46 protein-coding genes (1 of these 46 only partly in view) are annotated in these 57,671 nt (G+C 73.3%); 7 read left to right on the top strand and 39 right to left on the bottom strand.

What is annotated here, in order from left to right:
• Positions 1–62 precede the first annotated feature (62 nt).
• Positions 63–1,865 (top strand): AfsR/SARP family transcriptional regulator, encoded by a 1,803-nt coding sequence (locus tag B072_RS0138605; protein WP_018535348.1) that lies wholly within the window; start codon positions 63–65, stop codon positions 1,863–1,865.
• Between the two features lie 17 nt (positions 1,866–1,882).
• Here B072_RS0138605 and B072_RS0138600 read toward each other — a convergent pair whose 3' ends face one another.
• Positions 1,883–2,656, bottom strand: a complete 774-nt coding sequence (locus tag B072_RS0138600) for a 4'-phosphopantetheinyl transferase family protein (RefSeq protein ID WP_018535347.1) — start codon at positions 2,654–2,656, stop codon at positions 1,883–1,885.
• A gap of 291 nt (positions 2,657–2,947) precedes the next feature.
• Between B072_RS0138600 and B072_RS0138595 the strand changes: the two genes are divergently transcribed.
• Positions 2,948–3,946 (top strand): TauD/TfdA family dioxygenase, encoded by a 999-nt coding sequence (locus tag B072_RS0138595; RefSeq protein ID WP_018535346.1) that lies wholly within the window; start codon positions 2,948–2,950, stop codon positions 3,944–3,946.
• An 88-nt stretch (positions 3,947–4,034) separates the two neighbouring features.
• Here the strand turns inward: B072_RS0138595 and B072_RS0138590 are convergent, their stop codons facing one another.
• The 28 genes from B072_RS0138590 to sbnA all read right to left on the bottom strand — a co-directional run bounded on the left by B072_RS0138590 (position 4,035) and on the right by sbnA (position 41,045).
• Positions 4,035–6,605, bottom strand: coding sequence for an ABC transporter permease (locus B072_RS0138590; RefSeq protein WP_018535345.1), 2,571 nt, complete (start codon positions 6,603–6,605; stop codon positions 4,035–4,037).
• Complete coding sequence (locus B072_RS0138585) at positions 6,596–7,375, bottom strand: ABC transporter ATP-binding protein (protein WP_018535344.1); 780 nt, start codon at positions 7,373–7,375, stop codon at positions 6,596–6,598. The genes B072_RS0138590 and B072_RS0138585 overlap by 10 nt, the downstream gene beginning before the upstream one ends.
• Before the next feature lie 196 nt (positions 7,376–7,571).
• A complete protein-coding gene (locus B072_RS45020; RefSeq protein WP_018535343.1) occupies positions 7,572–8,300 on the bottom strand; it encodes a hypothetical protein in 729 nt (242 codons plus the stop codon).
• A 130-nt stretch (positions 8,301–8,430) separates the two neighbouring features.
• A complete protein-coding gene (locus B072_RS0138575) occupies positions 8,431–9,288 on the bottom strand; it encodes a 4'-phosphopantetheinyl transferase family protein (RefSeq protein WP_018535342.1) in 858 nt (285 codons plus the stop codon).
• A 34-nt stretch (positions 9,289–9,322) separates the two neighbouring features.
• Positions 9,323–10,702 carry an alkaline phosphatase family protein gene (locus tag B072_RS0138570; protein WP_018535341.1) on the bottom strand — a complete coding sequence of 460 codons (1,380 nt, stop codon included), beginning with the start codon at positions 10,700–10,702 and terminating at the stop codon, positions 9,323–9,325.
• Positions 10,699–11,865 carry a metabolite traffic protein EboE gene (gene eboE, locus B072_RS0138565; protein WP_018535340.1) on the bottom strand — a complete coding sequence of 389 codons (1,167 nt, stop codon included), beginning with the start codon at positions 11,863–11,865 and terminating at the stop codon, positions 10,699–10,701. The genes B072_RS0138570 and eboE overlap by 4 nt, the downstream gene beginning before the upstream one ends.
• 116 nt (positions 11,866–11,981) lie before the next feature.
• Positions 11,982–12,845, bottom strand: coding sequence for a TatD family hydrolase (locus tag B072_RS0138560; protein WP_018535339.1), 864 nt, complete (start codon positions 12,843–12,845; stop codon positions 11,982–11,984).
• 62 nt (positions 12,846–12,907) lie between these two features.
• On the bottom strand, positions 12,908–13,624 hold the full coding sequence (locus tag B072_RS0138555) for an EboA domain-containing protein (RefSeq protein ID WP_018535338.1): 717 nt from the start codon (positions 13,622–13,624) through the stop codon (positions 12,908–12,910).
• Entirely contained in the window at positions 13,621–14,514 is an 894-nt protein-coding gene (locus tag B072_RS0138550) for a sugar phosphate isomerase/epimerase family protein (protein WP_018535337.1), read from the bottom strand. Before B072_RS0138550 ends, B072_RS0138555 begins: the two co-directional genes overlap by 4 nt.
• Positions 14,511–15,746 carry an SCO3242 family prenyltransferase gene (locus B072_RS0138545; RefSeq protein WP_018535336.1) on the bottom strand — a complete coding sequence of 412 codons (1,236 nt, stop codon included), beginning with the start codon at positions 15,744–15,746 and terminating at the stop codon, positions 14,511–14,513. The genes B072_RS0138550 and B072_RS0138545 overlap by 4 nt, the downstream gene beginning before the upstream one ends.
• Positions 15,743–16,999 (bottom strand): inositol-3-phosphate synthase, encoded by a 1,257-nt coding sequence (locus tag B072_RS0138540; protein ID WP_018535335.1) that lies wholly within the window; start codon positions 16,997–16,999, stop codon positions 15,743–15,745. Before B072_RS0138540 ends, B072_RS0138545 begins: the two co-directional genes overlap by 4 nt.
• 103 nt (positions 17,000–17,102) lie before the next feature.
• Positions 17,103–17,900 carry a hypothetical protein gene (locus B072_RS0138535; RefSeq protein WP_018535334.1) on the bottom strand — a complete coding sequence of 266 codons (798 nt, stop codon included), beginning with the start codon at positions 17,898–17,900 and terminating at the stop codon, positions 17,103–17,105.
• 102 nt (positions 17,901–18,002) lie between these two features.
• Complete coding sequence (locus B072_RS0138530) at positions 18,003–19,397, bottom strand: MFS transporter (protein WP_051127390.1); 1,395 nt, start codon at positions 19,395–19,397, stop codon at positions 18,003–18,005.
• Positions 19,394–20,386 (bottom strand): ornithine carbamoyltransferase, encoded by a 993-nt coding sequence (locus B072_RS0138525; protein ID WP_018535332.1) that lies wholly within the window; start codon positions 20,384–20,386, stop codon positions 19,394–19,396. The genes B072_RS0138530 and B072_RS0138525 overlap by 4 nt, the downstream gene beginning before the upstream one ends.
• 127 nt (positions 20,387–20,513) lie before the next feature.
• Complete coding sequence (locus B072_RS0138520) at positions 20,514–26,999, bottom strand: non-ribosomal peptide synthetase (RefSeq protein WP_018535331.1); 6,486 nt, start codon at positions 26,997–26,999, stop codon at positions 20,514–20,516.
• On the bottom strand, positions 26,996–27,160 hold the full coding sequence (locus tag B072_RS48470; protein ID WP_158689291.1) for a hypothetical protein: 165 nt from the start codon (positions 27,158–27,160) through the stop codon (positions 26,996–26,998). The genes B072_RS0138520 and B072_RS48470 overlap by 4 nt, the downstream gene beginning before the upstream one ends.
• Positions 27,157–27,315 (bottom strand): hypothetical protein, encoded by a 159-nt coding sequence (locus tag B072_RS48465; protein WP_158689290.1) that lies wholly within the window; start codon positions 27,313–27,315, stop codon positions 27,157–27,159. The genes B072_RS48470 and B072_RS48465 overlap by 4 nt, the downstream gene beginning before the upstream one ends.
• On the bottom strand, positions 27,312–32,324 hold the full coding sequence (locus B072_RS0138515) for a non-ribosomal peptide synthetase (protein ID WP_018535330.1): 5,013 nt from the start codon (positions 32,322–32,324) through the stop codon (positions 27,312–27,314). Before B072_RS0138515 ends, B072_RS48465 begins: the two co-directional genes overlap by 4 nt.
• Before the next feature lie 81 nt (positions 32,325–32,405).
• Positions 32,406–32,642, bottom strand: a complete 237-nt coding sequence (locus B072_RS0138510) for an MbtH family protein (RefSeq protein ID WP_018535329.1) — start codon at positions 32,640–32,642, stop codon at positions 32,406–32,408.
• A 171-nt stretch (positions 32,643–32,813) separates the two neighbouring features.
• Positions 32,814–34,094, bottom strand: a complete 1,281-nt coding sequence (locus B072_RS0138505) for an FAD-dependent monooxygenase (protein WP_018535328.1) — start codon at positions 34,092–34,094, stop codon at positions 32,814–32,816.
• Positions 34,091–35,593 (bottom strand): condensation domain-containing protein, encoded by a 1,503-nt coding sequence (locus tag B072_RS0138500; RefSeq protein ID WP_018535327.1) that lies wholly within the window; start codon positions 35,591–35,593, stop codon positions 34,091–34,093. The genes B072_RS0138505 and B072_RS0138500 overlap by 4 nt, the downstream gene beginning before the upstream one ends.
• Positions 35,590–36,309 carry a 2-hydroxychromene-2-carboxylate isomerase gene (locus B072_RS0138495; protein ID WP_018535326.1) on the bottom strand — a complete coding sequence of 240 codons (720 nt, stop codon included), beginning with the start codon at positions 36,307–36,309 and terminating at the stop codon, positions 35,590–35,592. The genes B072_RS0138500 and B072_RS0138495 overlap by 4 nt, the downstream gene beginning before the upstream one ends.
• Before the next feature lie 70 nt (positions 36,310–36,379).
• Positions 36,380–37,123 (bottom strand): 3-oxoacyl-ACP reductase FabG, encoded by a 744-nt coding sequence (gene fabG / locus B072_RS0138490; protein WP_018535325.1) that lies wholly within the window; start codon positions 37,121–37,123, stop codon positions 36,380–36,382.
• A 57-nt stretch (positions 37,124–37,180) separates the two neighbouring features.
• On the bottom strand, positions 37,181–38,284 hold the full coding sequence (locus B072_RS0138485) for a beta-ketoacyl synthase N-terminal-like domain-containing protein (protein ID WP_018535324.1): 1,104 nt from the start codon (positions 38,282–38,284) through the stop codon (positions 37,181–37,183).
• Positions 38,285–38,289: 5 nt separating this feature from the next.
• Positions 38,290–38,415: a hypothetical protein gene (locus B072_RS49725; RefSeq protein WP_018535323.1), complete on the bottom strand. Its 126-nt coding sequence runs from the start codon at positions 38,413–38,415 to the stop codon at positions 38,290–38,292.
• 2 nt (positions 38,416–38,417) lie between these two features.
• Entirely contained in the window at positions 38,418–39,656 is a 1,239-nt protein-coding gene (locus tag B072_RS0138475; RefSeq protein ID WP_018535322.1) for a beta-ketoacyl-[acyl-carrier-protein] synthase family protein, read from the bottom strand.
• Positions 39,653–39,916: an acyl carrier protein gene (locus B072_RS0138470; protein ID WP_018535321.1), complete on the bottom strand. Its 264-nt coding sequence runs from the start codon at positions 39,914–39,916 to the stop codon at positions 39,653–39,655. The genes B072_RS0138475 and B072_RS0138470 overlap by 4 nt, the downstream gene beginning before the upstream one ends.
• Before the next feature lie 67 nt (positions 39,917–39,983).
• On the bottom strand, positions 39,984–41,045 hold the full coding sequence (gene sbnA / locus B072_RS45015; protein WP_043245489.1) for a 2,3-diaminopropionate biosynthesis protein SbnA: 1,062 nt from the start codon (positions 41,043–41,045) through the stop codon (positions 39,984–39,986).
• Between the two features lie 264 nt (positions 41,046–41,309).
• Between sbnA and B072_RS0138460 the strand changes: the two genes are divergently transcribed.
• From B072_RS0138460 to B072_RS0138450, 3 genes are all read left to right on the top strand, one after another.
• Positions 41,310–42,917, top strand: a complete 1,608-nt coding sequence (locus tag B072_RS0138460) for a tryptophan halogenase family protein (RefSeq protein WP_018535319.1) — start codon at positions 41,310–41,312, stop codon at positions 42,915–42,917.
• Positions 42,918–43,016: 99 nt separating this feature from the next.
• Positions 43,017–43,679 (top strand): flavin reductase family protein, encoded by a 663-nt coding sequence (locus B072_RS45010; protein ID WP_018535318.1) that lies wholly within the window; start codon positions 43,017–43,019, stop codon positions 43,677–43,679.
• Positions 43,666–44,955 (top strand): cation:proton antiporter, encoded by a 1,290-nt coding sequence (locus tag B072_RS0138450; protein WP_018535317.1) that lies wholly within the window; start codon positions 43,666–43,668, stop codon positions 44,953–44,955. The genes B072_RS45010 and B072_RS0138450 overlap by 14 nt, the downstream gene beginning before the upstream one ends.
• A 65-nt stretch (positions 44,956–45,020) precedes the next feature.
• Here B072_RS0138450 and trpD read toward each other — a convergent pair whose 3' ends face one another.
• The 6 genes from trpD to B072_RS0138420 all read right to left on the bottom strand — a co-directional run bounded on the left by trpD (position 45,021) and on the right by B072_RS0138420 (position 52,809).
• Complete coding sequence (gene trpD, locus B072_RS0138445; RefSeq protein ID WP_018535316.1) at positions 45,021–46,103, bottom strand: anthranilate phosphoribosyltransferase; 1,083 nt, start codon at positions 46,101–46,103, stop codon at positions 45,021–45,023.
• A 51-nt stretch (positions 46,104–46,154) separates the two neighbouring features.
• Positions 46,155–46,379 (bottom strand): hypothetical protein, encoded by a 225-nt coding sequence (locus B072_RS0138440; protein ID WP_018535315.1) that lies wholly within the window; start codon positions 46,377–46,379, stop codon positions 46,155–46,157.
• A 204-nt stretch (positions 46,380–46,583) separates the two neighbouring features.
• Positions 46,584–47,165: an anthranilate synthase component II gene (locus B072_RS0138435; protein WP_018535314.1), complete on the bottom strand. Its 582-nt coding sequence runs from the start codon at positions 47,163–47,165 to the stop codon at positions 46,584–46,586.
• Complete coding sequence (locus B072_RS0138430; RefSeq protein ID WP_018535313.1) at positions 47,162–48,670, bottom strand: anthranilate synthase component I family protein; 1,509 nt, start codon at positions 48,668–48,670, stop codon at positions 47,162–47,164. The genes B072_RS0138435 and B072_RS0138430 overlap by 4 nt, the downstream gene beginning before the upstream one ends.
• Positions 48,671–48,720: 50 nt before the next feature.
• On the bottom strand, positions 48,721–49,764 hold the full coding sequence (gene sbnB, locus B072_RS0138425) for a 2,3-diaminopropionate biosynthesis protein SbnB (RefSeq protein ID WP_026246749.1): 1,044 nt from the start codon (positions 49,762–49,764) through the stop codon (positions 48,721–48,723).
• 75 nt (positions 49,765–49,839) lie between these two features.
• Entirely contained in the window at positions 49,840–52,809 is a 2,970-nt protein-coding gene (locus tag B072_RS0138420) for an AfsR/SARP family transcriptional regulator (protein WP_234019009.1), read from the bottom strand.
• Between the two features lie 462 nt (positions 52,810–53,271).
• On the opposite strand from B072_RS0138420, the gene B072_RS0138415 reads away from it, so the two are divergent.
• Positions 53,272–53,706 (top strand): helix-turn-helix transcriptional regulator, encoded by a 435-nt coding sequence (locus tag B072_RS0138415; protein ID WP_018535310.1) that lies wholly within the window; start codon positions 53,272–53,274, stop codon positions 53,704–53,706.
• On the opposite strand, the gene B072_RS0138410 is transcribed toward B072_RS0138415, so the two are convergent.
• Genes B072_RS0138410 through B072_RS0138395 form a run of 4 tightly spaced genes read right to left on the bottom strand, consistent with a single transcriptional unit; the run spans position 53,697 to position 57,497 of the window.
• Positions 53,697–54,155, bottom strand: coding sequence for a MaoC family dehydratase (locus B072_RS0138410; RefSeq protein WP_018535309.1), 459 nt, complete (start codon positions 54,153–54,155; stop codon positions 53,697–53,699). The genes B072_RS0138415 and B072_RS0138410 overlap by 10 nt on opposite strands.
• Before the next feature lie 14 nt (positions 54,156–54,169).
• The gene (gene menE, locus B072_RS0138405; protein ID WP_018535308.1) at positions 54,170–55,684 is read right to left on the bottom strand and encodes an o-succinylbenzoate--CoA ligase; all 1,515 of its coding nucleotides are present in this window, start codon (positions 55,682–55,684) and stop codon (positions 54,170–54,172) included.
• Between the two features lie 8 nt (positions 55,685–55,692).
• The gene (locus tag B072_RS0138400) at positions 55,693–56,571 is read right to left on the bottom strand and encodes a 4-hydroxyphenyl-beta-ketoacyl-CoA hydrolase (RefSeq protein WP_018535307.1); all 879 of its coding nucleotides are present in this window, start codon (positions 56,569–56,571) and stop codon (positions 55,693–55,695) included.
• 11 nt (positions 56,572–56,582) lie between these two features.
• Positions 56,583–57,497, bottom strand: coding sequence for an SDR family NAD(P)-dependent oxidoreductase (locus tag B072_RS0138395; protein WP_018535306.1), 915 nt, complete (start codon positions 57,495–57,497; stop codon positions 56,583–56,585).
• A 140-nt stretch (positions 57,498–57,637) separates the two neighbouring features.
• Here B072_RS0138395 and B072_RS0138390 point away from each other — a divergent pair, with 140 nt between their 5' ends.
• A protein-coding gene (locus tag B072_RS0138390) for a MarR family winged helix-turn-helix transcriptional regulator (protein ID WP_018535305.1) crosses the window boundary here: on the top strand, positions 57,638–57,671 show its 5' portion. Its footprint extends 428 nt past the window's final position; 34 of the gene's 462 nt are visible here — the first part of the coding sequence; its start codon is at positions 57,638–57,640; its stop codon lies beyond the right edge, outside the window.

The raw sequence follows: 57,671 nt of genomic DNA, 5'->3' as shown, positions 1-57,671 counted from the left end.
CGCCCCCTTCTACCTTCGGCTTTCGTGGAGTCGACCACGTCTGGCAGGTGAAGGGGGTAGCCATGGAGTTCCGGGTGCTGGGGCCGGTGGAGGCCGTGCGGGAGGGGGAGCGGGTTGCCCTCTCCGGGTCGAAGATCCATACCGTGCTCGCCGCTCTGCTGCTGGCTCAGGATCGCGTGGTGTCCGATGCGCGGCTGAGTTCGCTGCTGTGGGGGTGGGATCCGCCTGCCACGGCCGGGGCGCAGATCTATACGTACATGTCCCGGCTGCGCAAGCAGTTGGGGGACGACGCCGGGATCTTGCGGCGGCCGCCCGGGTACGTGCTGCACGCGCCGGGGGCCGTGGTCGACCTCCTGGAGTTTCGGCGGCTCGAACAGAGCGGGCGCGGGGCGCTGGCCCGGCGGCGGTTCGAGGAGGCCGCGGGGCTGTTGCGGCAGGCGCTCGGGCTGTGGCACGGGGCGGCGCTCGGGAACGTCACCGAGTTCCTGCGGGAGGCCGAGCTGGCGCCGCTGGAGGAGGAGCGGATGCTCGCCGTCGAGGCGCGGATCGAGGCCGAGCTGGAGCTCGGCGGACATGAGCGAGTGACCGCGGAGCTGACGGGGCTCGTGGCTACGTTCCCGGTACGCGAGCGGCTGCGGGCCCAGTTGATGACCGCGCTGTACCGGTGCGGCCGGCAGGCCGAGGCGCTGCACGTGTACTACGAGGGGCGCCAGGTGCTCGCCGAGCAGCTCGGGATCGATCCCGGGCAGGTGCTCGGGGCCACCTATCAGGCTGTTCTGGGTGGGGAGTTGGGGCTCGATCCCGGTGGGCGGATTCCCTCGTCCGGTGTGCGGAGTGCGCCGGCCATGCTGCCTGCCGTCGATGGTGACCTGGTCGGGCGGGAGCGGGAGCTCGCCCGCATCGCCGCGCGGCTCGGTGGGAGTGCCGGGGAGCGGCGGCGGTTGCTGGTGACCGGGATGGCCGGGATCGGCAAGACCGCGCTCGCCGTACGGGCCGCCGCCGACAGCGCCGAGCACTTCCCGGACGGCGTGCTCTTCGCCGAGCTCTGCGGGGCGGACGGCACGCCGCGGGAGCCGAGCGCCGTGCTCGTCCAGTTCCTGCGGGCGCTCGGGGAGAGCGAGGCGAACCTGCCGTCCGGGGATCTGGACGAACTCGTACGGCTCTACCGGACGCGGACCGCGGACGCGCGGCTGCTCGTCGTGCTCGACGACGTGGCCGGGGATCTGCAGCTGGCTCCGTTGCTGCCGTCCGGTCCTTCGGCCGTGCTCGCCGTCGGCCGGCGGCGCCTGGCCCGGGTGACGGCGGGCGACACGTTCGTCCTGTCGCCGCTCGACGACGAGGCGGGGCTCGCGCTGCTCGGCCGGTACGCGGGGCGCCGCCGCCTGGTCGAGGACCCGGACGCGGCCGACGATCTGGTCGCGTACTGCGGCGGACTGCCGTTGGCGCTGACCGTGGCCGGTGCGCGGCTCGCGGCCCGGCCGCACTGGACGGCGGCGCGGCTCGCCGCCCGTCTCGCCTCCCCCGCGACCAGGCTGGCCGAACTCTCCTTCGGGGACCTGGATGTGGGCCGCACCCTGGAATCGTCGGCGGTGCGGCTCGGGGCGCCGGAGCGGGCCGTGCTCGGGGTCCTCGCCGACCAGGACGGGGAGCCGTTCTCCGCGCGGTGGGCGGCGGTGCGGGCCGGGCTCTCGGAGGAGGACGCCGAGGACGCGCTCGAGTCCCTCGTCGACGCCGCCTTCGTGGAGCTGACCCGGCCCGACGCCGAGGGGATGCCGCAGTACCGGTGCCCCGAGCTGCTGCGACTGCTCGCCGCGCGCGCGGGGACGGCGCCGATGGCCTCGCTCCAGATCGCCGCGGCGCTGTGAAGATGCTTGCCCGCGGGTCAGGCCGCGGGCGGGTGCAGATGGAGGCGGCCGCGGGAGGCCGGACCCCGGGGACGGGCGAGGGCCACCGCCAGGTCGGGCGACAGCGGCAGGTCCTCGACCGTCCAGTGCGTGGTGTCGCCGGCGCTCCGGTGCACGAGATGGACCGGTCCCTCGTCGGCGGGGCGGGTGTCGAGGCGGTCGAGATCCGTCCCGGTGAGGCCGACGCCGACCGCCTTGACCACGGACTCCTTGCGGGTCCAGATGCGGTGGAAGGCGCGGTGCCTGGGCTCCCCCGGGGCGAGCGCGTCCAGGTGCTCCCGCTCGGCCGGGGTCAGCACCGAGCCGGTGAACACGGCGTCGTGCACCGGGCGTAGCGCTTCCGCGTCGACCCCGATCCGGGCGCCGGCCCCGAGGGCCAGGACACCCCAGCCCGCCGTGCGGCTCAGGCTGACCGAGAGCGGCAGCGGCGGCCTCACCAGCTGCGGCGGGCCATGTCCCGTACCACCGCAGCCGGGGCACTGCTGGCGCCCCAACTCGACTTGTTCCGGCGGTAGTTGCAGGAGAGCGCCGAGCGCGCGGCGGGCCCTGGCCCTGCTGCCCACGAACTCGGCGGCGTCCCGTTCGGCGAGCATGCCGAGGGCGCGGTGGAACTCGTCGGTGCCGAGGAGGGCGAGGTCGGCGGGGTCGGTCCGCTCGGGACAGCGCCACCACCACACGTGCGCCTCGCCCCGGGCCACGATCCGGTCCGCCGCGGATTCGCCGGCCCGGCTCCGTTCGGGCAGGAACGTCATGTTCGCGCCTCCTTCCGGCCGCTGGGCAGCCTGTGGACACTGTCCAGGCAGAATCGTCCTGTCGCCTATTCACGGCCTATACCGACTTCGTGGCGATCCATAGCGATCCACGGCGATCCGCAGCGATCCGCAGAGACCTCTCTGACGATCTCCGCAGTGCTCTGCCTGACGATCTCCGTAGTGCTCCGCCTGGTGATCTCCGTAGCGATACGCATAGAGCGCTCATAGACCGGGTTCGGACAATTCCCCAAGAAATCCACCCGCCTACTGGGGACTTGGGGAACCGTTTCCATGCATCAGATGATTCAGCAGCACCAGACCATTCCGCAGACCGCTTCGGCCCACGAGATCAGCGAGGCCGAGCGGAGCGAGATCGTCGCCCTCACCGAACGCCTCACCGGGCCCGAGAACGAGCTCATCGACACCCCGCAGTGGCTGGCCGCGGCCCTCGACACGTCCTCCTCCCTCCCCCGTACGCTGCTGCGCACGCTGCGCGCGTTCCGGCACGACCCGGGGCCCGACGGCACCCTGCTGCTGCGGAATCTGCCGGTGGTGGCCGACGCTCCGCTGCCCGCGACGCCGGCCGTGCCGAATTCGGTGGAGCGGGTGCCGACCGTCGCCGCGTCCGTCGTCAGTTCGGTGATGCTGCAGCTCGGCGAGGTCATCGCCTTCCGTAATGAGAAGAGCGGCCATCTCGTACAGAATGTGGTGCCGGTTCCGGGCCGCGAGGAATCGCAGAGCAATGCCGGATCCGTCCTTCTCGAACTGCACATCGAGAACGCTTTCCACGACAACCGGCCCGATTATGTGGGCCTGTTGTGCATACGTGAGGACCCGACCGGCGACGCGAAGCTGTGCACCTCCTCGATCCGGCGGGCGCTGCCGCTGCTCGACGCGGACACGCGGCAGGTGCTGGCCGAGCCGCGGTTCCTGACCGAGCCGCCGCCGTCGTTCGGCACGCTGGACAGTGTCCGCTCGGCGCACCCGATCCTCGTGGGTGACCCCGAGGACCCGAACGTCCTGGTCGACTTCGCCGCGACCCACCCGCTGGACGACCCGGCGAAGGTGGCGATGGCGGCGCTGCGCGAGGCGTTCGTCGAGACGATGGTCGGTCACCGGCTGCGGGTCGGTGACCTCGCGGTGGTGGACAACCGGGTGGCGGTCCACGGACGTACCTCCTTCACTCCGCGCTACGACGGCGCGGACCGCTGGCTGGAGCGGGTGTACGCGCACCTGGACAACCGGCGCAGCCGGGTGGACCGCAAGGGCGGCGGGCCCGTGCTCGGCTGAGAGCGGGCGGGACGCGCCACGGCTGAAGGGCCGGTCCGAGAGGACCGGCCCTTCAGCCGTGGGTGTCATGGACGGGGAGCGAAGGGCGTCACTGGCGCGAGCCGATGACGTCCGCCGGGCGGCCGGTCAGCGAGAGCCGGCCCGGTACGACCGTGGCGACCAGGGCGAGCAGGCCCGCGAGGGCGAGGACGCCGAGGAACCACAGCGGGTCGACCGACGGCTGGGCCGCGCCCGTCATGCCGACGCTGAACGCGGTCAGCACGGCGAAGGCGATACCGCTGCCGAGCGCCGCCGCCACCAGGACGACCACCAGGGACTCGAGCCGCAGCATGCTCATGATCTGGCGCCGGGTGGTGCCGACGAGCCGCAGCAGGGCGAACTCGCGGAACCGGTCGGAGACCGACATGGCGAGCGTGTTGACCACGGCGATCGCGGTGAACGCGATGATCAGGCCCATGGCGACGTAGTTGACCTCGGCGTTGGACTGCTGCACCTCGGCCTGGAGGTCCTCGACCTCGTCGCGGTTCAGGACGCCGACACCCGGGAACTTGCCGACGGCCGACTGGAGTTGCTCCCGTCCCGCCTTGCCGTCGCCGGCCGTCTTGACGAGGACGGAGGAGGCGAGCGGGTTGTCGACGTGCGCGGCCACCAGGTCGTGGGCCATCGTGAGATCGCCGAAGCCGAGGCCGCGGGCGTAGACGGCGGCGACCTTGAGGTCGGTCTTCGTGCCGTCGCCGAGGGTCACCTTGAGGGTGTCGCCCGGCTTCTTGCCGAGGTGGTCGGCGGCGACCTCGCTCATCGCCACGGTGCCCGCGCCGAACGACTTCAGCGAGCCGCCCGTGACGTCCGGGTCCCAGGTGGAGCCGATCCCGTCCGGGGTGAGGCCCTGCGCCGGGTACTTGTCGAGGCCGATGCGGACCGTCGTGCGGACGACCTCGGTCGCGGTGGTGACACCGGGCGTCCCGCGCAGCGCGTCGACCGCCTGTCCGGGGACGCCGGGTCCGGCCGACGCGACCACCCAGTCCGCCTTGTTGCCGTCCTCGGCCTGGGCCGAGGCCGCGTCGCCCATCGTGGTCTGCACGAACAGGACCGTGCAGGCCATGCCGATGAGCAGGGCGAGCGGGGTGATGGCGGACGCCATCCGGCGGGTGTTGGCGCGGACGTTGGCGGTGGCCAGGTGTCCGGCGACCCGCGAGGCGCGCAGCGGGATGCCGAGCAGGGCGATGGCGATCCGGGCGATGAGCGGGCCGAGCAACGACACCGCGACCGCGAGGACCACAACGGACAGGAAGGTGACGGGAGTCGACGCCGGTTCCGTGTCGAGGACGCTCAGCACGACGAGGAGCACGATGCCGCCCGCGAGCGTGACGATGCCGACGATCAGGCGGCCCCAGGCGAACCCGGAGCGCTCCACGGCGGACTCGGCGAGCGCCTCGGCCGGGCGGATCCTGGCGGTGCGGCGGCCGGAGATGCGGGCCGCCGCCCAGGCGCCGAGCAGGGCGGCGCCGACCGCGGCGAAGAACGGGAAGACGCTGAAGGTGACCTCCAGCGTGTCCGGGATCGCCTTGAAGTCGACGAACTTCCCGTGCAGCCAGTAGGCGATGGGCAGACCGAGGATCGCGCCCGTGACACCCGCGAGCAGGCCGACCAACAGGGCCTCGCGGCCGATGAGTTGACGTACCTGCTTCGGAGTGGCGGCGATGGCGCGCAGCAGGGCGAGCTCGCGGTAGCGCTGCTGGATGGAGAGCGCGAACGTGCCGACGACGACGAGGATCGCGACGAGCAGCGAGGTGCCGCCGATCGCGCCGCCCATCGACACCAGCTTCACCCGCGCCTTGGAGGCGTCGAGGAACTCGACGGGGCCGCGGTCGCCGCCGGTGACCACCTGGGCGGTGGTGCCGTCGAGCGCCTTCTTCACCTGGTCGGCCAACTCGCCCGCTCCGACGCCCTTCTTGGGGAGTACGCCGATGCCCGAGACGGCACCGTCACGGCCCGAGAGCCGCTGGGCCTCCTCGTCGGAGAAGAACAGCGACGACTGCTGCTTCAGGTCGCCGCCGGCCGCGGCCGCGATGCCGCTGACCGTGTAGGTGCGCGGGGCGTCGGTGGCCTGCACGGTGAGCTTGGCGCCCGGCTTCAGGCCCGTACGGGAGGCCAGTTCACGGTCCACGACGACCTGGTCGGCGGAGGCCGGCGCGGAACCGTCGGTCAGCTTGAACGGGGTCAGGGCCGCGGACGTCCACGCGTGCCCGTACGACGGCTTGTCGTCGACGCCCGGCACGACCTGGCCCTGCGGGCTCACCGCGTAGGCGGGGAAGGTCACTTCGGGCACGACGGCGCGCGCGCCGGGGACGCCTTCGAGCTTGTCGACGGTGTTCGCGGGCAGCCAGACGCGCTCGGCGAGCGGCTTGGCCTTGTGCTTGACCTTGGTCTTGCCCTTCTTCTTCTTGATCGTGGTCTGGTGGACGTTCTGGTCGCCGCCGACGATCACGGGGGCGGCGGAGTAGCGCTCGGTGCCGATGGTGCCGCGCAGGCCGGTCTCCAGGAGGATGCCGCACGCGGTGACCAGCGCCGCCGCGCACATCAGCGCGAGGAACGCGCCGATGAAGCCGCCCTTGCGGGCGCGCAGGGTCTGGAAGGCGTAGCGCAGCATCAGGCCCACGCTCCCAGGTGCGTCATGCGGTCGGCGACGCGGTCGGCGGTCGGGGCGTGCATCCGGTCGGCGATGCGGCCGTCCGCGAGGAAGAGCACCGTGTCCGCGTAGGAGGCGGCCACCGGGTCGTGGGTGACCATGACGACGGTCTGGCCGGTCTCGTCCACGCAGGAGCGCAGCAGCGAGAGGATCTCCTTCGCCGTGACCGTGTCCAGGGCGCCGGTCGGCTCGTCGCCGAAGATCACGTCGGGCCGGGTGATCAGCGCGCGGGCGATGGCGACGCGCTGCTGCTGGCCGCCGGAGAGCTCGGAGGGGCGGTGGCCCGCGCGGCCGTCCAGGCCGACCCGGTGCAGGATCTGCTCCAGCCACTGGCCGTCGAGGCGTTCGCCCGCGAGGCGCAGCGGGAGATCCACGTTCTGCCGTACCGACAGCGACGGGATCAGGTTGAACGCCTGGAAGACGAAGCCGATCCGCTGGCGGCGCAGCTTGGTCAGCTGCGTCTCGTTCATGCCGCCGAGCTCGGTGTCACCGATCCAGGCCTTCCCGGACGACGGCTTGTCGAGTCCCGCGGCACAGTGCAGGAAGGTCGACTTGCCGGAGCCCGAAGGCCCCATCACGGCGGTGAAGGATCCTCGGGCGATGTCCACCGAGACGCCGTCGAGGGCCCGGACTCCGCGGTCGTTCTTGCCATAGACCTTGGTGACCGCCTCCAGGCGCAGAGCGTGCGTGCGCTGCCCTGCGTCGGTGCGCGGCCTTTCGTTGGTCCTCTCGGTCATCATGCGTGACCAGTCCTCTCCGTCCATCGTCCGTGGGGGTCGTCAGCGCGTGCTCCGCCGGCAGCGAATGGCGCGTCATCTCGAAGCTGTCCCGTGGATCTATATCGGGGCTATGTCGGAGGGGTTCGGAGCCCTTGCGGACATGCTTTTCGGCCGGTCCTCGGAAGGATCGGCCGAAAAGGGGCAGGTGCGTGCGGGGTTACGCGGCCGGTTTCCCCGGCCGGGCGGTGCGCACGTTCCGGTACGTGAGGAGGGCGGCCGTCCCCGCCACGCACAGGGCGTAGCAGACGACGACCCAGGGGGCCGGGGCGCGGCCCGCGGTCAGGCCGTGGACGAGGGCGGCGAGCCAGGCCGCGTACGAGGCGCCGTGCAGGACGCGGAACGGGCGGATCCATCGCCGGGTCGCGAAGACGCCGCGCCAGATGCCGGTGGCGAGGGCGAGCAGGAACAGGTGGCAGGCGAGCGTGCCGAGGCCGACCAGCAGATCCGGGCTGCCGACGCCGAACGCGGCGGCCGCGGCGCCGATCCGGTCGCCGGCCACCTTCACCCCGATGTGGACGAACAGCGCGCCCACGCCGAGGACGCCGGCGCCGCGGTGGGCCGCCATGGCGTACGTGCGCAGCCCGGGCGGCAGCACTCCGCGCAGCGCGGTGGCGAGCCCGAGCATGACGGCGACGGAGAGCGCGACCAGGGCCACGACCCCGGCCATCCGGTCCATGAACCCGCGCAGTTCGCCTCCGGCGAGCGCCCCGAGCGCCAGCGCGGCCCCGACGGCCGCGACACCGCCGGCCACGGCGAGGGGGCCGGGCGGCGGGGTGTGGGGCGGGCCCTTGCGGGGCGGCGGTGGCGGGGCCGGGGGTTCGAGGGTGGTCGTGAGAGAGGCGGAGATGGTGGAAGTGGTGAGGGTGGACGGTGAGTGGTGGGACATGGGGGCTCCCTGGTCAGGAGGACCGAGCCGGCGGCCGGCGTGGGTCGCGGCCGGACACCGGAGAGGCCGGAGGGGCAGGCCGGACCGGGCGCGGGGGATGTGGCCCGGTCCGGCCTGGTTTCGGGGGTGGTCACGCCGGGGCGTGCACCTGTACCGGTCCCAGGGGGCTCGACGTGGCGGGGCGGGCCAGGGATGCCGACCAGCCGCTGTCCAGGTGGACGTCCTCCACGTGCCACTGGGTGAGTTCGCCCTGGTGGTCGTGGGTGACCCGGAACGGGCCCGGGTCGGCCGGGGCGACCTCAAGGGTGTTCAGCGGCATGCCCATCAGGCCGAGACCGACCGCCTTGACGACGGCCTCCTTCCTGGTCCAGGCGCGGTGGAACCGGTGGACGCGGTCCTCGCCCCCCGCGGGCAGGCCCAGGATGTGGCGGGCCTCCGAGGGGGTGAGCACCACTTCGGCGAGGGCGTCCGACTCCACGGGCCGGTACGCCTCGACGTCGACGCCGACCCAGCTGCCCGCCCGCAGGGCGAGCACCCCGCAGCCGGAGGTGCGGGAGAGGCTGATCGCCAGCGGGACGGGGGGACGGACCACCGACGGCGGGCCGTGTTCCGTGTCGCCGCAGCCCGGGCAGACCCGCCGCCCGAAGCGCACCGCCTGCGCGGCCACCCCGAGCAGGCCGGCCACCGCGCGCCGGGCGCCAGCCCGCGTCGTGGTGAACGCCGCCGCGTCGCGCGCCGCGTGGAAGCGGCGGGCGCGGGCCTGTTCGGACGCGTCCAGCAGCGCGAAGTCCGCCGGATCGACGGCGTCGCCGAGCCGCCACCACCAGATGTGGACCGCGCCGGTGCGCCGGAGGTCCGCCACCACGTCGCGCGCCGATTCCGGCACGTACACATCGGCGATGTCCGCCGCGTGATCTATGTGCACCCCTTCGGCATGTCGGGTGGGTATCGCCTCGTCGACCGGTCGTGTCGTCGCCGACTGCGCCATTCTCGTGCCTCCTCTCGTCTCGTCACGGCCGGTCTCATGCCAGTCCGTTGAGGCGCAGGAGAAGCTCCTTGACCTCGGTGGCGTGGTAGCGGTCCCGCTCTTGCGCCGGGTCCGAGCACAGCAGCAGCGGCCCGTCGCGGTCCTCGGCGGGCAGCCGTCCGTGGCTGCCCCTGACCAGGCCGGGATCGAGCGGCACCACGGTCAGCGGTGCGCGCAGTCCGGCCTTCTTGCGCAGCACGGTCCACGCCGCCTTCGCCTTCACCGCCGGGATCGACGGGTCGAAGAAGAGCTCGGCGGGGTCGTAGCCCGGCTTGCGGTGGATGTCGACGCCGCGCGCGAAGTCGGGTGCGCGGGCGTCGTCGAGCCAGTAGTAGTACGTGAACCAGGCGTCCGGTTCCGAAACGGCCACCAGGTCACCGGAGTTGGGGTGGTCGATGCCGTAGACCGCCTGTTCGGCGCGGTCCCAGGTCTCGTCCACGCCGGGCAGGGCCTTCAGGACGTCCCGCACCCGGGGGATGTCCACGGGGTCGGCGACGTAGACGTGCGCCGCCTGGTGGTCGGCGACCGCGAACGCCCGTGAGGTGTGCGGGTCGAGGTACTCCATGCCGCGCTGGGCGTAGACCGACAGCAGGCCCTCGCGGCGCAGGGCGCGGTTGATGTCGACGGGCCGGCTCACCGGGGTGATGCCGTACTCGCTGAGCGCCACGACCGTGATGCCGCGTTCGCGCAGGTCCTCCAGGAGCGGGGCGAGCGCGGCGTCCGCCTCGCGGGCGGCCGCGACGGCCTGGGGGCTGTCGGGGCCGTAGCGCTGGAGGTCGTAGTCGAGGTGCGGGACGTAGACGAAGGTGAGGTCGGGGCGGCGGCGGTCGATGACGTAGCGGGCGGCCCCCGCGATCCAGCGGCTGGAGGCGATGGAGGCGGTCGGGCCCCAGTACTGGAAGAGCGGGAACTCGCCCTGGAGAGAGGTGAGTTCGTCGCGGAGTCCGGCGGGGACCGTGTAGCAGTCGGGGGCCTTGCGGCCGTCGTAGTGGTAGACGGGGCGCGGGGTGAGCACGGTGTCGACGTCGGCGCCCATCGCCCACCACCAGCACAGGTAGGCGCTGGTGTGGCCGGGGTCGCGCTCGCGGGCCGCCTGCCACACCTTCTCGCCGTGCACCAGCGCGTTGTGCTGGCGCCACATCATCACCTCGCCGTGGTCGCGGTGGTACCAGCCGTTGGCGACGGCGCCGTGCTCGCGCGGCGTGAGGCCGGTGGTGAGGGTGGCGTGCACGGTCGCGGTGACGGCGGGGAACACCGTGTCCAGGGGTGCGGTGAAGCCCTGTTCGCCGATCGCCTTGACGTGCGGCATGTGATCGAGCAGGCGTGGGGTGAGGCCGACCGTGCACAGGACGGCGACCTGTCGCTGCCCGCTCACGAGGACTCCCGGCTCAGCCCGAGGGCCGTCAACTCGTCGTTCATCCACGTCAGTTCGTCGGCTATGCCGGCCGCGAGCGCCACGTCACCGACCGGTTCGCCGGGCAGCACGGACCAGGTGTACGTCTCGACCTCGACGTGGTCGCACAGGGACCGCTCCCCCGCGAACAGCGCGTTCAGCGTCGCGCGCAGCACCTCGCGGGTGCCGGCCAGCGGCGGCCGCGGCTCCTCGTGCAGGGGTACGTGGAAGTGGACGCGCCAGGGCTCCTCGGCGGGCAGCGCCCCGGCGAGCGCGGCGCCCAGGTCGTCGCTGCCGAGGAGTGCGCCGTCGGGTCCCGGCTCGCGGGTCTGGTGCAGGAAGCGGGGTTCGGCGAACCGGCCGAGCGCCTCGCGTACGTCGCTGTCGGCGGGGTCGGCGACCTGGAGCGCGGTGGACGCCTGCAGCTTGACCACGGGGACGCCCGCGCCGCGCAGCTGTGCCAGGGCGGTCGCCGGGTCCTCGTGGGCGACCGCGAGGTGGCAGGCGTCCAGGCACAGGCCGATCCAGTCCGGGTCGGTGCCGGCCAGGGCCTGCACGGCCTGCTCGGTGGTCTCCACGACGCAGCCGGGCTCGGGCTCGATGCCGACCCGGACGGTCCGCCCGGTGTCGGCGGCGATCTGCTTGAGTCCTTCGGCGAGGGAGTCCAACTGGCGTGCCGCGGTGGCGCGTTGGGCGGAGGTCCAGTGGGTGCGCCAGGCCAGCGGCAGGGTGGAGATGGAGCCGCGCTCGGCGTCGTCGGGCAGCAGTCCGGCGAGGACGCGGGCGAGGTTGAGGGTGTATTCCAGGCGGGCGGGTTCGGACCAGTCCGGGTAGTACACGGCCCGTTTGACGACGGGCGCGTGGAAGCCGCGGTAGGGGAAGCCGTTGAGCGTGACGGTCTCCAGGCCGCGGGTGGACAGTTCGCGACGCAGCCGGGCCACGGCCGCCGGGTCGGCGGCGAGCATGCCGGCCGTCTCGGCGGGCAGCCACAGGCCGACCCCGATCAGCGAGGCGCCCGCGGCCACCCGCGCCGGTTCGGCGTAGGCGGCGAGCTGGCCGACGATGCCGTCGAGGCTCTCAGCCGGGTGCACGTTGGTGCAGTAGGCGAGGTGGACGGCGGAGCCGTCGGGGTGTCGAAAACGCATGGCTGCTTCCCTCTGGATCCCTTCGGATCCCTCTGGATCGCTTCGGATCCCTCGGTGGTGCGGTGCCCGGCGGTGCCCGGCGTCGAGCGGCGGTGCCCGGCGAGGTGCGGCTGCCGTCAGCTGCCGCCGCGGGCGATGGAGTTGCCCGCGTACAGTCCGGCGGTGGTCACGTCGGCGCCCTCGGCGTCGTCGAGTTCCAGGCGGCCGGACTGTCCGTAGAAGGTGACGGGGTTGCGCCACAGCACGCGGTCCACGTCGTCCTCGTCGAAGCCGGCGGCGAGCATCGCGTCGGCCGTGGCCCGGGTCAGCAGCGGGTCGCTGTGGCCCCAGTCGGCGGCCGAGTTGACCAGTATCCGCTCGGTTCCGTGGCGCTGGAGGACGGCCACCATGCGCTCCGGTGTCATCTTGGTGTCCGGGTAGATGGAGAAGCCCATCCAGCAGCCGGTGTCCGCTACCTCGCCGACGGTCACCTCGTTGAGGTGGTCCAGGACGACGAAGCCCGGGTCGATGCCGGAGTCCCGGACCACGTCGAGGGAGCGGCGGGTGCCGCCCGCCTTGTCGCGGTGCGGGGTGTGCACCAGGGCGGGCAGACCGAAGCCGACCGCGAGCTCCAACTGGCGGGAGAACGCCAGGTCCTCCGCCTCGGTGACGGTGTCGTAGCCGATCTCGCCGACCGCGACGACGCCGTCCTTGGCGAGGTAGCGAGGCAGCTCGTCGAGGACCGGGAGGCAGCGCGGGTCGTTGGCCTCCTTGGGGTTCAGGCCGATGGTGCAGTGGTGGCGGATGCCGAACTGGGCGGCACGGTAGGGCTCCCAGCCGAGCAGCGCGTCGAAGTAGTCGGTGAAGCTGGCCGGCGACGTACGCGGCTGACCGAGCCAGAAGGCGGGCTCGACCAGGGCACGGACGCCCGCGGCGTGCATCGCGCGGTAGTCGTCGGTGGTGCGGGACGTCATGTGGATGTGCGGATCGAAGATGCGCATGGCCGGGGCTCCTGGCTCCTGGTCTGGGCTGGTGGGGCGGCTGGGTCGGTGGGGCGGGCCGGTCAGTTCTCCCCCGCCTCCTGGGGTGCCTCCTGGGGTGCCTCCTCGGTGGCCACGAGCCACAGGTCGGCCGGGACCTCGCGGCCCGCGGCCTGTCGCTCCTTCGCGAAGTCGCGTGCCATCCGGGCCAGTTCGGGGTCCCTGCGCTGGTCGAGTCCGGCGACCCGGCGCAGCGGGATGCCGGTGAACAGGCACTTGAGGACGGCCTGGCGCCAGCGGTACTGGTCGAGGTGGGCCCGGGCGTAGGGGCCGAGCGCTGCGGCGATGAGCCGGTTGTCGTTGGTGCGCACGGCGTCGTCGGTCAGGGCGAGGGCGGCGGGCCCGAGCGCCAGGAACGGCAGCGCCAGCAGCACCCCCCGGCGCTCGGCGGCGTCGCCGCCCCAGTAGCGGGCGATGACCTCGGCCGCCAGATCCGCCTCGCGCAGGGGCAGTTGCTGGAGGAGGACGGTGCGGGCCGCGTCCTCCACCGCCCAGTGCGCCCAGCCGGGCAGCGGGCCGCGCCCGTAGGTGCGGCCGGCCGCGGGGAAGCGGACGTCGAGGGCGGGGGTGCCGCGCTCGGCGACGGCCCGGGTGTCCACGGCGAGCCGGGCGCGCTGGTCCGGGGTGAGGACGGCCAGCAGGGACTCCTTGAGCGTGGACGCGGTCAGGATGTCGTGGACCGTGGCGTAGGCAGGGGCCTGGGTGTGGGTGCTGGGCTCGGGGGTGCGTACCGGCGTCATATGAGGACGACCTCCTTGTCGGTGGGCCGGGCGGGGGCGGCCGCTGCCGTGGCCGAGCGGCGCAGGAAGGCGATGCTGTCGCGGGCCGTCGCCGTGGCGGCGTGGCTGTGCCGGGGCAGTTCCACGGAGACCAGGCCGCCGTAGCCGATGCGGCGCAGCGCGTCGAACACCGGCGGGAAGTCGATCTCGCCCTCCCCGAAGGGGAGATGTTCGTGCACCCCGCGCCGCATGTCCTCGATCTGGACGTGGGCGAGCCGGTCGGCGGCCAGCTCGACGCAGCGTGGGACGGGGTACGGCTCCAGGCACCGGCAGTGCCCGATGTCGAGGGTGAGCCGCAGCCGCTCGGGGCGGCCGAGGACGGTGATCAGTCGCCGGTACCCGGTGAGGTCGGCGACGAGCATGCCCGGCTCGGGTTCGAAGGCCAGGTCGACGCCGGCCCGGTCGGCCTCGGCGACGGCCTCGGTGCAGCCCGCCTCCAGGCGCTGCCACGCCTCGGCGCGGGTGGTGCCGGGGTCGACGACGCCGCTCCACAGGTGCACGGCCTCCGCGCCGAGTTCGGCCCCGACGGCGATGGCGCGGCGCAGCAGGTCGAGCCGGCGCGCGCGGCCTTCGGGCTCGGCGCTCAGCAGGGTGGGCCGGTGCTTGCGCATCGGGTCGAGCAGGTACCGGGCGCCGGTCTCCACGACGACGGCGAGACCGGTGCGTTCCAGCGCCCTCGCCGTGTCCCGGACCCGGGCGGCGAGTTCGGGGGCGTACGGGTCGAGGTGCTGGTGGTCGAGCGTGAGGGAGACGCCGTCGTAGCCCAGGTCGGCGAGGACGCGCAGGGCGTCGGGCAGCCGGTGGTCGGCGAAGCCGTTGGTCCCGTAGGCGAAGCGCAGGGCGGGGCTCATGTCGGGGACACCTTCCGTGCGAGCCGGGCCGCCTGGGGCAGCGCGGCGCCGAGCAGGACGGCGAGCCGCGGCGCACCGGCACGGGCGACCAGGGCGGCCTGCAGGGGCAGCAGGGCGTGGATGCCGGCGCCGACGGCGGCGCGGACGCGTTCGGGATCGGGGTGGCGCACGACGGTCCATTGGGGACGGGAACAGGTGACGGCGTAGCCGAGCAGAGCGGTGAGGGTGGCGAGGGTCGCAGTGGTGGCCGACGGGGTCAAGAGGGTTGCTGTGTCGGCCGGTCGGGGCCGTGGTGCGGGGGCCGGCAGGGTCGCGCCGGTGCGCCGGACGAGGTGGCCGTGGACCGCGGCCGCGCCCACGGTGGCGGTGACCGCCGCCGTCGCCGCGAGCGAGACGACCGGCTCGCGGCCGGGCTCGCCGGTGACCTCGTGGCGGCTGAGCCGGGTCACCGCGAGGGTGTGTCCGGCGACCGTCGCCGCGGCGCGCAGCGCGGGTCCCGCGGGGGCGGGTCCGGTGCCGTGCAGGACGTCGAGGGCCCGGGCCGCGGCCATGGCGGCGGGCCCGAACGGGGTGTGCTTCAGGGCCAGGTCGTACGCCCACACGGCCGCGGCCAGCGGGAGCGTGCGGCGCAGCAGCACGCGTCGTCCGCCCGCGAGCGCGCCCAGGCCGAGCCCGGTGGCGGTCAGTCCGGCGGCGAGGGCGAGTGCGGTGCCCGGGGCGATGCGCCCGGACGGGATCGGCCGCTCGGGCCGTTCGACGGTGTCCTCGTCGCGGTCGGCCCAGTCGTTGAGGGCCATGCCGGCCCAGTACAGGCTGACGGAGGACGCGGCGAGCAGCAGTGTCCGTCCCCCGGCGGGCCGTCCGACGGCCAGCGCCCCGGCGAACACATCACCGGGCACGGTCAGCGCGGCCGGGGCGCGCACCAACTCGGCGACGGTGCGCGCGTGTTGGCGCAGGGCGACGGAACGGGGGCGGTAGCCGGTGTCGAAGCGGCCGAGCCCCGGGGTGTTCGCGCCGGGGGCGGCGGGGGCGGCCGTGGCGGTCTTCCCCGCCGAGGCGGTGGGAGGGGTGACGGAAGGGGCGACGGGAGGGGCGTCCGGTGACGTGGTCGCGCCCGACCGTGCCGTGCGGAACGCCTGCCGGGCGGCGGAGAGGGCCGCCCGGCAGGCCGCTACGGTGCCGGTGGGCCCGGTGGTGGGCGTGGGCCGGGTGGTGGCCGTGGCGGTGGTCATCGTGCGGCCTCGGGCAGCTCGGCCTGAGCGCCGGCCGGGGTCTTCGCCGAGTTCGCCGGGGTGTTCGCCGGGGTCTTCGCCGTGTTCGCCGGGGCCGCCCAGCCGGTCAGGGACTCGTACTGGAGCGTGAGGTTGTGCTCGGTGGAGGCCGCCGGGTCCTTGAAGAAGAAGCCGAGGGCGGGCAGGGCGCCGGACTCTCCGCGGCGCAGGGCCAGCGTCGCGAGCCGGGCCAGGTCCAGGATCAGCGGGGCGGCCAGCGTCGAGTCACAGCCCTGCCAGGTGAACTGCATCGACATCCGTACGCCGAGGAACCCCTCGAAGGAGATGTGGTCCCAGGCGGTCTTCCACTCCCCCATCTCCGGCACGTTGTCGATGTGGACCTGGCCCTCGACGGGGTGCCCGACGGTCTCCTCCAGGCTGCGCTGCTTCGACTCGGTCTTGCTGCGGGCCGCGTCCGGGTCGGCGAGGGTCGCGCCGTCGCCGCCGCCGAGGAGGTTGGTGCCGGACCAGGAGCGCAGGCGCAGCGCCCGCTGCGTGAACATCGGCGCGAGCGCGCTCTTGACCAGGGTTTCGCCGGTCTTGCCGTCGCGCCCCGCGTACGGGACGCCGCGCAGCCGGGCGAGTTCGTCGAGGGCGGGCAGGGCGGCGCCGGTGGACGGGGTGAAGTTGACGTAGGCGCACCCGGCGTGGAACGCGGCGTACGCGTACAGGGCGCTGGGCGGCAGCAGATCGGTCCGGGTGGCCAGGGCCTTGTCCAGGTCGGCGAGGTCGAGGAAGGCGGGGTCGGGCTCGGCGAGCACTTCGGTGGAGGAGACGTTGACGACGACGACCTGGGCGAGTCCGTGCCGTGCGCGGAAGTCGGCGATGTCGGCGGCGAGCCGGCGGGCCGCCGTGTACTGGGGCTCGCCCGGCAGCTGCGCCCCGTCGCGGATCTCCGCGTCGGCCGCGTCCAGGGCGGGGCGTACGGCCTCCAGGAGACGGGCGGGCAGCACCCCCGCGTCGGCGAGCAGGCCGGCCCTCGCCGCGAGCGGCACGTCGACGATGTCGTGGCCGCCGAACACGAGGTCGGCGAGGGCCGGCAGGGATGCGTCGGCGAAGAGGGGGGACTCCGTGACGCATCCGGTCGGGGAGGCGATGCCCGCGGCGACGGCGGCGGCGCCGGCGATCGCGGTGGTGGCGACGGAGCCGCGCGCGCCGACCAGCCAGACGCCGACGCGGGGCGAGGATGCGAGGGAGCGGGCGGTGTCCTGCATGGTGAACGTGCCTCCTGTGCTGGGTGGGGCGAGGGAGTACGGGGAGCTCGGGGCCGGCGGGCGGGGCCGGGCGGGCCGGGGTCGACCGGCCCGCCCCGGTGGGCTACTTGCCGAGGTCGGCCGGGAAGGGGGCGTTGTCGAAGGCCCGGTCGAGCGCGGCGCGGTCGCGGCGCAGCCACTTCGTGGTGATGCGCTGGACGGTGTGGCGCGGCAGGTGCGGGTTGTCCGGCTTGTCGGTGATCGGGAGGGCGTAGGACTGCAGTTCCCAGGCGACGCCGGCCAGCCGGTTGATGTGGGTCCACCAGCGGGCCTCGATGCCGAGGAGCGCGAAGCTCGCGAGGTAGGGGTGCCAGCGGTGGTACGCGTGGGTGGGCTCCGGCGGCGTGTAGTTCATCATGTGCACCTTCTGGCCGTCCGGGCGGCGCGGGTCGAACAGGGTGCCCTGCCCGTACTCCTGGAAGGCGAAGACCAGGCCGCGCGGGTCGTGGCCGTAGAACTTGTCGAAGACCTTGATCTGCTCGCGCGAGAGAACCTCGAAGGCGTCCTTGTTGGGCTTGACCAGCTCGTACCAACTGCGCGGGTAGCGGCCGCTCTTGCGGGTCTCGACCCAGGCGTCGTACGTCTTGGTGAAGCCGCCGAACGGGGTGGTGATGGCCTCGACCGCGTCCTGCATCTCCTGGGTCGGGGTGTAGTACGACATCTCGTCGTACTCGTACCAGAACTCGTTGGCCCAACGGTCGCCGACCAGGCCCGGCACGTCCGGCAGACCGCGGTGGTGGCGGCCGGCGGAGCCGTGGGCCTGCGCGGGGGCCGCCCCTATGAGCGTGGCCGTGGCAGCCGCTCCGGCGACGCCGAGGGCGGCCCGCAGCGCTCCTCTCCGGTCCATGGTGTTGAGCGACATCGTGTTCTCCTTAGAGGGAGGTGGCGGGGGCGGTGCGGGGGTCTGACGTGCTATGAGGTTCGCGCATCGGCCTATCGACGATCTATACCGCGAAACCGCAGGTCAGGATGGGTTGTCGGGGGCGGGAAAGGGCGGCTTGCGCAGCCCCGGGGCGACGAGGGCGACCAGTGCCGTGAGCGCCATGGCGGCGCCGAGGGCGAGCACGGAGCGGGTGGCGCCGACGGCCTCCAGGAGGAAGCCCGCGGCGACGGGTCCTGCCGCCATCGCACCCGAACCCACCAGGTTGGCGAGGGAGTTGGCGCGGCCGCGCATGTGGTCGGGAGCGGCCCGTACGAGCAGCACGCCGCCGGCGACGTTGAAGACACCGCCGACATAGCCGCTGGCGGCGAACAGGGCGGCGAGCGCGACGGGCGCGTGCAGCACGGCGGCCACCGGGATCATGAGCACGGTCCACACGGCGAGTCCGCCGAGGACGAGGGCGCGCAGGGACAGCCGTTTGTTCCACCAGCCGCCGGTGATCGCCCCGACCAGGCCGCCGGCGCCGCTCAGCGACAGGACGAGCCCGACCTCGAACGGGGTGCCGTGCCGCTCCTGGATGCCGGTCATCACCGCGAGGTTCAGCCCCTGGAAGAGGATGTTCGTCACGGCGACGGCGCTCATCACCGCCCGCAGGAAGGGCTGCCGCCACATCCACGCGAGACCCTCGCGCACCTCGGTGCCGAGCCGGGCCCGGGGCCCGCCGCGCTCCTGCTGGAGCTTGCCGCGGATGCCGAACAGGCAGATGACGGAGACGAGTTGGGCCACGGCGGCGGCGACGTACGGCAGTGATGCCCCGATCGCGACGAGTCCGCTGCCCAGCGGCTGTCCGGCGATCGCGGCGCCGCGGGTGCGGGCCTCGTTGCCGGTGAGCGCGGCGGGCAGCTGCTCGTCGGGGACCACCGAGGGGACGGCGGCCCGCTCGGCGAGCTGGTGCAGCACGCCGAGGGCGCCCTCGGCGAACGCGGCGGCGAGCAGCGCCCACAGCCACACGTGCCCGCTGAGCAGCAGCGTCACGACCGCCGCCGCGACGAGGGTCTGCCCGATCCCGGCGCCGATCATGATCCGGCGCCGGTCGTAGCGGTCGACCAGGACTCCGCCGGGCAGCTGCATCAGCAGGTGCGGCAGCAGCAGCGCGGTGCCGACGAGTCCGGCGTCGCCGGGTGACTTGGTGGCCCACAGCACGGTCAGTGGGTAGGCGACGGCGGTGGCCCGCCCGGCGAGCAGCGAGATTCCGGCGCCGCCCCACAGGAGGGTGAAGTCACGGTTGCGGCGCAGGGGTTGAAGCTGGGGCTGGGGCTGGGGTGGGGGCGGCGCGGAGGACTTCGCCGCCTCGTCCGCCTGGTCAGCCTGTTCCGCCTGTTCCGCCCGGTCCCCCTGTTCCGCTTGCTCCGCCTGCTCCTCGGCCAGCAGCCAGGGCACCTCCGCCGGGTCTGCGGGGACCTTCGTCGTGCCGCTCATCCGGCGGTCACGAGTGCCGGCACTCGCGCCTCCCGCGGAGCGCACACGTGCTCCAGAACGGCCATCGCGCTGTGCATTTTGTTGGTGGCCTGGGTGAAGGCGATGCTCGCCGGCCCGTCGAGCACGTCGGCGGTGACCTCTTCGCCGCGGTGGGCGGGCAGGTCGTGCATGAAGACCGCCTGCGGGCTGGTCTCCCACAGTGCCTTCGTCACCTGGAACGGGGCGAAGATCTCCGCCCAGTTCGCGTCCGGCTTGCTGGTTCCGGTGGTCTGCCAGCGGGTGGTGTAGACGACGTCGTACGCGCCGCTCAGCCCGACCCCTTCCATGTCGTGCCGCTCGGTGACGTGCGCGCCGCAGCGGGCCGCGTGCGCCTGTGCGCGGCGGGTGATCGAGGGGGTGAGACCGTAGCCCGGGGGCGTGCGCAGTTCGAGGTGGACGCCCTCGTAACGGCTCAGGGCGAGCGCGAGCGCCGCCGCGGTGTTGTTGCCCTCCCCCACGTACAGGACGCGCAGACCCTCGACGCGGCCGAAGTGGCCCAGCAGCGTGGTCAGGTCGGTGAGTGCCTGGGTGGGGTGCTCCTCGGCGCTCATGGCGTTGACCACGGCCATGCGCCGCTGGCTCGCCCAGCCGCGCAGCTCGGCCTCGGGTCCCGCGGTGCGGGCCACCAGGACGTCCAGCATGCCGGAGAGCACACGGCCGGTGTCCTCGGTGGTCTCGCCGGTGTTGAGCTGGAGGTCGCCGGGGCCGTACGAGATCAGCGAGGCGCCCAGGCGCAGGGCGCCGGAGGAGAAGGCGGTGCGGGTGCGGGTGGAGGTCTTGGCGAAGTAGACGCCGGTGACCTTGCCTTCCAGAGGGCGGACCGGGGCCGCGGTGCGGGCGGAGAACTCCGCTCCGCGCCTGGCCAGGTGGTGCAGTTGGGCGTCGGTGAGGTCGTCGAGGGAGATGAGGTGGCGGATTCGGGGTTCTGCGGGCCGGTCCGGGGTGGTCATGTCCTGCCTTTCGGTGGGCTCGGGGGTGGTGCGGTGTCGTTGCCGAGTGCGGGCTTCGTCGTGGCTGGTCGCGCCCCGCGGCGGAGTCGCTGATCGATACAGCCCCGCGCCCCTTACGGGGCGCCTCTCACTCGGCCGCGTCCAAAGCCGCCGCCAACTCCGCCACCGTGTGATGCCGCAAGGCGGTCGCCAGCGTCAGCGTGAGGCCCGCCGAGGCGGCGGCCAGGAGGAGGGGCGGGACCAGGAGGGAGTCGCCGCCGAGGTCACGGAAGTCGTCGTGGACTCCTACGCGTTCGAGGCCGAGGACGTCGGCCCAGACCGTCGCCAGGGTGTGCTCCGTCGACGTGCGCGGCGGGGCGTACGGGCGGTCGGCGGCGGCTGTCGCGGCGCGGGTGGCCAGGGCCGTGCGGTCGCGTTTGCCGTGGGTGGTGAGCGGCAGGGCCTCGACGATGGTGACGGTGGCGGGGATCAGGGCCGCGGGCAGGACGGTGCGCAGGCGGTCCCGCAGGGCGGAGACCTCCAGGGTGCGGCCGTCGGCGGGCACCGCCCACGCGGCGAGCCGGCGGCCGCCGTCCGCCGCGGTGACGGCGGTGACCAGCGCGTCCCGGACACCGGGATCGGCGGCGAGGGCCGCCTCGGCCTCGCCGGGTTCGACACGGTGGCCGCGGATCTTGACCTGGGCGTCGGCACGCCCGGCGAACTCCAGCTGTCCGCCCGGGAGTCGGCGGGCCAGGTCTCCTGTGCGGTACAGGCGGGTGCCGGGCAGCCCGTACGGGTCGGGCAGGAAGGCGAGCGCGGTGAGGTCGGGGCGGCCGCCGTAGCCGGCGGCGAGTCCGTCGCCGCCGAGGAACACCTCGCCGGTGATGCCGTCCGGCACCGGGCGCAGTTCCTCGTCGAGCACGCGGAGCACGACGCCGGGCAGCGGCGAGCCGAGCGGTACGAGCGGGCGGCCCGACCGCTCCCGCACCCGGGTGAAGGTGGCGGCGACGGTGGCCTCGGTCGGGCCGTACTCGGCGGCGAGGGCCATGCCCGTACCACCGCCGGCGGTGCCCGTACGGACGCGGGCGGCGACCCGTTCGGCCTGCGCGGCCGGGTAGGCGTCTCCCGCGCACACGGCGACCGCCGCGAGCCCGGCCAGTTCGCCGTCGCTCAACTGGTGTTCCAGCAGAGCCAGGTGACCTGGTGTCAGGCCGATGAAGGAGTACGGTGCCCCGGCCATCAGGAGCGGCCCGAACTCCCCCGGCTCCCACAGCTGCGGCAGCACCCGTACCTGCTGCCCGGTCATCAGCGGCGCGTACAGCGCGGGCAGGCCGAGGTCGAAGCCGACGGGCGTGAACCAGGGCGCTCCCCCGCTCCCGGCGGCCGCGTACTCGCGCACCGCCCAGTCGAGGTAGTGGGCCAGGGCCCGGTGGCGGACCTCGACCGCCTTCGGGGTGCCGGTGGAGCCGGAGGTGTGCAGGACGTAGGCGAGCCGGTCGGGGTCCAGGTCGAGGCCGAGGGGCGTGTCGTCGCCCTCGCGCGCCGCCGCCTCCACCTCTTCCACCACGACCACCTCGACGCCGTCGAACCGGTCCGCGTACGCGCTCTGGGTGAGCGCCAGCCGGACCTCGGCGCCCGCGATGCGGGCCTGTGCCTCGCACGGGTCGAACGGCACCTGGGCCGCGCCCGCCTTCCACACGCCGAGCAGCGCGGCGACCAGGTCGGGGCCGCGGTCGAGCAGCACCGCGACGCGGGTCTCCTGACCGGCGCCGAGGTCCCGCAGGCGGCGGGCGATGCGGTTGGCGCGGCGGTCCAGTTCGCCGTACGGGACCTCGGCGCCGGCCGCGCGCAGGGCGGTGGCCGACGGGGTGCGGGCCGCCTGTGCCTCGAAGGCGGCGAGCGTGTCGACCGGTACGTCCGGGTGCGGCAGGGCGGGTGCCTTCAGACGGGCCAGTTCGGTGGTGTCCGGGAAGGCGCCCGTGCAGTCCCCGTCGGCGCCGGAGGCGGCCATCTCGGTGAGCACGTCCCGGTACAGGGCGACGAGACGGTCGGCCGCGGCCCGCGAGAGGGTGCGGGTGCGCGAGGCGAGCGAGAGGTGGCCGCGCACGGGGGTGCCCACGACGAGCGGGAACTCGTTGGGGCTGTCGTCGCGGCTGGCCATGATGTCGATCAGCTCGGTGTCGACCTGGTGGAAGTCCAGGTAGTGGAAGAGCACGTCGATCAGGTGCCGTTCGCCGCCGGGCAGCCGCATGGCGGGCATCGGGTGGCGGCGGTGCGGCCACAGCGCGACCTCGTGCGCGAAGACCTGCCGGGCCAGCTCGCCCCAGGTGCGGGCGGTGCCCTGCTCATACGGGAACGGCACCGAGTTGAGATACATCCCGGACACCGTCTCGGCGCCCGCCTCCTCGGGCCGCGCGTCGGCGACCATGCCACCGCGGAAGGCGCGGGCGCGGGTGAGCCGGGACAGGACGGTGGAGTGCGCGGCGTGCAGGACGCTCTTGTACGGCACTCCGGCGGCCGACCCCAACTGACGCAGCCCCGGCTCCAGTTCGGCGATCGAGAGGTCGATGCGGTAGCGGTCGTCGGGACCTTCGGGGTCGCCCGTCCAGCCGGCCGGAACGGTGAACTTCTCGTACCTCTCGACGATGCCCCGCCAGAAGTCCCGGTCGGCCGGGTCGTCGAGGGAGCGCAGTTCGGCGGCGATGAAGTCGGCGTAGCGGACGGCGGGCGCGGGCGGGGCGGGCTCGGGCTCACCGCCGTCACGGAGGGCGTGGTAGGCGCGGACCATCTCCATCAGCTGCGAGTGGTAGCTCCAGCCCTCGATGACGGGGTGGCACTCGGTGATGGACAGCCACCAGCTCTCGTCGTCGAGCAGGTGCACGGCCATCCGCATCAGCGGGGCGCGGCGCAGGTCGAACAGGTCGGCCCGGTCGCGGTCGGCGAAGTCCCACAGCGCCTGCTGCCGGTCCTGCTCGGGCAGTTGGCGCAGGTCCTCGTGGACGACGGGCATCCGGGACGCGGCGTGCACGAGCTGCAGCGGCCGGGAGTAGCCGGTGAGGGCGAAGGAGGTCCGCATGACCTCGTGCCGCTCGACGATGAGGTCGGCGGCGCGCTGGAAGGCGGCCGGGTCGAAGGGCCGCTCGTCGCGGATCCGGAAGGAGGTGATGTTGTGGTAGCGGTTCTCGCCGCTGGTCCCGTGCATCTCGATGAGCATCCCGGCCTGGATGCGGGAGACCGGGTAGGCGTCGGTGACGTCGGCGGGCAGCGCGGCCCGATCCTCGGCGCCGATGAGGGCGAACCGTGCGACGCCGCCGCGCGCCTGTTCCCGTACGGCGGTCCGGGGGACGGCGGCGCGCAGGCGGGCCACGGTCCGGTGCTCGAAGACGTCGCGGACGCTGGTCTCCCAGCCGGCCGCGCGCAGGGCGCCGACCAGGGCGACGGCGCGCAGTGAGTCGCCGCCGAGGTCGAAGAAGTTGTCGTGCACGCCGACGGTGTCCAGGCCGAGGACCTCGGCCCATACGGCGGCCATGGCGCGCTCGTCCTCGTCGCGCGCCGCGACGTGCTCACCGACGGCGGTCGCGGCGCGACCCGGGGCGGGCAGGGCGCGCCGGTCGAGCTTGCCGTTCGCGGTGAGCGGGAGGGCGTCGAGGGTGAGATAGGCGCTGGGGACCATGTACGGCGGCAGGGCCTCGGTGAGCCGTGCGCGCAGAGCGCCGGGGGTCAGGTCGTCGGCCGGGGCGTCCTCGGCGGGCACCAGGTAGGCGACGAGCTGCTTGTCGCCGGGGGTGTCCTCGCGGACCAGGGCGACGGCCTCGGCGACGGCCGGGTGGGCGGTCAACGCGCCCTCGATCTCGCCGAGTTCGATGCGGTAGCCGCGCAGTTTGACCTGGTGGTCGGCGCGGGCGACGAAGTCGAGGTCGCCGCCGGGCAGGACGCGGGCGATGTCGCCGGTGCGGTAGAGGCGGGCGCCGGGCGGGCCGTAGGGGTCGGGCACGAACCGTTCGGCGGTGAGGTCGGGGCGGCCCGCGTAGCCGCGGGCGAGTCCGATGCCGCCGATCCAGACCTCGCCGGGGACGCCGACGGGCAGCGGCCGCAGCCGTTCGTCGAGCACGTACATGGTGGTGTGCGGGATGGCGCGGCCGATGGGCACGAGCTCGGTGTCGAGCGGCCCGTCGGTCCCGTCGATGAAGTACGCGGAGTTGCCGACAGTGATCTCGGTGGGCCCGTACTCGGCGGCGAGCCGTGTCCCGTCGGAGCCCGCGGCCTTGGCCCAGCGCTCGGCGAGGCGGGCGGTGAAGGCGTCGCCCGCGGCGATGACGAGTCCCGCGAGTCCGCGGATCTCGTCGTCGGTCAACTGCTGCGTGAGCAGGTCGAGATGGCCGGGGGTCAGCTTGATGAAGGAGTACGGGGCCCCGGCGGCGAGCAGCTCGCCCAGGTCGGCGGTGTCGAAGTCCTGCGGCAGCAGGTGCACCGGCTGCCCGGTCATCAGCGGCGCGTACAGGTCGGGCACGCCGAGGTCGAAGGCGACGGAGGAGAACAGCGGCGCCCCGCCGCGGCCGGCGCTCGCGTACGCCCGCGCGGTCCAGCCCAGGTAGTTGGCGAGGCCGCGGTGGCCGACGAGGACGCCCTTGGGTCTGCCGGTGGAGCCGGAGGTGTAGATGACGTAGGCGAGTTGGTCGAGGTCGTAGGTGGTGGGGAGGGTGGCGTCGGCGCGCTCCAGCGCGGTGGCCTCGGCCGCGTCGTCGACGACCAGGCGGCGCACGCCGTGGAAGCGGTCGGCGTGCCGGGACTCGGTGACGACGACCGCGGTGGCGGTCGCGTCCAGCATGAAGGCGATGCGGTCGTCCGGGTAGGCGGGGTCGATCGGCACGTAGGCGGCGCCGGCCCGCCAGATGCCGAGGAGGGCGGCGACGAGGTCGGGGCCGCGGTCGAGGAGGACGCCGACGGTGGACTCGGCTCCGACGCCGAGTCCGAGGAGGCGGCGCGCGAACTTGTCGGCGCGGGCGTCGAGTTCGGCGTTGGTGATGACGGCCCGGCCCTGCCGGATCGCGACGGCGTCCGGGGCGGCGGCCAGCTGGGCACCGATGGTCTCGACGACGGGACGCAGGGCGTCGGCGTCCAGAGGGTGGTCGGTGCCCACGGGCCGGGTGGGGCCGTCGAGGAGCAGGGCGCGTTCGGCGGCGCCGAGGAAGTCCAGGTCGGCGACCGGGGTGTCCGGGGCGGCGGCGAGCGCGGCGAGCAGGGCGGTGTAGTGGCCGGTGACGCGCTCGGCGGTGGCGGCGTCGTAGAGAGCGGTGGCGTACTCCAGGCTGCCGTGCAGGGAGCCGTCGGGGCGTTCGGTCAGGTGCAGGGTGAGGTCGAAGCGGGCGATGCCGCCGTCGGCGGCGACCGGTTCGACGTCGAGGCCCGGCAGTTCGGGTCCGCGCGGGCCGCCGTCGTCGGTGACGAGGTCGAACATCACCTGGAAGACGGGGGTGGTGGACAGGTCGCGCTCGGGTTCGAGGGCGTCGGCGATCCGGTCGAAGGGGGTGTTCTGGTGCCGGAAAGCAGCGAGAACGGCGGCGCGACCGGCGCCGAGAAGAGCACGGAAGGTGTCGCGCTCGGGGTCCCACGTCCCCCTCAAGGGGAGGGTGTTGTACGCGTATCCCGCCATGTCGGCGAGTTCCGGCCGGGTCCGTCCGGAGACGGCGGTGCCGACGCAGACGTCGCTCTTGCCCGCGTAGCGGCCGAGCAGCAGCTGCCAGCCGGCGAGCAGCCCCATGAACGGGGTGGCCTGCGCCTCCTGGGCGAGCGCGCGCAGCCGCCCCGCGACGGCGGCGTCCACGTCGAAGTGGCGGACGGCACCGACGCCGTCGCGCACGGCGGGGCGCGGCCGGTCGGTGGGCAGCCCGAGCGGCCCGTTCCCTGCGAGCTGCTGTCGCCACCAGGCGAGGTCCTGTTCGGCGCCGGGGCCTTCGGTCCGCGCGGTCTGCCAGGCGGCGAAGTCGGCGTACTGCACCGGCAGTTCGGGGAGGTCGATCCCCTGTCCCCGTACATCGGCGGCGTAGTGGGCGGCGAGGTCCCGGAGGAGGATCGGCCGGGTCATGGCGTCGCAGGCGATGTGGTGGACGATCACGACGAGGACGTGGTCGTCGTCGGCGATCCGCAACAGCCGCACGCGGAGCGGGTGTTCGGCGGCGAGGTCGATGGGGAGGCGGGCCTGCGCCGCGAAGAACTCCACCGCGGCGCGGTCGGCGTCGGCGGTGTCGGCGGTGTCGGCGCGTACGACGGCGAGATCGACGGGCCCGGCCGGGTCGATCACTTGGCGCGGCTCGGTGCCGTCCAGCACGTACCGGGTGCGCAGGATCTCGTGCCGGGCCGCGAGCGCGTCGGCCGCCCGGCGCAGCGCCTCGACGTCGAGCGCGCCACGCAGCCGGTACGCCATCGGCAGCAGGTACTCGGTGCCTTCGGGGTCGAGCTGGTGCAGGAACCAGAGCTGGCGCTGTCCGGCGGACAGGGCGAGCGGCGCGGCGCGGTCGACGCGCGGAACGGCGACCCGGGCCGCCTTCCCGGCCCGCCGCCCGCCGCCCGCGAGACGACGACGCAGCAGCTCGGCCCGCAGCTCGTCGCGGCTGGGTGCGGTGGGTGCGGTCACGACGGGAACTCCTGATGGGCGAGGGCCTGTTGGGCCCCGGTCGACTGGTCCGGACGGGTCGTACGGGCGGGGCCGGGCCGGGGGATCCCGGTCTGGGCGCGGCCCGGGCCGGTGCCGTGCGTGGGCGTGGGCGCGGGTGCGGGTGCCGGAGGTGTGGTCATGGTGCGAGCCCCTTTGCCGTCAGGGCCACTTCGGCTCCCGCGGGCAGGGCCGAGCGGGACGGGCGGGTTCCGCCCCACAGTTCCGCCCAGGCCTCGTCGTGGCCGGGGGCGGCGAAGCCGTTCGGCGGGGCGGGGGCGTTGGCCGATGGCGTCATGACTGGAACTCCCGCTGGGCTACGGCCAGTTCGGCCTCGGTCAGGGACTCGATCTCGGCGCGGACCGCGTCCTCCACGGCCTCGGCGAGGGTGCGCACCGTGGGGTTCTCGAAGACGGCGCTCAGGGGGAGCTCCACGTCGAACTCCTCGGCGATGCGGGCGACGACCTTGGCCGCGCGCACCGAGTTGCCGCCGATGCGGAAGAAGCCCTGGCGGGCGCCGACCGGGCGGGTGGCGCCGGGGCCGTGCAGCACCTCGGACCAGATGTCGGCCAGGGCCTCCTCGACCGGGCCCTCGGGGGCGGTGTACGGCTCGTCGGCGAGGGCCGCCGCGAGGTCGGGGACCGGCAGCGCGGCCGTGTCGACCTTGTTGTGCCGGGTGAGCGGCATCCGGTCCAGGGCCATGAGCAGCGCCGGGGTCATGTAGTCGGGCAGATGGCGCGCGCAGTGGTCGAGGAGTTCGGACTCGGTGGGCGGCTCGGCGCCGGTCGCCGGGACCCAGTAGCCGACCAGGGCCGCCTCGGGACCGGATCCGTGCACGATCACGCAGGCCTGGGCGACGGCGGGGTGCTCCTCCAGGACCGAGCGGACCTCGCCCGTCTCCACCCGGCGGCCGCGGATCTTGACCTGGCCGTCGGCGCGCCCGGCGAACTCCAGGGTGCCGTCGGGCCGCATCCTCGCCAGGTCGCCGGTGCGGTACAGGCGGGCGCCGGCCGGCCCGTACGGGTCGGGCACGAAGGCGGCGGCGGTCAGGTCGGGGCGGCCGTGGTAGCCGCGGGCCAGACCGGTTCCGCCGACGCAGAGCTCGCCGGTGACGCCGTACGGGACGGGACGCAGCCGCTCGTCGAGGACGTACGTCGTCACGTGCGGGTAGGGGCGGCCGACCGGCACCGAGGGGGCCGTGTCGTCGGCGTCCCAGCGGGTCGCGGCGATGGTCGTCTCGGTCAGGCCGTACTCGTTGATGAAGCGCATCAGGCGGCGCGACAGGTCGCGGGCGAGGGCGGGCGGGCACGGTTCGCCGCCGGTCTGGCCGACGATCGGGCGCCGGCCGAGGCCCGCGTCGATGAGCATCTGCCAGTGCGGCGGGGCCACTTGGAGGTGGCTGACCTCGTGCCGGTCGACGAGCCGCAGCTGCGCGGCGTGGTCGCGCTGTTCGTTCTCCCGGGCGAGGACCACCCGGCCGCCCGCCACCAGCGGCATGAACAGTTCCGTGCAGGAGATGTCGAAGGTGACCTGCGCGAGGGCGAGCCAGGCGTCGTCCGGGCCCTGCCCGAAGTCGAGGTGGGCCGCCGAGGCGCGCAGCATGGCGAGCAGGGTGCGGTGCTCGACGGCGACGCCCTTGGGGCGGCCGGTGGATCCGGAGGTGTACATGATGTAGGCCAGGCGCGCCGGGTCGCTGGTCACCGGAGCGGCGCCCGCGGTGCCGCGCACCGTGCCGGCCTCCACGACCGTCCCCGCGAACCGTCCGCCGAAGCGGGCCGCGCCCGCCGCGTCCGTGAGCAGCACCCGCGCCCCGGCGTCCGCGAGGACGTGCGCCGTGCGGTCGTCGGGCGCGCCCGGGTCCAGCGGGACGTACGCCGCGCCCGCCTTCCACGTGCCGAGGAACGCGGCGATGAGGTCGGGGGTGCGGCCGAGCAGCACGCCGACGACGGTGTCGGGCCCCGCGCCGGACGCGCGCAGCCGGGCCGCGAACTCCTCGGCGCGTGCGTCGAGTTGCGCGTACGTCCATGAGGTCTCGCCGCAGACGACGGCGACGTCGTCGGGCGCGCGGCGCGCGGCGGTGGCGATCGCCGCGTCCACCGTGCCCGTGGGCTGCTCGGCCGCGCCGGGCTCCGCCTCTCCCCCGGCCCGCCCGAGCACCTCCGCGCCGAGCGGCGCGGGCAGGATCTCGGCGTCGGCCAGGCGGCGGTCCGGGTCCTCGGTGACGGATTCGAGCAGCTGGATCAGGCAGTCGGTGAACCGCTCGACGGTGGCCGCGTCGAAGAGGGCCGTCGCGTACTCGGCGAAGCCGAGCAGCGAGCCGTCGGGGCGGCGCTGCAGCATGACGGTGAGGTCGGTGCGGGCGGTGCGCCAGGCGTCGCGGAAGGCGGCGGCGTCACCGGCCTCGACGGCGGTGCCGGTGCGGCCCTCCTCGTGCACGTCGAACATGACCTGGTAGAGCGGGGTGCGGGCCGGGTCGCGGGTGCCGTCGAAGGCGGTGACCAGGTGGCCGAAGGGCAGCTCCTGGTGGGCGAACGCGTCGCGGGCGGTGTCCCTGACCCGCACCAGCGCCTCGCGGAACGGGGTGTCGGCGGGGGCGTCGCAGCGCAGCACCAGCGTGTTGAGGAAGTAGCCGACGACGTCCGCGACGTCGTCGCCGGGGCGGCCCGCCACGGGCACGCCCACGGGCACGTCCCAGCTGCCGGTGTACCGGGCGACCAGCGCGGCGAACGCGGTGAGCAGGGTCTGCTGGAGCGTCGCCCCGCAGGAGCGGCCGAGGGCCGCGGCCTTCTCGGCGAGCGGCGCGGGCACGGTGAAGACATGTGCGGCTCCGGCGGCGTCCCGGACCGCGGGGCGCGGCCGGTCGGCGGGCAGATCGACGGGACCGATACCCGCCAACACGCCCTTCCAATGGGCGAGTTCGGTGGCGACGAAGTCGTCGTCGAGCCTGCGGCGCAGGTGCACGGCGTGGTCGGCGTACTGGACGGGCAGCTCGGGCAGGCGGGCGTCGGTGCCGGTGTGGGCGGCCTCGGCCAGCGCCTTGAGGTCGCGCTCGATGACCACCGAGGACCAGCCGTCGCAGGCGATGTGGTGCAGGGACAGGACGAGATCGAGTTCGCCCGCGCCGCGCACGAGCAGCGCCCGGCGTACCGGCCCGTGCTGCAGGTCGAAGGGCAGCGCGAACTCCTCCGCGACCAGGGCGCCCAACTCCTCCGCGCTGTCGGCGTGTTCGACCCGCACCTCCCACTCGGCCTTGAGGTCGGCGATCTGGGCCGGTCCGGCGCCGTCGAGGACGTAGCGGGTGCGCAGGATCTCGTGGCGCTCGGCGAGCTCGGTCAGCGCCCGGCGGACGGTCGCGTCGGTGTACGCGGCGGGCAGGGTGACGAAGACCGGGGCGTTCCACTCGGCGCTGCCGGGCCGCAGCCGGTCGAGGAGCCACATGCCCTCCTGGCCCGGCGCGAGCGGCAGTCCGCGCGGATCGCGGGCGACGGGCCGCACGCCCTCCGCCGCGTGCGGCGCGTCGGCGGCGCGTTCCGCGGAGAGCAGCGCGGCCTGCTCCTCCACCGTCGTCGCGGTGAGCAGCGCGGTGGCGGGGATCCTGCGCCCGGCGGCCTGCGAGAGTCCGGCGGCGAGCCGGTTCAGCATCAGCGAGGAGCCGCCGAGCTGGAAGAAGTCGTGGGTGGCGCCGATCTCGGCGGCCGGGGTGCCGGTCAGCTGGGCCCACTCCTCGGCGACGGCCCGCTCGGCGGCGGTGCGCACGGGGACGAGGACCTCGTCGGCGGCGGCGTCGGCCGGGTCGGGCAGCGCGGACCGGTCGATCTTGCCGTTCGGGGTGAGCGGGAACTCGGTGACCGGGACGAACGCGGCCGGCACCAGCGGGTCCGGCAGGCTGCGGCGCAGGAAGGCCCGCAGCTCCTGCGGCCCGAGCGCCTCGCCGCGCGACTGCACCCAGGCGACCAGGCGATGTCCGCCGTCGCCGTCGGGCACGGCCGCGGCGACGGCGGCCCGCACCCACGGGTGGGCGGCGAGCGCGGCCTCCACCTCGCCGGGTTCGATGCGCACGCCGTTGACCTTGACCTGGTGGTCGAGGCGGCCCAGGTACTCCAGGACGCCGTCGGCCCGCCAGCGCGCCCGGTCACCGGTGCGGTACAGGCGCTCGCCGGGGGTGTGCGGGTCGGGCACGAAGCGTTCGGCGCTCTGGCCGGGGCGGCCGAGGTAGCCGAGGGCGAGTCCGACGCCGCCCGCGTGCAGTTCGCCGGGGACGCCGACGGGCACCGGGCGTCCGCTGTCGTCGAGCACGGCGACCCGCATGTTGCCGATGGGCCGTCCGATCGGCACGGCGCCGGTGTCCGCCTGCGGGTTCCAGCGGTGCTCGGTGATGTCGACGGAGGCCTCGGTCGGCCCGTACGTGTTCCAGATCTGGGCGCCGGGGGCCAGTTCGGCCAGCTTGCGGCAGAGTTCGGCGTGCAGCGGCTCGCCCGCGCTGAACATCAGCCGCAGGGCGCCCGCGCGCTCCCAGCCGGTCTCCTCCACGAGCCGCCGGTAGACGGAGGGCACGCCCTGGAGGATGGTCACTCCCCCGGCGCCGACCGCGGCGAGCAGCGCCGCCGGGTCCCGCTCGGCGCCCTCGGGGGCGAGCACGACGGCGCCGCCCGCGATCAGCGGCGCGAAGAGTTCCAGGCCCGCCGCGTCGAAGCCGACGGTGGTCTTCAGCAGCATCCGGTCGTCTGCGCCGACCTTGTGCCGGTGCACCAGCCAGCGCACCCGGTTGGCGATGCCGCCGTGCGGGACGAGGACGCCCTTGGGGCGGCCGGTGGACCCGGAGGTGTGCAGGACGTACGCGGGCCGGTCACTGTCGGCGCTGAACTCCACTGCCTTGTAGGGGAGTTCACGCTCGACGGACTCGACGGGCAGGCGGCGCACGGAGGCCGGGAGCGCGGCCTCGGTGGCGCGTTCGGTGAGGACGACGGGGCGGCCGGTGTCCTCCAGGACCGCCGCGAGCCGGGCGGCGGGGTGCGCCGGGTCGAGCGGCACGTAGGCCCCGCCCGCCAGCCATACGCCGAGGAACGCGGCGACGAGTTCGGGTCCGCGCCGCAGGCACACGCCGACGAAGTCGCCGGGACGGACGCCGTCGGCGCGCAGCCGGGCGGCGATCCGGTTCGCCAGGTCGGCGAGTTCGGCGTACGGGACGGCGGTGCCGTCGGCGCGGACGACGGCGGGGGCGTGCGGGGTGCGGGCGGCGCGCTCGGTGAACAGCGCGGGTATCAGGAGCCGGCCGGGGACGCGTCCCGACTTCGCAGGCACGGTCACGATCTGTCCTCCATCGGGAACGTCAGGGTGGTTACGGCGTCAGAGAATCGGTGGCAGGGAATCGGTCGCGGGGATTCGGTGTCAGGCGTGCGCGGCGTCGGCCATGCGCAGGCGCAGGCTCAGCGGGCGCATGTCGGTCCAGAGGGTGTTGATGCGCTCCAGGCACTCCTCGCGGGTGCCTTCGGTGCCCTCGGCGTGCCAGCCGGCCGGAAGCGGGCGGTCGGCCCACCAGATGGAGAACTGCTCCTCGTCGTTGAGCACGACGCGGTACACGGTGGACGCGGTGGACTCGCTGGGCACAGCGGCTTCTTCGGCCATGAGGATCCGCCCCTTCGGGGTGCTGTGGTCGGTGGGTACTGGCCATAGTTGAACGGCGCGATATCGCCGGCTTATCGGACGCCCATACGGACGCCCGAACACAGGGGCGGGCCCCCGACGCCAGGTGGCGTCGGGGGCCCGTGAGTGCCGTGGGACCCGCGAAGGGGGTACTCAGGCAGCGTTGTTCAGGTTGTTGTTGTTGCCGTTGGCGTTGTTGTTGTTCAGGTTCGCCTCGACGTCGTTGGCGAGGATCCACGCCACGTTGTTGGCCTGGTTGTTGACGTTGTTGTTGGAGTTGTTGTTGTTGTTCAGGTTGGCGTTGTTGTTGGAGTTGTTGTTCATGTCGGTCTCCTTCTCCTGGGTGGATCTCTGGGTGGATCTCTGGGTGGGTCGTCCGTCCCGTGATCCGAGCTGCACACGCGTGGTGTGCGGCCGGCGGGTGGCTTCGTAGCGGGCGAGGGCGGCGGCGATGCCCGCCGCTCCCGACCGCTGTTCCCCGAGGCAGATGGCGAGTGCCACTCCGTCCTCGATGGCCTGGTTGGCTCCCTGTCCGTGGTGCGGGAGCATCGGGTGGGCCGCGTCGCCGAGCAGGGTGGTGCGCGCCGTGCTCCAGCGCTCCAGCGGCGGGCGGTCGTACAGGGCCCAGCGGCGCACGTCGTGGGCGGCGCCGGCCAGGGCACCCACCTGGGGCGTCCAGCCGGTGAGGGCGGCGGCCAGGTCGTCGCGGCTCGCCGCGCCGGTCCACGACTCGGCGAGCCCCTCCGGCTCCGGGACCACCACGACGTAGGTGAACTGCCGTCCGCCGCTGACCGGGTAGAGCAGCACCCGGCCCGTGGGCCCGGCGAACATGTACATCCGCGCGGGGTCCAGGTCCGGCAGGTCGGCCGCGTCGACGGTGCCGCGCAGGGCGCTGTTGCCGGAGTACGACGGCTTCTCCTCGCCGACGAGCCGGCGCCGCACGAGCGAGTGCACGCCGTCCGCGCCGATCAGCGCGGAGGCCCGGGTGAAGGAGCCGTCGGCGAACCGCAGGGTGACGCCCTTGGTCCCTTCCTCGTACGAGGTGAGCTCGCGCCGGGTGTGCACGCGGCCCGAGGGCAGCAGCGAGGCCAGCATCCGGTGCAGGTCGCCGCGGTGCACGGTCAGGTACGGCGCCCCGAACTCCTTCTCCCACGCGGCGCCCATCTCCTGGACCGCCACGGTGGAGCCGTCGTGGAAGGCCCGCACCTCCAGGGCCTCGGGCCGCACCGCCACCGCGGCCAGCTGCTCGCCGAGGCCGAGCCGGACGAGCAGCCGGGTGGCGTTGGGGCCGAGGTGCATGCCGACGCCCTGTTCGCGCAGGGTGGCGCCGCGCTCGTGGACGTGGACGTCGATGCCGCGCCGGTGCAGGGCGGCCGCGGCGCTCAGTCCGCCGATGCCCGCACCGATCACCGCGATCGTGGTGGTCGTCATCATTGGTCGGCCGCCTTCTCGAAGGGCCCCGAGGAATCAAGGGAGTCGAAGGAGTGGAAGGACTCGAGGGAGTCGAGGCCGTCGCGGAAGAACCCGTCGGCGTCGAAGTCGTCGAACCCGGAGCCGGATCCCGCGCCGAGGGCCAGCAGCGCCGCCAGGTCCTCGTCCCCGGCGAGGGGGACGTCCGCGACCCGGGCCGCCGGGTCCGCCACGGCCGCGGCGAGGAACCGCTCGTAGCCGTCCGCGAACCGCTCCACGCTCGCCCGGTCGAACACATCGGTGTCGTAGGCGAAGACCGCGGTGACCCCCTCGGGGGTCTGCTCGACGCGCAGCAGCAGGTCGAGCTGACCCTCCTGCTGCGGTACGTCGATCAGCGCGATGTCGAGTCCCGCGTACGGGACGGACGGGCCGACGCGCTCGCCCGGCGGGACGTTGGGCACCGGCGGCTCCATCCGGTCCATCTGGACCAGGAACAGCGCGGCGCGGAACGGCGCGCCCTGCGGGAAGGCCAGCGTGCACGGGTAGCGCACCCCGAACATGCCCGCCATGATCCGCTCGCCGGCCCGCGCCGCCGTCTCGGCGAACGTGGTGGCGGGCCCGAACTCGGCGCGCACCGGCATGGTGTTGAGGAAGCAGCCGATGACGTCGCGCTGGCCGCGGCCCGACCGGGACGAGGCCGGCACGCCGAGCAGGAAGTCGTCCTGTCCGGTCCAGCGGTGGGTCAGGGCCTGGAACACGGCGAGCAGGTAGGCGAAGGGGGTGGCCCCGGCGCTGTTCGCGGCGTCGCTCAGCCCGTCGGCCGTCTCCGGCGCGAGCTGCCGTACGACGGTGTCGCCGCGCAGCGAGCGGACCCGGGGGCGCGGCCGGTCCAGCGGCAGCTCGGCCGGGGCCGATCCTGCCACCGCCTCCTGCCACGCGGCGGCCGCGTTCACCCCCGACTCGGAGGCGGTGTAGCGCAGCTCCTCGGCGGCATGGTCGGAGTAACCGGCCTTCAGCGGGCGCCAGTTGGGTTCGTTGCCGCAGGCGTGCCCCTCGTACGCGTCGAGCAGGTCGCGGACCAGCAGCCAGCGCGAGGTGAAGTCGCCGACGATGTGGTGGGCGGAGGTGACCAGCGCCCAGTCGTCGTCCGTGCGGCGCAGCAGCACCACCCGGAAGGTGCCCGACTCCAGGCGGAACGGGCGCGCTCCGGCCTCCTCGGCGGCCCGCAGCAGCTCGTCCTCGCTCGCGCCGTCGAGATCCCTGAACTCCAGCTGTATCAAGGGCTGTTCGGAGGCGTGCCGGACCGGACGTCCGTCGGCCTCGGTGAAGACCGAGCGGAGCAGTTCCTGGCGTGCGCCGACGGAGGTGACGGCGGCGTCCATGGCGGTGGCGTCGACGCGGCCGCGCAGGCGCAGCGGCATCACGATGTTGTAGGCCGCGCTGTCGGGGGCGATGCGGTACGCCGTCCACATCGATTCCTGGATCGCGGTCAGCGGCAGGGGGCGGGGTCCGGTGGCGCTCATCCGCAGCCTCCCGCGTGGCTCAGGTCGGTGCCGCGGCCGGGGAAGGGGACCGGCACGTCGTCGGTACCGGTCGGCCGGGCGGACTCCGGGGACAGGACGGGTTCCGGGAACGAGGCGACGAACGCGTCAAGACGGTCCAGGCCCCAGTACGGCTCCGAGCCGTTGATGAAGTACGGCACCCCGAACACCCCGTCGCGCGCCACGTCCTTCAGCGCCTTCGCGCCCTGGGCGCGCACCTCGTCGTCGTCGGTGGCGGCGGCGACCGCGTCACCGTCGAGGCCGATCCCGGCGGCCAGTTCGCGGACCGTGGCCGGGTCGCAGATGTCGCGGCCCTCCAGCCAGCGGGCCCGCCCGGCGCGCTCCACCCAGGCCCGGCCCAGGCCCTGCCGCTCGGCGACGAACCAGGTCAGGTGGGCCGGCTCCCACCAGGGGTCGGCGTCCACCGGCCAGGTCAGGTCCAGGCCGCGGGCGGCGGCGAGCCGGCGTACGTCGCGCAGGATGTAGAACTGCTTGGCACGGGTCATCGGGGTGTACGGGAACTCGGCGCCGGCCTCGGCCAGTTGCTTCTGGCTCCGCTCGTCGGGCTCCCAGAAGGGGCGCCAGTCGAGCCGGTCGAGCAGGTCGGGGTGGTGGGCGCGCAGGTCGTGCAGCGCGAAGAAGCTGTAGGGGCTGCGCAGGCTGAAGTAGAAGCGCGGCGGCCGAGCGGCGCGGGGCATCGCTGAACTCCCTTTCCGAGGAGGCGTGGTGGGTCGTCTCAGAGGTGGTTCGTCCCGGGGGTGGGTCGGCTCAGACGACCAGGCCGCCGTCGACGGCGAAGGTCTGTCCCGTGATGTACGAGGCCTGCTCGCCGGCCAGGAAGGAGACCAGCTCGGCGACCTCCCGCGGCTCGCCGAAGCGGCCCAGCGGGATCCGCCGCGTCATCTCCTTGGCGTGCTTGTCGGACAGGCCCGAGGTCATGTCGGTGCTGATGAAGCCGGGGGCGACCGCGTTGGCGCGGATGCCGGAGCGGCCCGCCTCCTTGGCGAAGGCCTTGGTGAAGCCGATGATCCCGGCCTTGGAGGCGGAGTAGTTGGTCTGCGTCGCGTGGCCCTCGGCGGCGACCGAGGAGAGGGTGATCACGGTGCCGCGGCGGCGCTTCATCATGCTGAAGGCCAGCGTCCTGACGAAGTTGAAGGTGCCGTCGAGGTTGGTGCGCAGGACCGCGTCCCAGTCCTCCTCCGGCATCATCGCGAGATGGCTGTCCCGGACGATCCCGGCCGCGGTGACCAGGACGTCCACCGGGCCGAGCGTGTCCTCGGTCTCCGCGACGAAGGCGGTGACGGCGGCCCGGTCGGTGACGTCGACGCGGCGGGCCAGGGTGCGGGCGCCGTGCGCGGCCGCGGACTTGGCGGCGATCTCGGCCGCCTCGCCCTGCGACTGGTAGCACAGCGCGACGTCGTGGCCGTCGCGGGCGAGGGTCTCCACGACGGCACGCCCGATACCGCGCGATCCGCCGGTGACCAGGGCGACCGGCCTCGGTGTGTCGGACATGGGACTTGCCTCTCTGATGGTGGGTTCGGTTCGGCGAGGGGGTTCGGCTGTCGGGGGTCAGCTCAGGCGGAGCAGCAGGGCGCCCGTCGTGCCGTCCCGGTCGACGGCGGTGACCAGGGCGAGCCGGTCGACCATCCGCGGGTCGGTGCGCGCCTCGGCGAGGACGCCGGCGAGTTGGAAGGCGGCCGCCGCGGCGCCCGCGTCACCGATCAGCGAGCGGACCGGGAGGCGGTTGCCGGTGAGCCCGTCGAGGGCCGACTCCTCCTGCTTGCCGAGGAGTCCCGGCGGGGTGCCGGGCGCGAGGAGCTCCACGTCGCCGGGGGCGGCGCCCGCGTCGGCGAGCACGTCGGCGACGCAGCGCTCCAGGGCGGGGCCCGCGCGGCCGGTGTCCCGGAAGGCGCGGAAGCGGGAGCCGAGGACGCGGGCGAGCACCGGGCGGCCGGCCTCGCGGGCGGTGTCGGCGTCCTCCAGGAGGAAGAACGCGCCGCCCTCGCCGAGCGGCTGCGGCTCGGTGCCCCCGTGGTCGGCGGCGTGCTCCAGGCGGGCGCGCTGCACCGAGAACTCCTCGACCGCGCCGGCCAGCAGGGCGCGGGCGTGACCGCCGCGCAGCAGCCGGGAGGCGTACTGCAGGGCGAGCAGCGCGGTGACGGCGCCGCCGGAGACCGTGACGTTGGGGCCCTTGAGGGAGTGCCGGATCGCGCTCTGCCCGGCGGGGAAGTTCATGACGGTGTTGGGGAAGCGCGCCGGGTCGACGAGGTAGGGCTTGTCGCCGGTGAGCGCGTCCCGGGTGAAGTCCATGATCGACTGGACGCTGCCGGAGGTGCCGAGCACCAGACCGGTCGACTCCGCCTGGGCGGCGAGCGAACTCCCGTACTGCTCCAGTTCCTCGAGGAGCATGCCGACCGTGGCGGCGGCGATGCCCGCGACCCGGTCGAGCGAGCGGGTGCCCTTGCGGCCGAGGACGGCCCTGATGTCGAAGCCGGGGATCAGTCCGGCGGCCTCGTACGGCACCGGCCACACCGCGGTGTCGAGCGGCTCGACCGCCCGCCGGCCGTCGATGAGCCCCGCGACGAAGTCGTCGCGGCCCAGGCCGTAGGGCGAGGCGACGGCCCAGCCGGAGATGACCGGCCGCGGCGCGGGTGTGTCCGCGTGGGATGCCATGGTGTTCAACTCCTCTCGTTCTGCTGGGGGTTGTCCTGCGGGGGCGGTACCGGGACGCCGTACGCCATGAGGAGCGCGGCCCAGCCGGTCACGACCGCCCACGGCACGGAGCCTTCGACATGGGATCCCATGGCTAGGCCGCCTGTTCCCACTGGCCGAGGACCAGGACCGCGTTGTTCCCGCCGAAGGCGAGCCCGTTGTTCTGGACGACCTTCAGGTCCGCCGCGACCGCCTCGTTGGGTACGCAGTCCACCGCGCACTCGGGGTCGGTGGAGCGGTGGTTGATGGTCGGCGGGATGAAGCCGTCCTTCAGGGCCAGGGCGCAGGCCGCCGAGGCCAGGGCGCTGGCGGCGCCCATGGTGTGGCCGATCATCGACTTGATGGAGACGGTGCGCGGCAGTTCGTCGCCGAACACCTGCCGGATGGCGCCGACCTCGGTCACGTCGTTGGCCCGGGTGCCGGTGCCGTGCGCCGAGATGAAGTCCACGTCCGAGGGCGTGATCCCGGCGTTGCGGTGCGCGGCGGTGATGCAGCGGGCGATCGAGTCCCGGTCGGGGGCGACCGGGTGGCTGGCGTCGCAGGACAGTCCGTAGCCGAGCACCTCGGCGTAGATGCGGGCGCCGCGGGCGAGCGCCGACTCCAGGGACTCCAGGAGCAGGATGCCCGCGCCCTCGCCGGTGAGGATGCCCTGCCGTTCGGCGTCGAAGGGCCGGCACACGTCGGGGGCGATGGTGCCGAGGCGGTAGAAGCCGGTGAAGGTCTTGCGGCACAGGGCGTCCGCTCCCCCGCACAGCGCCATCGCCACGTCGCCGGAGCTGATCGCGTCGTAGGCGTAGCCGACCGCGTAGTTCCCGGCCGCGCAGGCGGTGGGGACGGTGACCGTCTCCACGTCCTCCAGGGCGAGTTCGCGCACGATGCCGGCCGAGAGCCGTCCGGGCCACACCCGGCGGGCGACCACCGGGTCGAGGGCGTCGTCGCCCTCGGCGACCTGGAGCGCGGTGAGGTGGTCCAGGTCGCGGGACTCCCCGTCGGTGGTGCCGACGGAGACCAGCGAACGGACCGCTCGTACGTGCTCCTCGGTGAGCCCCGCGTCCGCGACGGCCATCCGGCTGGCGGCGACCGCGAACTGCGCGGCCCTGCCCAGGTCCTCGGGGTCCTGCTCGGTGATCCACCGCGCGGGCACGAAGTCGGTGATCTCGCAGGCGTTGGAGTGCTCGAACCCCGTGGTGTCGAAGGCCTCGATCGGCTTGGCGCCGCTGCTGCCCGCCTTGAGTCCGGCGGCGAAGGCGTCGACCCCGGTGCCGATGCTGGTCACCACGCCGAGCCCGGTGACCACCACCCGGTGCCGGGCGGACGGCTGCCGGCCGGTCACTGGGCCTTGGCCTCGGCGACCACGGCGTAGACGCCGACGAGATTGACCATACGGCTGAGCTCGGACTGCTTCAGGGAGATGCCGAAGGTGCGCTCCAGGGAGGCGAGGATCTCTATGGTGCGCAGCGAGTCGGCGTCGTGCTCCTCCTTGAACCGGCTGGTCTCGGAGACCTCGTCGAGCTCCAGCTCCAGGATGTCGCAGACGATGTCCCGGATCTCGGCCTTCTGGCTGTCGTCAAGGGTGGGGACGGTGGTGGTCATGGAGTGCCTCCATCGATGGGTTCGCGGGGTGGTCTCTCGTGCTGTCACGCCATGGTGAAACGGGCCGCTATCCGCGCCCTATATCGACCAACTCACCTGTACTCACTGCGAGTTGAGGCAGTGCTACGTCACCGAAGTGGCGGCGCACCCAGGCGTCGTCGTAGATCGTGTCGAGGTAGCGGTCGCCGCCGTCGGGCAGGATCAGCACGACGTTGGACCCCGGCTCCAGCCGCTCGGCGACGCGGTCGAGCGCCGAGACCACGGCGCCGGAGGAACCGCCGGCGAGGATCGCCTCGCGGCGCACGAGCCGCCGGCAGCCGAGCACGCAGTCCAGGTCGGTGACGTGGACGACGTGGTCGGCGTCCGCGGGCCGCAGGAGTCGCGGCACCACCGAGGCGCCGTGGCCCGGCACGAGCCGTTTGCAGCTCCTGCCCTTGCCGAACAGCACGCTGCCCACGGCGTCGACCGCGTGCACGGTGGTGTCCATGCCGGACTGGCGGATGAACTCGGCGCAGCCGCCGAGGGTTCCGCCGGTGCCGGCCGCCAGGATCAGGTGGTCGACCCGGCCGTCCAGGGCCTCGGAGATCTCCCGCATCGTCGTCAGGTGCGCCTGGCGGTTGAGCGGGTTGGCGTACTGGTCGGGCCAGTACGCGTCGGGGGTCTCGGCCAGGAGTTCGGCCACCCGGCGCAGCCGCATGGGCAGCAGCTCGCCGGTGGCCGGGTCCGGGTCCGTGACGACCTCGACCTCGGCGCCGTAGGCCCTGAGGATCGAGATGTTCTGCTGGGTGGTCCTGGCATCGACCACGCACACCAGGCGCAGGTCGAAGTAGGCGCAGATCTGGGCCAGTCCGATGGCGAGATTGCCGGAGCTGGACTCGATCACCGTGGAGCGACCGGGGACCAGCCGGCCCTGGCGGATCGCGCCGCGCACCATACCGAGCGCCGAGCGGTCCTTCACGCTGCCGCCGGGGTTGAACCTCTCGGTCTTGGCGTACAGCTTCACCGGCAGATCCGGCCGCAGCCGTTCCAGTGCGATGAGCGGGGTCTTTCCCACCGCGGCGAGAATTCCCCGGAGTTCGGGTATTCCGCCCGGTGGCGGAGCAACGGCATTCCCGTCTTCGTACGGCATCTGACGCAGCCATCCTCTGCTGGGAGTTGCAGGTCGGTCGTTTTCGACGTCCCCAACAGTGCGGCAGCCGCCTATATCGCGCCCATACCGCCGAGCTCAAGCGGGGATTCCGGACATTTATAGGGGTCGCATAGTTTGCGGCCGGATCCTGACGTCATCGCTTTCGAGCCAATGGGCCCGCTCATCGCCCCACTGGTGGTCCCGCTCATCCCCCCGCATCGCGCCACAAACCGACTTTCAACGACCGGAGAAATGAGCCCACTTATGACCGACACGGCAACCGACTCGCGTATCCGCAAGGTCGTCATTCTCGGCGGCGGAACGGCCGGCTGGATGACCGCCGCCTATCTCGGCAAGGCGCTGCAGGGAACGGTGGACATCAAGGTCCTGGAGGCCCCGGCCATTCCGCGGATCGGCGTGGGTGAGGCCACGGTGCCCAATCTGCACCGCGTGCTCTTCGACTACCTCGGCATAGCCGAGGAGGACTGGATGCGCGAGTGCAACGCCAGCTTCAAGATGGCGGTGCGCTTCGTCAACTGGCGGACCCCCGGCCGCGGCGAGCCCACGGCGCGGACCCTGGAGGACGGCAAGCCGGACCACTTCTACCACCCGTTCGGGATCCTGCCGGACCACGACAACACCCCGCTGTCGCACTACTGGTTCAAGAACAAGTACGAGGGCGTCACGGACAAGGCCTTCGACTACTCCTGCTTCCGCGAGCCGCCGGTGATGGACGCCAACAAGTCGCCGAAGTGGCTGGACGGCACCCCTTCCACCCGCTACGCCTGGCACTTCGACGCCGCCCTGGTGGCCGACTTCCTGCGCCGTTTCGCCACCGGGAAGCAGGGCGTGCAGCACATCCAGGACGAGATGGTCCGTGTCGAGCAGGACGAGCGCGGTCATGTGACGGCCCTGCACACCAAGGCCGGCCTGACGCTGGACGCCGACCTGTTCGTGGACTGCTCGGGCTTTCGCGGACTGCTCATCAACAAGGCGCTCGGCGAGCCGTTCATCGACATGGGCGACCACCTCATGTGCGACAGCGCGGTCGCCACGGCCGTCCCGCACGACGACGAGGCGAACGGTGTGGAGCCGTACACCTCGGCCATCGCGATGCAGTCCGGCTGGGCCTGGAAGATTCCGATGCTGGGCCGTTTCGGTTCCGGCTATGTGTACTCCAGCCGGTTCACCTCGCAGGACGAGGCGACCAAGGAATTCTGCGAGCTGTGGAATCTCGACCCGGAGACCACCAAGTTCAACCACGTGCGTTTCCGGGTCGGCCGCAACCGCCGCGCCTGGGTCAACAACGTGGTGAGCATCGGCCTCTCCTCGTGCTTCCTCGAGCCGCTGGAGTCGACCGGCATCTACTTCATCACCGCCGCCATCCACCAGCTGGCGAAGCACTTCCCCGACCGCACCTTCAACCCGGCCCTGCGGGACGCCTTCAACACCGAGATCGAGGAGATGTTCGACGACACCAGGGACTTCATCCAGGCGCACTTCTTCTACGCGCCGCGCAACGACTCCGCGTTCTGGAAGGCGCAGAAGGAGATCACCCTTCCGGAGAAGATCCAGAAGAAGATCGCCGCCTACAAGGCCGGCCTTCCGATCAACTCGCCGATCGCCGACGAGTCGACGTACTACGGGAACTTCGAGGCGGAGTTCAAGAACTTCTGGACCAACGGCAGTTACTACTGCATCTTCGCCGGCCTCGGTCTGGAGCCGGACGCCCCGCTGCCCTCCCTCGCCCACAAGCCGGAGTCCGTCGCGGGCGCCCAGCCCCTGTTCGACAAGGTCCGCCAGGAGCAGGAGCACCTCCTGAACACCCTGCCGAGCACCTACGACTATCTGCGCCGGCTCCACGGAAAGTAACCGCGCTCACGAGGGTGCCGACACCGCCCGCCCGCCCGGTGTCGGCACCCTCGGTCCAGCAGATGAGCGCGCCCGCCACCCAGACAGGAGCCCGTCCGCATGACGCACTCGACCGCCCCGATCACCCCGGTCAGCCCGACCGGCACGGACAGCACCGACAGCACGACCACGACGACCGCCGTCGACACCCGCCCGCTGATGGCGTCCTTCCCCTCCGGTGTCGGTGTGGTGACCGCACTCGCCGCCGGCGCCGTTCCGCGCGGCATGACCTGCAGCTCGCTCGCGAGCGTCGCGCTGCACCCGGCGACCCTGGTGGTCTGCCTGCGCACCGACAGCCCGACGACCCGAGCGGCCCTGGAGAGCGGCCAGTTCGCCCTGAACCTGCTGCACGAGGACGCCCGGGCCGTCTCCGACCTGTTCGCCTCGGGACGCCCCGACCGCTTCGCGCACACCGAGTGGCACCTGCCGCTCGGCGCCGCGGGCCCGCATCTGACCGGCGCCGCGCTCGCCATCGCCGACTGCGCGGTGGTGCGCACCGTCGAGATCGGGGATCACACCGCGGTCTTCGGCCACGTCACGGGCCTCACGGTCACCGAGGACACGGCACCGCTGCTGTACGGAAAGCGGCGCTACGCGCGCTGGTCGGCCGCGGCCGCGCAGCCGGCCCCGGCCGCCGCGCCCGCGGCACCCGTTCTGCCCGCCGCGCCCGCGGCCCCCGCAGTGCCCGCGCCCAGAGAGGGGTCCTCGCATGTCCGCGTCTGATCCGCTGCCGCACCTGCTCGTCGCCGTACCGGTGGTGATCGCCGTCTGCCGGCTGGGCGGCCTGCTGCTGACCCGCCTCGGTCAGCCCCCGGTGATCGGCGAGATAGCGGTCGGCATCACGCTGGGCCCGTCCCTCCTCGGGAAGATCTCCCCCGAGGCCCAGCAGGCGCTCTTCCCGCCCGAATCCCTGCCGTATCTGTCGGTCCTGGGCAACCTCGGCCTGCTGGCCTTCATGTTCCTGGCCGGCCTGGAGATCGACCTGTCCGCGCTGCGCGGGCACAGCCGTACCGCCGTCGCCGTCTCGCAGGCCAGCATCGCGCTGCCGCTGGCGCTCGGCGCGCTGCTCGCGCTCGGCATGTACGACCGGTTCGCCCCCGAGGGCACCGGGAGGCTGCCGTTCGTGCTGTTCATCGCCGTGTCGATGAGCATCACCGCGTTCCCGGTGCTGGCCCGCGTGCTGTCCGACCGCGGGCTGTACCACACGCCGCTCGGCTCGCTCGCGATGGCGTGCGCGGCGGTGGACGACGTCAGCGCCTGGTGTCTGCTCGCCCTGGTCGCGGCGGTCACCACGAGCGGCTCCCCGGAACAGGCCGCGCTCACCGCCGTATGGACGCTGGGGTTCCTGCTGTTCATGGTGTACGTGATGCGCCCGGTCCTGGGCCGTCTCGCCCGGCGGGCCGGCCGGGTCGCGGAGAGCAGCGTGCTCGTGGTGATCTTCAGCGGGCTCTGCCTGTCGGCGTTCGCCACGGACCGCATCGGTGTGCACGCGCTGTTCGGCGCGTTCCTCTTCGGCACGGTGATGCCGCGCGGTTCGCGGGCCATCGAGCTGTCGGCCGCCCGGCTGCGGGCGTTCGCGGTGCCGGTGCTGCTGCCGCTGTTCTTCGTCGGCACCGGCCTGAACACCGATGTCTTCCTGCTCGCCGGCGACCCGTCGGCGTGGCTGTGGGCGGGCGCGGTGCTCGCGGTCGCCGTCCTCGCCAAGTGGGGCGGCAGCACGGCGGCGGCCCGGCTCGCGGGCCGGCCCTGGCGGGAGGCGATGTCGATCGGCGCGCTGATGAACTGCCGCGGCCTGACCGAGCTGGTCGTCCTCAATCTCGGGCTCCAACTCCACGTCATCGGGCCCGAGTTGTTCACCATCCTGGTGCTGATGGCCCTGATCACCACGGCGGTCACGGCCCCCGCGCTGTCCTGGTTCCGGCAGGAGGCACCGCACAAGGCGCCGCGGAACCCGTCGGACCCGGGCGCCCCACGTCCCGAGCCCGCCGCCGTGCCGTGACGGTGCCGGTGGCACCACGGCCGTGTCCGGGGCCCGCCGGAGCCTCGCTCCAGGACCCCGGACACTCAGGCCACCTGCCCGACCGGCGCGTACGCGGTGCTCGCCGCGGCCCACCGCTCCAGCGTGGCCAGGGCCGCTCCTGAGTCGATCGCCCGTGCCGCGCGGGGCAGTTGGGCCGCGAGCCGCTCGGTGACCCCGCGCCCGCCGGCCGGTTCCGCGGCGGCGAGGGCCGCCGCGGCCGACAGCAGCACCGCGTCCCGCACCGGGCCCGCCGCACCGCCGAGCACGCCGCGGGCCACCTCGGCGTTGTGCTCGGGGCCCGCGCCGCGCAGCGCCTCGACGGGCACCCGGTCGAAGCCGAGGTCGCGCGGGTCGAGCCGTTCCTCGCTCAGCACTCCGTCCGCCACCGTGAACACGGTCGACGTCGTGCTGAGCGTCAGTTCGTCGAGCCCGTCGTCGCCGCGGAAGACCAGGGCGGTGATCCCGCGCCGGGCCAGCACCCCGGCGACCAGCGGCAGCAGCCGGGCGTCGGCGACGCCCACCGCCTGGGCCGTCGGGCGGGCCGGGTTGGTCAGTGGGCCGAGGGCGTTGAAGACGGTGGGGATGCCGAGGGCGCGCCGGGCGCCGACCGCGTGCCGCATCGCCGGATGGAAGTCGGGGGCGAAACAGAACGAGATCCCCGCCTCGTCCACGAGCTCGGCCGCCCGGTCGGGGCCGACCCGCAGGTTCACCCCGAGCCGCTCCAGCACGTCGGCCGATCCCGACGAGGAGCTCGCGGCGCGGTTGCCGTGCTTGACGACCCGTTCCCCGGCGCCGGCCGCGACCACCGCGGCCATGGTGGAGATGTTGACCGTGTGCGCCCCGTCTCCTCCGGTGCCCACCACGTCGACGGTCCTCCCCGGCACGTCGACGGGCACGGCGTGCGCCATCATTCCTCGGACGAGTCCTTCCAGTTCGCCGACCGTCTCGCCCTTGGCGCGCAGCGCCACCAGGAAGCCGGCGATCAGGGCGTCGGACGCCTCGCCCCGCATGATCCGGTCCATCACCCAGGCGGTGTCCGCCTCGGACAGGTCCCGGCCGGCGAGGACGGACCCGATGAGGGCGGGCCAGGTGCGGGCCGAAGGGCCCGCGTCAGGCCGTGTGTTCACTGTCGATCTCCTTCGGTCAACCGTGTCGCCGGGGCCGGGGCGCCCCCGGTGTCACCAGGGCTGGGTGTCGTCGGTGCCGTTGCCGGGGGTGACCACAGGGCTGGGACCCCCTTCGGTGTCTGTCGAGGTGCCGGCGGCCGTGGCGGAGACGGTCGCGCTCGGGGCCGCCTGGACCTCGCCGATCCCGGCCACGGAGGCGAACAGGGCGCCCGCGGCGATGACGCCGACGGTCAGGGCCTGGATCTTGTTCTTCTTCTCGAACCGAATGAGCTGCATTTCTTTATCCCCCTGTGGAGTGAATTCTCTATGCGGTGCTTTCCGACACCCAGAAAATTACGGGGATGCGGCTTCAGTTCGTTATCGGCTTCCATTCGCTCCCTTCCGTGGATCAATAACGGCGATATACACCGAGGTCAGCACGGTAAAACCGGGGCCCACCGGTGCGGCGGCAGGGGCCCCGGAGTGCGTGCGCGGGGGCGTTCAGCACGTGAGCGCCCCCGCGGACCGCAGGAAATTCCCGAGAAGACGTGACCCGTCGTCCGTGGTGATGGACTCCGGATGGAACTGCACGCCCTGCACGGCCAGTTCACGGTGGCGCAGCCCCATGACGTACCCGTCGTCGGCCGCCCGCGCGCTGACCTCCAGGACGTCCGGCAGCGGCTCGGCGACGACGAGCGAGTGGTAGCGGGTGGCCGTCACCCGCTCGCCCAGGTCCCGGAAGACACCGCCGCCGTCGTGCGTGACGGGGCTGGTCTTGCCGTGCCTGAGCCGCTCGGCGACGGCGATCCGTCCGCCGTAGGCGAGGCCGATGGCCTGATGGCCGAGGCAGATGCCGAGCAGCGGCACCCGCCCGGCGAAGTGGTGCACGAGCTCCACGTGCCCGGAGTCCGCGGGATGGCCGGGACCCGGGCCGAGCACCACCGCGTCGGGTTCGAGTGCCGCCAGCTGCGCCGGGGTTCGCGTCCCCGAGCGCACCACCTGGGTGTGCGCGCCGAGGGTGCGCAGGTACTGGTCGATGATGTGGGTGAAGCTGTCGTACGCGTCGACGAGCAGCACGTTCACGGCAACAGCTCCTCACCGGTGAGCGCCCAGTAGGCGGCGCCCATCTTGTGCAGCGTCTCCTGCCACTCGGCGAGCGGCTCGGAGTCGGCGACGATGCCGGCGCAGCTCTGGGTGGAGTAGCCGCCGCCGTCGTACGTGATGGTCCGGATGCACAGCGCGAGCCGGGACCAGCCGCGGACGTCGACGAGGCCGACGGCGCCGGCGTACATGCGGCGGGGTGCGCTCTCCAGTTCCTCGACGATCTCCATGGCGCGGATCTTCGGCGCGCCGGTGACCGTGCCCGCGGGGAAGGTGGCGGTCAGCGCGGACCAGGTGTCCTCGCGGGGGTCGAGGACGCCCTCGACGGTGGAGACCAGGTGGAAGACGTGCGAGTACGTCTCGACGGTCATCAGGCCCGGTACGTCGAGGGTGCCGGGCAGGCAGACCCGGCCGATGTCGTTGCGGCACAGGTCGACGAGCATGACGTGCTCGGCGCACTCCTTCTCGCTGGCCCGGAGCGCCTCGATGCGCGGCCCGTCGACCGCCTGGTCGCCGCTGCGCGGGGTGGTCCCGGCGATGGGCCGCATCACGATGCGGTCGCCGCGGGTGCGGAAGAGCACCTCGGGGCTGGCGCCGATCAGCGTGCTGCCGTCCCGCGGCACGAGGTACATGTACGGCGACGGGTTGCGGTGCCGCAGCCGCCGATAGACCTGAAGGGGCGTCAGATCGCTGCTGACGTCGATGCGGTGGCCGATCTGGATCTGGTAGATGTCACCGACCCCGATGTGCCGCAGGCAGCGCTCGACCTGGGCGAGGAAGGTCTCCCGGTCGCTGGTGTCGCGGACGGAGCGCGGCGTGGGGGCCTCCGGTACGGCGCCGGCCGGGCGCAGCGCGGTCAGCGCCGAGGCGATGACGTCCTCGCCCGCGGCCGGGAAGTCCGGGCTCTCGGCGACGAGCCGGTCGGCGGTGCCCGCGTCGCGGTCGTAGCGGACGATGTCGCGGAAGAGGGTCAGGACGAGGTCGGGTCCGCCGTCGGCGGTGCGCTCGGGCAGCCGTTCCATGTGCCAGGCGGCGCCGTACCCGATGGTGGTCAGGAAGCCGAAGGCGTAGTCGTCCAGGGGTATGTCGGTGTCCACGGCGAACACCGACTGGGCGGCCCGCAGCAGGTCCCACACCTGGCCGGTGCCGGTCAGCGCGCGGGCACCGCCGGGCAGCGGGGCGAGCCCGACGCGCTCGGCGGCGGCGAGCAGGGCCGCGGTGACGGGGGCGACGCCGTCGACGGTGACGCGGTCGGCGTACACCTTCAGTTCGGCGAGCCGGCCGTGGCCGACGACGGCGGTGTTCCCGTCCTGCTCGGGCGCCTCCAGGCTTTCGAGCAGGAAGACCTCGTCACCGTGGCGTTCGTGCAGGACGGTGTAGAGCTCCAGCGGGTCGTGCGGGGGCAGGCGTCTCACGTCGACGCGTACGGGAACGGTCCGCCGTTCCTCGGCGGAGGCGCGGGGCGGGGAGTCGAGAAGTGTGGTCACCAGTGGTCCCAATCCTCGGGGTAGCGGTTCCTGGGGCGGTGCGGGGCGTGTCAGCCGTAGCGCCGCATCTCGTGGAAGAAGCCCTCCTGCACGGCGAGTTCGCCGGAGGCGAGGAGGGTGTCGTAGACGTGCTTGCCGACCGCGAGGTCGAGGACCCCGAGGCCGAACGGCGAGAAGAACACCGGCCGGTCGTCCGGGACCTCGGCCTTGCCGGCGAGCACGTCGTGGAGGGTGCCGTCGAGGAACTCGCGGCCACCGGTGAGCTGTTCGGCAAGGTGGGGCGAGGTCTGGGCCTTCAGGCAGTGGTCGACGTCGTCGACGTAGTTGGCGCCGGACAGCAGGACCTCGGGCGCGAGGTCGCGCAGCGAGACGTGGAGCACCAGCGGGTGGTGCGCGAACCAGTCGGGTTCGGTGACGTGCGGGGTCCCCGCGACGGTGGCGAAGACGACGAGGTCGCTGTCGCGGACGAGCGCCTCGGCCGTGTCGTGGACGGTGACGCGACCGCTCGCGCCGGACTGCTCCAGATATCCCGCGAACCCTTCGGCGTGCTCGGCGGACAGGTCGTGCACGCCGACCTCGTCGAAGGTCCAGCCGGTGCCCGCGAGGTACTGGTGGATGTAGCGGGCGATGAGCCCGGTGCCGAAGAAGCCGATGCGGCGCGGCCGCTGTCCGCGGGCCCCGCCGAGGACGTCGGCGGCCAGCGCGGCGGAGGCCGCCGTTCGGGCCGCGCTGATGATCGAGCTCTCCAGGCAGGCCAGCGGGTAGCCGGTGTCCGGGTCGTTGAGGATCAGCACCGCGGAGGCGCGCGGGATGCCCGCCGCCACGTTCCGCGGGAAGCTGGAGATCCACTTCAGCCCGTCGACCCGGTCGCCGCCGGTCCCGCCGAGCGAGGCGGGCAGCGCGATGATGCGGGAGTCGGGGCGGTCGGGAAAACGAAGGAAGTACGAGGGCGGGTTCACGGTGTCCCCGGACCCGTGCAGGCGGTACGCCGCCTCGACGATGCGTACCACCTCCTCGTGACGGCCTTCCAGAACCTGGTGGACCTGTGCTCCGGGAATCACGGCAAAGAAGGGCGCCTCGGAAACAGGCGGCATCGTTCGACTCCACTTCGACAGAGGGGTGTTCCCGCCGAAAATAAAGAGCCGCCTTATCGCCGGATTATTGCTCTTCTACGACGCCGATTCCGCGTCCAGTACTTTGAGCTCACTCTCCGTTCGCTGGATCCACAACGGCGATCCGATCTGGACGAACACGTCGTGCGCGGCATTCAGTTGCTCACGGGCCGCGTCGATGCGTTTCTGCCGGGCGAGCGTGCGGCCGAGCGCGAGGTGGATCTGCCCGTCGATGCGCGGGTCGTGGATCCGCGCGGCCACCTCGAGCGCCTCGCCGAGCACCCGCTCGGCCGCGTCGAGGTCGCCCGCCCCGAGGTGGCTCTCGCCGAGCCCGCACGTGGCGTACGCCAGTCCCACCATGTCCGACTTGGCCTTGACCAGGTCGGCCACCTCGATGAACGCCGTCTCGGCCGCCGTGTACTCCTCCTTCGCCAGGTGCACCTGGCCGAGCCGGTGCACGGCCTGCGCGAGCCCGCGTCCGCTGCCGCCGTCGACCGACCGCATGGCGCCGACCGCCTCGTCCGCGAAGGTGAGCGCCAGCTCGGGGTTGCCGCGCTCCAGCTCGATCTGCGCCATGTTGGTCAGCACGGAGGCCTCGGACGGGTGGTCGCCGTTCTCGCGGAAGACCTCCACCGCGGCGTCCAGGTGCTTCATCGCGGTGTCCAGGTCCCCGCGCATCTCCTCGACCATCGCCAGGTTCCGCAGGCTGGAGGCGCGCCCGGTCTCCTCGCCCACCTGCTCGCAGAGCCGGACCGCCTCGCTGTAATGGGCGTGCGCCTCGTCGAGCCTGCGGGAGGCCTGCGCGGCCGCGCCCAGGTGGTGGAGCACGGCCGCCTGGCCGCGCAGGTGACCGGTCGCGCGGCAGGCCGCCAGCGCCGCCTCCGAGCACACCCGGCTGTCGTCGACGTAGTTGCGGATGTCGAAGAGCACGGTGGCCGCCGCGAGGATGCCCCAGGAGAACTCGTCCATGCCGAGCCGCGCAGCCTGCACGATCGCGGCCACCAGGGAGAGCCGCTCCACCTCCAGCCACTCCAGCGGCGCGTCGAGGAGTTCGTCGAGGAGCAGGGGTTCGGCGGTCCGCCGGGGCGCGTCGCTGCGGATCAGCCCGAAGTACCCGCCGCGCTCCCGCCGGTAGGCCTCCTCGGCGATCGTCAGGTATCCGCTGAACGCCCGCTCCTGCGCCGCCCTGCGCCCGCCCTCCGTGTCCTCGGCCTGCGCCCGCTCGCGCGCGTACAGGCGCAGCAGGTTCTGCAGCCGGTAGCGCAGCTGCCCGGTCCCGTCGACGCCGACGACCTCCAGGAACTGGGCGTCGACCAGGTCCTCCATGAGCCGCTCGGCCTCGTACTGGTCGGTGTCGAGCAGGGCCGCGCCGACCCAGGCCGTGAAGTCCGGTACGTCGAGCAGGCCGAGCTGCCGGAAGAGCAGGGCCGCCTCGTCGGGCAGGTAGCGGTACGAGAGCCCGAAGCTGGCCCGCACCCGGGACGCGCCCTGGCTGAGCTCGTCGAGCCTGCGCCGCTCGTCGGCGAGGCGGGCCACCAGGTGGCGCACGCTCCAGTGCGGCTTGGAGGCGAGCCGGGCGGCGGCGATGCGCAGCGCCAGCGGCAGCCGGTCGCACAGGTCGGCGAGCAGGCCCGTGTCGACGCGGGCGGCGGCGACCCGCTCCTCGCCCACCACCCGGCCGATCAGTTCCACGGCGTCCGCGCTCGGCAGCACACCGAGGAGCACCCGGGCCCGCTGCGGCCAGGCGACCACTTCCTCCAGCTGCTCCCGGCTGGTGACGAGGACCGTGCAGCTGCCGGTGCCGGGCAGCAGGGGCTCGACCTGGTCGTAGGAGCGGACGTTGTCGAGGACCAGCAGGACCCGCCGGTCGGCGAGCACGCTGCGGTAGAGCGCGACGAGGCTCTCCTTGTCCTGCGGGATCTCGTCGCCCGGCACGCCCATGGAGCGCAGGAAACGGCCGATCACCTCGGTGGCCCGGGTGGGTTCGTACTCCTCGTCGTAGCCGCGCAGGTCGGCGAAGAGCCGCCCGTCGGGGAAGTGGGCGGTGGCCCGGTGCGCCCAGCGCACCGCGAGCCCTGTCTTGCCGACGCCCGCGATGCCGGAGATGACCCCGACGGTGCCGCCCTGCACGCCGTCGACGCCCGCCACCAGCCCGTCGAGGGCGTCGAGTTCGGCGCCGCGGCCGGTGAACCCCGGGATGTCGGGCGGCAGTTCGGAGGGGACCACGAGGGTGCCGGCCCGGGTCTCGCCGACCGGCACCGGTGGCGCGGGCGCGAGCGAGGGGTCGTCGCGCAGGATCGCGTCGTGCAGCTCCTGGAGGTCGGGGCCCGGGTCCATGCCGAGTTCCTCGACGAACAGCTCGCGCGCCTCCCGGAAGGTGGCCATCGCCTCGGCGCGCCGCCCCGACCGGTACTGGGCGAGCATCAGATGGTGCCGGGTCCGCTCGCGCAGCGGCTGCTCCCGCACCACCGCGCCGAGCTCCGGTACGAGGTCCTGGTGGTTGCCGAGTTCCAGCTGGACGGCGGTGGCGTCGTCGTACGCGTTGAGCCGCAGCTCCTCCAGGCGGGAGGCCTCGTCCTCCACGGAGGGGGTGGCGATCCCGGCGAGGGCGGGGCCGCGCCAGAGCGCGAGGGCGGTGCGGTAGCCGTCGCCCGCCTCCGTCAACCGGCCCTGTCTGACGTCCTGTTCGGCCCGGGCGACGAGAACGGCGAACTCCGTCGCGTCGACCGTGTGCCGTTCGGGGCGCAGTACGTAGCCGGGATGGGCGGTGACGATGACGTCCTCGACCACTCCGGCGGCCTTGAACGTCTTGCGCAGAGCCGCGACCACGATGGCGATCTGGGTGCGGGCCGTGGCTGGCGGGGCACTGTTCCACACGGCGTCCACGAGCGTGTCCACCGGCACGATCCGGCCGGGACCCAACAGCAGCAGAGCCAGGACCGTTCGCTGGCGTGCGCCGCCGATGGCGAGATCCTGCCCGTCGGCCCGCACCTCCAATGGGCCCAGGATCCGAAAACTGAGTTGCACGCCGCGGCCACCCCCTGTCCACCCGTCCACCCGGCACGCAGGCTTCGTGAGCCTACCGGAGCGGTTGTGAGGGTTCCGTGATGTTTCCGGTCGTCACGCAGAGCGGTGGAGCGAGCCCCTCCGGCACCCCGCGACGCCTGGCGTCCGCCGGTGATTCACCCACGGGTTTCAGCCGGATTCGTTCGCGATACGCAATCCGGACGGGCGCGCTCCCTGCAAATATCCTTCACACGAGGGCAGACTCCGAAGAAACCCCTCGAAGATCCGCCTCAAAGAGAATGCCTCCGGCACGTTTCCGGTCGCAGGATCCCCAGGGGGTTCACAACGGCACAGCTGAAACACGCCGTTCCGGTTTCGGCGCTCCGCGTCGCACCCCCGGCCGGGCGGCACATGATCGTCGACCGTCATTGGCGAAAAACGAACCCAACCCTGCACGGAGTGTCTTCGTGGCATCGTGGAGGGGTGACCACCCTGGAGGATCTCGCCCGGTTGCGCCGGGCCCGCGACCGTATGGACCGCGAGTACACGCAGCCGCTCGACGTCGCCGCCCTGGCCGGGACCGCGCTCATGTCGCCGGGCCACTTCTCGCGCAGTTTCCGCGCCGCGTACGGGGAGACGCCGTACAGCTATCTGATGACGCGCCGCATCGAGCGCGCCAAGTCGCTGCTGCGGCGCGGCGACCTGTCGGTGACGGAGGTCTGCTTCGAGGTGGGGTGTACGTCCCTGGGCTCGTTCAGCGCGCGCTTCACCGAGCTGGTCGGCGAGACCCCGAGCGCGTACCGGTCCCGTGACCACGGCGACGCCGACGCGGTGCCGGCCTGCGTCTCCAAGGTCCACACCCGGCCGGTCAAGGGCCGGCCGGAGCCCGTGCGACCGTCCGGCGCGGATCAGGCGTAGAAGCGCGACAGGCTCTGCAGCACCGCCGCGGGCTTCGGGGCGCCCTCGATCTCGACGGTGCCGTCGACCGTGATCTGCACCCCGCCCCCGGCCACCTCCTCGACGGCCGCGAGCCGGCCCACCAGGCGGATGCGGGCGCCCACCTTCACCGGGGACGGGAAGCGCACCTTGTTGAGTCCGTAGTTGACCTTGGTCGTGACGCCCTGGACGTCGAGGAGTCCCGTGAACAGGGGGATGAAGAGGGACAGGGTCAGATAGCCGTGCGCGATGGGAGCGCCGAACGGACCGGCGGCCGCGCGCTCGGGGTCGACGTGGATCCACTGGTGGTCGTCGGTGGCGTCGGCGAACGTGTCGACGCGGTCCTGGGTGATCTCGATCCACTCGCTGGTGCCGAGTTCGCTGCCCGCGAGCTTCTTCAGGTCGTCGAGGCCGTTGACGGTGATGGTCATGAGTAGCGTGTTCCTTACGGTAGTTGAGGGTCTCCGTGCCGCTCGCGCACCCGCGCCTTGAGGAGCTTCCCGGAGGCGGTGCGCGGGAGTTCGTCCACGAGCACCAGGGATGTGGGGATCTTGTACTTGGCGAGGCGGCCGTCCAGGGAGGCGAGGACGGCGTCCGGGTCGGGGTGCGCGCCCGCGCGGGGCACGACGACGGCGCGCGGCACCTCGCCCCACTTCGCGTCCGGTACGCCGATGACCGCGCACTCGGCGACGTCGGGGTGGGCCAGGAGCAGGTTCTCCACCTCGGCCGGGTACACGTTCTCGCCGCCGGAGATGATCATGTCCTTGATGCGGTCGACGATGTGGACGTAGCCGTCGTCGTCGACCCGGGCCGCGTCGCCGGTGCGGAACCAGCCGTCGGTGAAGGCCGCCGCGGTGGCGTCCGGCAGGCCCCAGTAGCCGGGCATCACGTGCGGGCCGCGGACCAGGATCTCCCCCGTCTCGCCGGGCGCGGCCGCGGTGAGGTCGGGGCGCACGACCCGTACGTCCGTGAAGAAGTGCGGCACGCCCGCCGAGCCCGCCTTCGACACGACGTGCTCGGCGTCCAGGAACAGCGCGCCGGGGGACGCCTCGGTCATCCCGTAGCCCTGGAGGAAGGTCAGGCCGCGTTCCTGGTACGTGGCGATGAGCGAGGCCGGGACGGGGGCGCCGCCGCACAGGAGCGTGCGCAGGCAGGAGAGGTCGGCGCTCCCCCAGTCGGGCTGCCGGGCGACGAGGTCGTACATCGTGGGGACGCCGAACATGGTCGTGACGCGGTGCTCGGCGATCAGGTCCAGGGTCGCGGCCGGGTCGAAGGACTCCACCAGGACGCAGGTGCCGCCCTTCAGGAGCACCGGCAGGGCGAGCATGTTGAGACCCGCCGTGTGGAACAACGGGGCGGAGACCAGGGCGCGTTCGTCGGCGGCGAGGTCGGTGTCGACGAGGACGTTGAGGGCGTTCCAGGTCAGGTTGGCGTGGGTGAGCATGGCGCCCTTGGGGCGGCCCGTGGTCCCCGAGGTGTACATGATGATGCAGGTGTCGTCGCCGGACACGGCTTCGTCGACCGGTCCCGCCGTGCCCGCGGAGGCGATCAACTCCTCGTAATCGGGGCCGACTTCGACGTAGGTGCGCACGTCGGTGCGTCCCGGGAGTCCGGCGACGAGCGCCCGGTGCGCGGGGCCGTGGACGAGCGCCTTCGCACCCGAGTCGTCGAGCTGGTAGGCGATCTCGGGGCCCGCGAGGCGTATGTTGAGCGGTACGAAGACCGCGCCGAGGGCGCCCGCGGCGAACAACACCTCCAGGAAGCCGGGGTGGTTGGGGCCGAGATAGGCGACCCGGTCGCCGCGCCGGATGCCGCGGGCGCGCAGCGCGTGGGCCAACCGGGTCGTCCGGTCGTGGAGTTGGGCGTACGTGGAGGGCGTGCCGTCGTGGATCAGGGCGGTGCGGTGCGGGGTCTTGCGGGCCCGGCGGGCGGGCCAGGATCCCAGTCCCTCGTTGCGCATCACGGCTCCTACGGGGTCGTCAGGCCGAGGAGCCGGGCCGCGTTCTCCTTGAGGATCTTCGGCCGGACCTCCTCCTTGATGTCCAGCTTGGCGAAGTCGGCGAGCCAGCGGTCGGGGGTGAGCACCGGATAGTCGGAGCCGAACAGGACCTTGTCCTTGAGCAGCGTGTTCGCGTACCGCACGAGCTGCGGCGGGAAGTACTTCGGGGACCAGCCGGAGAGGTCGATGTGCACCCCGGGTTTGTGGGTGGCGACGGCGAGGGCCTCGTCCTGCCAGGGGAAGGACGGGTGCGCCAGGATGATCTTCAGGTGCGGGAAGTCGGCGGCCACGTCGTCCACGTGCAGCGGGTTGGAGTACTTGAGGCGGATGCCGCCCCCGCCGGGGACGCCGGCGCCGATGCCCGTCTGGCCCGTGTGGAAGAGCGCGACGGTGCCGGTCCCCTCGATGACCTCGTACAACGGGTACGCCACGGAAGGATCGTTGGGGAAGAAGCCCTGGAGGGAAGGGTGGAACTTGAAGCCCTTCACCCCGTACTCCTCGACCAGGCGGCGGGCCTGCCGCACCCCGGCCTTCCCGCGGAACGGGTCGATGGAGGCGAAGGGGACGAAGACGTCCGGGTTGGCGGCGGCCGCCTCGGCGACCTCCTCGTTCGGGACGGGGGCGGTGCCGGTCGCGGACTCGGCGTCGACCGTGAAGACGACCGCCGCCATCCGCCGCTCGCGGTAGTACGCGGCCATCTCGGCAAGGGTCGGCTTCCGCTTGCCCTCGATCTTGAAGTACGCGGACGAGGCGTCGTGCAGCTCGTCGGCGAGGGAGGCGTGGCCGTCGCGGGACGAGACCTCCGCGTGCGTGTGGACGTCGATGGCGTCCAGTGCGCCGATGTCCATCGCGGGACTCATCACGCCTCCGGGACGCGCGGCGCGGGGATGCCGACCGTCTGCGGCTCGGCGCCGACCGAGGTGGGCCAGGCGTCGGCGAGCGTCCGCGGCGTCCAGCCCCCGTCCGCGTAGGCCGACCTGATCTCCTGCGGGTGCGACCAGAGCGTGACCCGGTCGCCGCCGATGCCGATGGCCTGCCCGGTGACGGAGCGGGCCGCGTCGGAGGCGAGGAAGGGGACGAGGGCCGCGCAGTCCTCGGGGGTGCCGAAGCCCTCGCCCTTGCGCAGGAAGGCGGGCAGCGGTTCACCGGCCCGCATCGCCTCGATGTACGGGGCGAAGGCGGGGATCGTCTCGGTCATGGCGGTCGCCGCGACCGGGACGATCGCGTTGACGGTGATGTCCGCGCGGGACAGCTCCATCGACCACGTACGGGCCATGGCGGCGATGCCCGCCTTGGCCGCCGCGTAGTTGGTCTGGCCGAAGTTGCCGCGCTGGCCGGCCGGCGAGCCGACGAGGATCAGGGTGCCGCCCTCGCCCTGCTCGCGCATGCGGACGGCGGCGGCGCGGGCGCAGGTGAAGGTGCCCTTGAGGTGGGTGGTGACCACGGCGTCGAAGTCGTCGTCCGTCATCTTCCACAGGACCTTGTCGCGCAGGATGCCCGCGTTGGTGACGAGGACGTCGAGGCGGCCGAACTCCGTGACGGCGCGCGAGACCAGCCGGTCCGCCGCCTCGGCGGTGCCGACCGGGACCACCTCGGCGACGGCGGTGCCGCCCGCCTTCTCGATGGACTTCACGGCCGCCTCGGCGACGGCCTCGTCGATGTCGTTGACGACGACCGAGGCGCCGTGGGCGGCCAGGGCATGGGCGTAGGCGAGACCGAGGCCACGGCCGCTGCCGGTGACGACGGCGGCCTTCCCGGTGAGATCGATGGACACGTGGGGGTCCTTTCGGAGCAACGCGGTGCGAGGACGAGAAGGAAGCTAGAAGCAATAATTGGTGACGTCAATAGTTGTTGTCGTCCGGGAGATGCGGGAGACTGCTCCCGTACCGATCCGCACCGCACCAGGGAGACCCCATGAACCCCGCCCCCATCGACGCGCACGAGCCAT

The organism is Streptomyces sp. HmicA12 (genome assembly GCF_000373565.1).
Taxonomy (GTDB): Bacteria; Actinomycetota; Actinomycetes; order Streptomycetales; family Streptomycetaceae; genus Streptomyces.
Note: the sequence above shows the minus strand (reverse complement) of the source record. Positions and strands in the feature narration are given on the sequence as shown.

Coding starts and splice junctions, on each gene's coding strand:
- B072_RS0138545 (WP_018535336.1), bottom strand. CDS start 15,746: ATGACCACCGCCACGGCCACCACCCGGCCCACGCCCACCACCGGGCCC.
- B072_RS0138550 (WP_018535337.1), bottom strand. CDS start 14,514: ATGAGCCCCGCCCTGCGCTTCGCCTACGGGACCAACGGCTTCGCCGAC.
- B072_RS45020 (WP_018535343.1), bottom strand. CDS start 8,300: ATGTCCCACCACTCACCGTCCACCCTCACCACTTCCACCATCTCCGCC.
- B072_RS0138485 (WP_018535324.1), bottom strand. CDS start 38,284: ATGGCATCCCACGCGGACACACCCGCGCCGCGGCCGGTCATCTCCGGC.
- B072_RS0138560 (WP_018535339.1), bottom strand. CDS start 12,845: ATGCGCATCTTCGATCCGCACATCCACATGACGTCCCGCACCACCGAC.
- B072_RS0138525 (WP_018535332.1), bottom strand. CDS start 20,386: ATGACCACCCCGGACCGGCCCGCAGAACCCCGAATCCGCCACCTCATC.
- B072_RS45010 (WP_018535318.1), top strand. CDS start 43,017: ATGACGCACTCGACCGCCCCGATCACCCCGGTCAGCCCGACCGGCACG.
- B072_RS0138470 (WP_018535321.1), bottom strand. CDS start 39,916: ATGACCACCACCGTCCCCACCCTTGACGACAGCCAGAAGGCCGAGATC.
- B072_RS0138555 (WP_018535338.1), bottom strand. CDS start 13,624: ATGACGCCGGTACGCACCCCCGAGCCCAGCACCCACACCCAGGCCCCT.
- B072_RS0138410 (WP_018535309.1), bottom strand. CDS start 54,155: ATGACCATCACCGTCAACGGCCTCGACGACCTGAAGAAGCTCGCGGGC.
- B072_RS0138460 (WP_018535319.1), top strand. CDS start 41,310: ATGACCGACACGGCAACCGACTCGCGTATCCGCAAGGTCGTCATTCTC.
- sbnB (WP_026246749.1), bottom strand. CDS start 49,764: ATGCCGCCTGTTTCCGAGGCGCCCTTCTTTGCCGTGATTCCCGGAGCA.
- B072_RS0138540 (WP_018535335.1), bottom strand. CDS start 16,999: ATGCAGGACACCGCCCGCTCCCTCGCATCCTCGCCCCGCGTCGGCGTC.
- B072_RS0138600 (WP_018535347.1), bottom strand. CDS start 2,656: ATGACGTTCCTGCCCGAACGGAGCCGGGCCGGCGAATCCGCGGCGGAC.
- B072_RS0138495 (WP_018535326.1), bottom strand. CDS start 36,309: ATGCCCCGCGCCGCTCGGCCGCCGCGCTTCTACTTCAGCCTGCGCAGC.
- B072_RS48465 (WP_158689290.1), bottom strand. CDS start 27,315: ATGACGCCATCGGCCAACGCCCCCGCCCCGCCGAACGGCTTCGCCGCC.
- B072_RS0138505 (WP_018535328.1), bottom strand. CDS start 34,094: ATGATGACGACCACCACGATCGCGGTGATCGGTGCGGGCATCGGCGGA.
- B072_RS0138400 (WP_018535307.1), bottom strand. CDS start 56,571: ATGGACATCGGCGCACTGGACGCCATCGACGTCCACACGCACGCGGAG.
- B072_RS0138585 (WP_018535344.1), bottom strand. CDS start 7,375: ATGATGACCGAGAGGACCAACGAAAGGCCGCGCACCGACGCAGGGCAG.
- B072_RS48470 (WP_158689291.1), bottom strand. CDS start 27,160: ATGACCACACCTCCGGCACCCGCACCCGCGCCCACGCCCACGCACGGC.
- B072_RS0138510 (WP_018535329.1), bottom strand. CDS start 32,642: ATGGCCGAAGAAGCCGCTGTGCCCAGCGAGTCCACCGCGTCCACCGTG.
- B072_RS0138450 (WP_018535317.1), top strand. CDS start 43,666: ATGTCCGCGTCTGATCCGCTGCCGCACCTGCTCGTCGCCGTACCGGTG.
- B072_RS0138440 (WP_018535315.1), bottom strand. CDS start 46,379: ATGCAGCTCATTCGGTTCGAGAAGAAGAACAAGATCCAGGCCCTGACC.
- B072_RS0138535 (WP_018535334.1), bottom strand. CDS start 17,900: ATGTCGCTCAACACCATGGACCGGAGAGGAGCGCTGCGGGCCGCCCTC.
- sbnA (WP_043245489.1), bottom strand. CDS start 41,045: ATGCCGTACGAAGACGGGAATGCCGTTGCTCCGCCACCGGGCGGAATA.
- B072_RS0138595 (WP_018535346.1), top strand. CDS start 2,948: ATGCATCAGATGATTCAGCAGCACCAGACCATTCCGCAGACCGCTTCG.
- B072_RS0138605 (WP_018535348.1), top strand. CDS start 63: ATGGAGTTCCGGGTGCTGGGGCCGGTGGAGGCCGTGCGGGAGGGGGAG.
- B072_RS0138530 (WP_051127390.1), bottom strand. CDS start 19,397: ATGAGCGGCACGACGAAGGTCCCCGCAGACCCGGCGGAGGTGCCCTGG.
- menE (WP_018535308.1), bottom strand. CDS start 55,684: ATGCGCAACGAGGGACTGGGATCCTGGCCCGCCCGCCGGGCCCGCAAG.
- B072_RS0138575 (WP_018535342.1), bottom strand. CDS start 9,288: ATGGCGCAGTCGGCGACGACACGACCGGTCGACGAGGCGATACCCACC.
- eboE (WP_018535340.1), bottom strand. CDS start 11,865: ATGCGTTTTCGACACCCCGACGGCTCCGCCGTCCACCTCGCCTACTGC.
- B072_RS49725 (WP_018535323.1), bottom strand. CDS start 38,415: ATGGGATCCCATGTCGAAGGCTCCGTGCCGTGGGCGGTCGTGACCGGC.
- fabG (WP_018535325.1), bottom strand. CDS start 37,123: ATGTCCGACACACCGAGGCCGGTCGCCCTGGTCACCGGCGGATCGCGC.
- B072_RS0138500 (WP_018535327.1), bottom strand. CDS start 35,593: ATGAGCGCCACCGGACCCCGCCCCCTGCCGCTGACCGCGATCCAGGAA.